Origin of the sequence: Leptolyngbya sp. FACHB-261 (assembly GCF_014696065.1) — a bacterium.
Classification (GTDB): domain Bacteria; phylum Cyanobacteriota; class Cyanobacteriia; order FACHB-261; family FACHB-261; genus FACHB-261.
The window spans coordinates 170,120-226,538 of record NZ_JACJPL010000015.1 but is presented as its reverse complement, the minus strand read 5'-3'; the positions used below and the strand labels follow the sequence as shown (position 1 = coordinate 226,538).

Annotated in this window: 56 protein-coding genes and 1 tRNA gene (2 of these 57 cut by a window edge); 18 read left to right on the top strand and 39 right to left on the bottom strand. The window is 51.2% G+C overall.

The annotated features are described in order from the left end of the window. Nucleotides 1-79, top strand: the end of a protein-coding gene (locus H6F94_RS07260; protein ID WP_190801545.1) for an aldo/keto reductase. It extends 806 nt beyond the left edge of the window; the window shows 79 of its 885 coding nt (coding positions 807-885); its start codon lies beyond the left edge, outside the window; its stop codon occupies nucleotides 77-79. A 45-nt stretch (nucleotides 80-124) separates the two neighbouring features. On the opposite strand, the gene H6F94_RS07255 is transcribed toward H6F94_RS07260, so the two are convergent. After that, nucleotides 125-907 carry an SDR family oxidoreductase gene (locus H6F94_RS07255; protein WP_190801544.1) on the bottom strand — a complete coding sequence of 261 codons (783 nt, stop codon included), beginning with the start codon at nucleotides 905-907 and terminating at the stop codon, nucleotides 125-127. 405 nt (nucleotides 908-1,312) lie between these two features. Between H6F94_RS07255 and H6F94_RS07250 the strand changes: the two genes are divergently transcribed. Next, entirely contained in the window at nucleotides 1,313-1,966 is a 654-nt protein-coding gene (locus H6F94_RS07250; RefSeq protein ID WP_190801543.1) for an antibiotic biosynthesis monooxygenase family protein, read from the top strand. A 118-nt stretch (nucleotides 1,967-2,084) separates the two neighbouring features. Here the strand turns inward: H6F94_RS07250 and H6F94_RS07245 are convergent, their stop codons facing one another. Then, nucleotides 2,085-2,336 (bottom strand): hypothetical protein, encoded by a 252-nt coding sequence (locus H6F94_RS07245; RefSeq protein ID WP_190801542.1) that lies wholly within the window; start codon nucleotides 2,334-2,336, stop codon nucleotides 2,085-2,087. A 229-nt stretch (nucleotides 2,337-2,565) separates the two neighbouring features. On the opposite strand from H6F94_RS07245, the gene H6F94_RS07240 reads away from it, so the two are divergent. Further along, nucleotides 2,566-2,781 carry a helix-turn-helix domain-containing protein gene (locus H6F94_RS07240; RefSeq protein ID WP_190801541.1) on the top strand — a complete coding sequence of 72 codons (216 nt, stop codon included), beginning with the start codon at nucleotides 2,566-2,568 and terminating at the stop codon, nucleotides 2,779-2,781. A gap of 18 nt (nucleotides 2,782-2,799) precedes the next feature. Here the strand turns inward: H6F94_RS07240 and H6F94_RS07235 are convergent, their stop codons facing one another. The 11 genes from H6F94_RS07235 to H6F94_RS07195 form a co-directional block, all read right to left on the bottom strand. Next, entirely contained in the window at nucleotides 2,800-3,396 is a 597-nt protein-coding gene (locus H6F94_RS07235) for an ATP-binding protein (protein WP_190801540.1), read from the bottom strand. Between the two features lie 140 nt (nucleotides 3,397-3,536). After that, nucleotides 3,537-3,725, bottom strand: a complete 189-nt coding sequence (locus tag H6F94_RS32865; protein WP_313949250.1) for a Uma2 family endonuclease — start codon at nucleotides 3,723-3,725, stop codon at nucleotides 3,537-3,539. Nucleotides 3,726-3,777: 52 nt separating this feature from the next. After that, nucleotides 3,778-4,122: a Uma2 family endonuclease gene (locus H6F94_RS32860; protein ID WP_277878015.1), complete on the bottom strand. Its 345-nt coding sequence runs from the start codon at nucleotides 4,120-4,122 to the stop codon at nucleotides 3,778-3,780. A gap of 52 nt (nucleotides 4,123-4,174) precedes the next feature. After that, nucleotides 4,175-6,946: a valine--tRNA ligase gene (locus tag H6F94_RS07225; RefSeq protein ID WP_190801539.1), complete on the bottom strand. Its 2,772-nt coding sequence runs from the start codon at nucleotides 6,944-6,946 to the stop codon at nucleotides 4,175-4,177. Nucleotides 6,947-7,069: 123 nt separating this feature from the next. After that, complete coding sequence (locus tag H6F94_RS07220) at nucleotides 7,070-7,570, bottom strand: rhodanese-like domain-containing protein (RefSeq protein ID WP_190801538.1); 501 nt, start codon at nucleotides 7,568-7,570, stop codon at nucleotides 7,070-7,072. 184 nt (nucleotides 7,571-7,754) lie between these two features. Then, the gene (locus H6F94_RS32855; protein ID WP_313949240.1) at nucleotides 7,755-7,922 is read right to left on the bottom strand and encodes a DUF421 domain-containing protein; all 168 of its coding nucleotides are present in this window, start codon (nucleotides 7,920-7,922) and stop codon (nucleotides 7,755-7,757) included. A 135-nt stretch (nucleotides 7,923-8,057) separates the two neighbouring features. Further along, nucleotides 8,058-8,273 carry a hypothetical protein gene (locus tag H6F94_RS31600; protein ID WP_199320258.1) on the bottom strand — a complete coding sequence of 72 codons (216 nt, stop codon included), beginning with the start codon at nucleotides 8,271-8,273 and terminating at the stop codon, nucleotides 8,058-8,060. A gap of 74 nt (nucleotides 8,274-8,347) precedes the next feature. Beyond that, a complete protein-coding gene (locus H6F94_RS07210) occupies nucleotides 8,348-9,985 on the bottom strand; it encodes a RecQ family ATP-dependent DNA helicase (RefSeq protein ID WP_190801537.1) in 1,638 nt (545 codons plus the stop codon). 139 nt (nucleotides 9,986-10,124) lie between these two features. Next, complete coding sequence (locus H6F94_RS07205) at nucleotides 10,125-11,147, bottom strand: SDR family oxidoreductase (protein WP_190801536.1); 1,023 nt, start codon at nucleotides 11,145-11,147, stop codon at nucleotides 10,125-10,127. Between the two features lie 213 nt (nucleotides 11,148-11,360). Continuing rightward, nucleotides 11,361-11,885 (bottom strand): nucleoside deaminase, encoded by a 525-nt coding sequence (locus H6F94_RS07200; RefSeq protein WP_199320257.1) that lies wholly within the window; start codon nucleotides 11,883-11,885, stop codon nucleotides 11,361-11,363. Nucleotides 11,886-12,096: 211 nt separating this feature from the next. Further along, a complete protein-coding gene (locus H6F94_RS07195; RefSeq protein WP_190801535.1) occupies nucleotides 12,097-12,846 on the bottom strand; it encodes an amino acid ABC transporter ATP-binding protein in 750 nt (249 codons plus the stop codon). 200 nt (nucleotides 12,847-13,046) lie between these two features. On the opposite strand from H6F94_RS07195, the gene H6F94_RS07190 reads away from it, so the two are divergent. Continuing rightward, nucleotides 13,047-13,946, top strand: a complete 900-nt coding sequence (locus H6F94_RS07190) for a basic amino acid ABC transporter substrate-binding protein (protein ID WP_190801534.1) — start codon at nucleotides 13,047-13,049, stop codon at nucleotides 13,944-13,946. A 22-nt stretch (nucleotides 13,947-13,968) separates the two neighbouring features. Continuing rightward, nucleotides 13,969-14,703 (top strand): amino acid ABC transporter permease, encoded by a 735-nt coding sequence (locus tag H6F94_RS07185; protein WP_190801533.1) that lies wholly within the window; start codon nucleotides 13,969-13,971, stop codon nucleotides 14,701-14,703. 80 nt (nucleotides 14,704-14,783) lie between these two features. On the opposite strand, the gene H6F94_RS07180 is transcribed toward H6F94_RS07185, so the two are convergent. After that, nucleotides 14,784-15,383 carry a hypothetical protein gene (locus H6F94_RS07180; protein ID WP_190801532.1) on the bottom strand — a complete coding sequence of 200 codons (600 nt, stop codon included), beginning with the start codon at nucleotides 15,381-15,383 and terminating at the stop codon, nucleotides 14,784-14,786. A gap of 302 nt (nucleotides 15,384-15,685) precedes the next feature. Beyond that, nucleotides 15,686-16,867 (bottom strand): heat-inducible transcriptional repressor HrcA, encoded by a 1,182-nt coding sequence (hrcA, locus tag H6F94_RS07175; RefSeq protein ID WP_190801531.1) that lies wholly within the window; start codon nucleotides 16,865-16,867, stop codon nucleotides 15,686-15,688. A gap of 184 nt (nucleotides 16,868-17,051) precedes the next feature. Here hrcA and H6F94_RS07170 point away from each other — a divergent pair, with 184 nt between their 5' ends. Continuing rightward, nucleotides 17,052-17,606, top strand: a complete 555-nt coding sequence (locus tag H6F94_RS07170; RefSeq protein WP_190801530.1) for a hypothetical protein — start codon at nucleotides 17,052-17,054, stop codon at nucleotides 17,604-17,606. A gap of 6 nt (nucleotides 17,607-17,612) precedes the next feature. Here H6F94_RS07170 and H6F94_RS07165 read toward each other — a convergent pair whose 3' ends face one another. The 5 genes from H6F94_RS07165 to bchD form a co-directional block, all read right to left on the bottom strand. After that, nucleotides 17,613-18,050, bottom strand: coding sequence for a ketosteroid isomerase family protein (locus H6F94_RS07165; RefSeq protein ID WP_190801529.1), 438 nt, complete (start codon nucleotides 18,048-18,050; stop codon nucleotides 17,613-17,615). A 191-nt stretch (nucleotides 18,051-18,241) separates the two neighbouring features. Further along, on the bottom strand, nucleotides 18,242-18,544 hold the full coding sequence (locus H6F94_RS07160) for an STAS domain-containing protein (RefSeq protein WP_190801528.1): 303 nt from the start codon (nucleotides 18,542-18,544) through the stop codon (nucleotides 18,242-18,244). 464 nt (nucleotides 18,545-19,008) lie between these two features. Next, complete coding sequence (locus H6F94_RS07155) at nucleotides 19,009-20,136, bottom strand: NAD(P)/FAD-dependent oxidoreductase (RefSeq protein WP_190801527.1); 1,128 nt, start codon at nucleotides 20,134-20,136, stop codon at nucleotides 19,009-19,011. 3 nt (nucleotides 20,137-20,139) lie between these two features. Next, entirely contained in the window at nucleotides 20,140-21,528 is a 1,389-nt protein-coding gene (locus H6F94_RS07150) for an amidohydrolase family protein (protein WP_190801526.1), read from the bottom strand. 24 nt (nucleotides 21,529-21,552) lie between these two features. Next, entirely contained in the window at nucleotides 21,553-23,595 is a 2,043-nt protein-coding gene (gene bchD, locus H6F94_RS07145) for a magnesium chelatase ATPase subunit D (protein WP_190801525.1), read from the bottom strand. A gap of 1,245 nt (nucleotides 23,596-24,840) precedes the next feature. Here bchD and rpsB point away from each other — a divergent pair. The 4 genes from rpsB to recG all read left to right on the top strand — a co-directional run bounded on the left by rpsB (nucleotide 24,841) and on the right by recG (nucleotide 29,535). Continuing rightward, nucleotides 24,841-25,632: a 30S ribosomal protein S2 gene (rpsB, locus tag H6F94_RS07140; protein ID WP_190801524.1), complete on the top strand. Its 792-nt coding sequence runs from the start codon at nucleotides 24,841-24,843 to the stop codon at nucleotides 25,630-25,632. 24 nt (nucleotides 25,633-25,656) lie between these two features. Continuing rightward, a complete protein-coding gene (gene tsf / locus H6F94_RS07135; protein ID WP_190801523.1) occupies nucleotides 25,657-26,313 on the top strand; it encodes a translation elongation factor Ts in 657 nt (218 codons plus the stop codon). Between the two features lie 131 nt (nucleotides 26,314-26,444). Further along, complete coding sequence (locus tag H6F94_RS07130; protein WP_190801522.1) at nucleotides 26,445-27,074, top strand: hypothetical protein; 630 nt, start codon at nucleotides 26,445-26,447, stop codon at nucleotides 27,072-27,074. A gap of 4 nt (nucleotides 27,075-27,078) precedes the next feature. Further along, nucleotides 27,079-29,535 carry an ATP-dependent DNA helicase RecG gene (gene recG / locus H6F94_RS07125; RefSeq protein WP_190801521.1) on the top strand — a complete coding sequence of 819 codons (2,457 nt, stop codon included), beginning with the start codon at nucleotides 27,079-27,081 and terminating at the stop codon, nucleotides 29,533-29,535. Between the two features lie 63 nt (nucleotides 29,536-29,598). Here recG and H6F94_RS07120 read toward each other — a convergent pair whose 3' ends face one another. Beyond that, nucleotides 29,599-29,928, bottom strand: a complete 330-nt coding sequence (locus H6F94_RS07120; protein ID WP_190801520.1) for a YbjQ family protein — start codon at nucleotides 29,926-29,928, stop codon at nucleotides 29,599-29,601. Nucleotides 29,929-30,088: 160 nt separating this feature from the next. Here H6F94_RS07120 and H6F94_RS07115 point away from each other — a divergent pair, with 160 nt between their 5' ends. From H6F94_RS07115 to H6F94_RS07105, 3 genes are all read left to right on the top strand, one after another. Further along, nucleotides 30,089-30,799, top strand: a complete 711-nt coding sequence (locus H6F94_RS07115; RefSeq protein ID WP_313949239.1) for a DUF3038 domain-containing protein — start codon at nucleotides 30,089-30,091, stop codon at nucleotides 30,797-30,799. Between the two features lie 25 nt (nucleotides 30,800-30,824). Then, the gene (locus H6F94_RS32850) at nucleotides 30,825-32,081 is read left to right on the top strand and encodes a DUF4335 domain-containing protein (RefSeq protein WP_190801519.1); all 1,257 of its coding nucleotides are present in this window, start codon (nucleotides 30,825-30,827) and stop codon (nucleotides 32,079-32,081) included. A 102-nt stretch (nucleotides 32,082-32,183) separates the two neighbouring features. Further along, nucleotides 32,184-32,378, top strand: coding sequence for a hypothetical protein (locus H6F94_RS07105; RefSeq protein WP_190801518.1), 195 nt, complete (start codon nucleotides 32,184-32,186; stop codon nucleotides 32,376-32,378). 39 nt (nucleotides 32,379-32,417) lie between these two features. Here H6F94_RS07105 and H6F94_RS07100 read toward each other — a convergent pair whose 3' ends face one another. From H6F94_RS07100 to H6F94_RS07075, 6 genes are all read right to left on the bottom strand, one after another. After that, nucleotides 32,418-32,912 carry a chemotaxis protein CheW gene (locus tag H6F94_RS07100; RefSeq protein ID WP_190801517.1) on the bottom strand — a complete coding sequence of 165 codons (495 nt, stop codon included), beginning with the start codon at nucleotides 32,910-32,912 and terminating at the stop codon, nucleotides 32,418-32,420. A 16-nt stretch (nucleotides 32,913-32,928) separates the two neighbouring features. Beyond that, complete coding sequence (locus tag H6F94_RS07095; protein WP_190801516.1) at nucleotides 32,929-36,321, bottom strand: hybrid sensor histidine kinase/response regulator; 3,393 nt, start codon at nucleotides 36,319-36,321, stop codon at nucleotides 32,929-32,931. A gap of 104 nt (nucleotides 36,322-36,425) precedes the next feature. Further along, nucleotides 36,426-39,542: a methyl-accepting chemotaxis protein gene (locus H6F94_RS07090; protein ID WP_190801515.1), complete on the bottom strand. Its 3,117-nt coding sequence runs from the start codon at nucleotides 39,540-39,542 to the stop codon at nucleotides 36,426-36,428. A gap of 86 nt (nucleotides 39,543-39,628) precedes the next feature. Continuing rightward, complete coding sequence (locus H6F94_RS07085) at nucleotides 39,629-40,195, bottom strand: chemotaxis protein CheW (protein ID WP_313949238.1); 567 nt, start codon at nucleotides 40,193-40,195, stop codon at nucleotides 39,629-39,631. Nucleotides 40,196-40,263: 68 nt separating this feature from the next. Continuing rightward, entirely contained in the window at nucleotides 40,264-40,629 is a 366-nt protein-coding gene (locus tag H6F94_RS07080) for a response regulator transcription factor (protein WP_190801514.1), read from the bottom strand. Between the two features lie 136 nt (nucleotides 40,630-40,765). Continuing rightward, nucleotides 40,766-41,956 carry a response regulator gene (locus H6F94_RS07075; protein WP_190801513.1) on the bottom strand — a complete coding sequence of 397 codons (1,191 nt, stop codon included), beginning with the start codon at nucleotides 41,954-41,956 and terminating at the stop codon, nucleotides 40,766-40,768. A gap of 654 nt (nucleotides 41,957-42,610) precedes the next feature. On the opposite strand from H6F94_RS07075, the gene cobQ reads away from it, so the two are divergent. Beyond that, nucleotides 42,611-44,071 carry a cobyric acid synthase CobQ gene (cobQ, locus tag H6F94_RS07070; RefSeq protein ID WP_190801512.1) on the top strand — a complete coding sequence of 487 codons (1,461 nt, stop codon included), beginning with the start codon at nucleotides 42,611-42,613 and terminating at the stop codon, nucleotides 44,069-44,071. Nucleotides 44,072-44,555: 484 nt separating this feature from the next. Beyond that, nucleotides 44,556-45,302, top strand: a complete 747-nt coding sequence (locus H6F94_RS07065) for a phycocyanobilin:ferredoxin oxidoreductase (protein ID WP_190801511.1) — start codon at nucleotides 44,556-44,558, stop codon at nucleotides 45,300-45,302. On the opposite strand, the gene H6F94_RS07060 is transcribed toward H6F94_RS07065, so the two are convergent. Beyond that, complete coding sequence (locus H6F94_RS07060; RefSeq protein ID WP_190801510.1) at nucleotides 45,271-45,972, bottom strand: hypothetical protein; 702 nt, start codon at nucleotides 45,970-45,972, stop codon at nucleotides 45,271-45,273. The two genes, H6F94_RS07065 and H6F94_RS07060, sit on opposite strands and share 32 nt — an antisense overlap. Before the next feature lie 204 nt (nucleotides 45,973-46,176). On the opposite strand from H6F94_RS07060, the gene H6F94_RS07055 reads away from it, so the two are divergent. Further along, on the top strand, nucleotides 46,177-46,533 hold the full coding sequence (locus H6F94_RS07055; RefSeq protein ID WP_190801509.1) for a hypothetical protein: 357 nt from the start codon (nucleotides 46,177-46,179) through the stop codon (nucleotides 46,531-46,533). A gap of 93 nt (nucleotides 46,534-46,626) precedes the next feature. On the opposite strand, the gene H6F94_RS07050 is transcribed toward H6F94_RS07055, so the two are convergent. The 3 genes from H6F94_RS07050 to H6F94_RS07040 form a co-directional block, all read right to left on the bottom strand. After that, on the bottom strand, nucleotides 46,627-48,318 hold the full coding sequence (locus H6F94_RS07050; RefSeq protein WP_190801508.1) for an ABC1 kinase family protein: 1,692 nt from the start codon (nucleotides 48,316-48,318) through the stop codon (nucleotides 46,627-46,629). Between the two features lie 131 nt (nucleotides 48,319-48,449). Next, nucleotides 48,450-49,769, bottom strand: coding sequence for a Xaa-Pro dipeptidase (pepQ, locus tag H6F94_RS07045; protein WP_190801507.1), 1,320 nt, complete (start codon nucleotides 49,767-49,769; stop codon nucleotides 48,450-48,452). Nucleotides 49,770-49,877: 108 nt separating this feature from the next. Continuing rightward, nucleotides 49,878-49,949: transfer RNA gene (locus H6F94_RS07040), tRNA-Gln, on the bottom strand. A 156-nt stretch (nucleotides 49,950-50,105) separates the two neighbouring features. Between H6F94_RS07040 and H6F94_RS07035 the strand changes: the two genes are divergently transcribed. Continuing rightward, nucleotides 50,106-50,375, top strand: a complete 270-nt coding sequence (locus tag H6F94_RS07035) for a hypothetical protein (protein ID WP_190801506.1) — start codon at nucleotides 50,106-50,108, stop codon at nucleotides 50,373-50,375. Here the strand turns inward: H6F94_RS07035 and H6F94_RS07030 are convergent. From H6F94_RS07030 to H6F94_RS07020, 3 genes are all read right to left on the bottom strand, one after another. Next, a complete protein-coding gene (locus H6F94_RS07030; protein WP_313949237.1) occupies nucleotides 50,369-50,914 on the bottom strand; it encodes a phycobiliprotein lyase in 546 nt (181 codons plus the stop codon). The genes H6F94_RS07035 and H6F94_RS07030 overlap by 7 nt on opposite strands. 80 nt (nucleotides 50,915-50,994) lie before the next feature. Beyond that, the gene (locus tag H6F94_RS07025) at nucleotides 50,995-51,300 is read right to left on the bottom strand and encodes a DUF3593 domain-containing protein (protein ID WP_190801504.1); all 306 of its coding nucleotides are present in this window, start codon (nucleotides 51,298-51,300) and stop codon (nucleotides 50,995-50,997) included. Further along, the gene (locus tag H6F94_RS07020; RefSeq protein ID WP_190801503.1) at nucleotides 51,293-51,631 is read right to left on the bottom strand and encodes a DUF2499 domain-containing protein; all 339 of its coding nucleotides are present in this window, start codon (nucleotides 51,629-51,631) and stop codon (nucleotides 51,293-51,295) included. Before H6F94_RS07020 ends, H6F94_RS07025 begins: the two co-directional genes overlap by 8 nt. 124 nt (nucleotides 51,632-51,755) lie before the next feature. Between H6F94_RS07020 and H6F94_RS07015 the strand changes: the two genes are divergently transcribed. Continuing rightward, entirely contained in the window at nucleotides 51,756-52,469 is a 714-nt protein-coding gene (locus H6F94_RS07015) for a MeeY/MeeF family manganese export membrane protein (protein ID WP_190801502.1), read from the top strand. A gap of 159 nt (nucleotides 52,470-52,628) precedes the next feature. Here the strand turns inward: H6F94_RS07015 and ndk are convergent, their stop codons facing one another. From ndk to H6F94_RS06990, 5 genes are all read right to left on the bottom strand, one after another. Beyond that, nucleotides 52,629-53,078, bottom strand: coding sequence for a nucleoside-diphosphate kinase (gene ndk / locus H6F94_RS07010; protein ID WP_190801501.1), 450 nt, complete (start codon nucleotides 53,076-53,078; stop codon nucleotides 52,629-52,631). A 94-nt stretch (nucleotides 53,079-53,172) separates the two neighbouring features. Further along, nucleotides 53,173-54,117 (bottom strand): F0F1 ATP synthase subunit gamma, encoded by a 945-nt coding sequence (locus H6F94_RS07005; RefSeq protein WP_190801500.1) that lies wholly within the window; start codon nucleotides 54,115-54,117, stop codon nucleotides 53,173-53,175. Further along, nucleotides 54,117-55,634: a F0F1 ATP synthase subunit alpha gene (atpA, locus tag H6F94_RS07000; RefSeq protein WP_190801499.1), complete on the bottom strand. Its 1,518-nt coding sequence runs from the start codon at nucleotides 55,632-55,634 to the stop codon at nucleotides 54,117-54,119. Before atpA ends, H6F94_RS07005 begins: the two co-directional genes overlap by 1 nt. Before the next feature lie 54 nt (nucleotides 55,635-55,688). After that, the gene (gene atpH / locus H6F94_RS06995) at nucleotides 55,689-56,249 is read right to left on the bottom strand and encodes an ATP synthase F1 subunit delta (RefSeq protein WP_190801498.1); all 561 of its coding nucleotides are present in this window, start codon (nucleotides 56,247-56,249) and stop codon (nucleotides 55,689-55,691) included. Next, on the bottom strand, nucleotides 56,246-56,419 hold the end of the coding sequence (locus H6F94_RS06990) for a F0F1 ATP synthase subunit B (RefSeq protein WP_190801497.1). It continues 372 nt past the right edge of the window; the window shows 174 of its 546 coding nt (coding positions 373-546); the start codon falls outside the window, past its right edge; its stop codon occupies nucleotides 56,246-56,248. The genes atpH and H6F94_RS06990 overlap by 4 nt, the downstream gene beginning before the upstream one ends.

Here is a 56,419-nt window from a genome sequence, read left to right as displayed (position 1 = left end):
ACGGGCGCTCGACCTTCAGCTCTCGGAAGCTGAGGTGCAGCAAATTGACCAGCAGGTTAAGCAGGGAGCCGCGGCATGAGCTGCCCTATTTGACCTAACCTCCTAGGGTTGTGGTGGCCACTGCTCAGCCTTGTAGGAGCGACTGGCCGCCATCAATCCACATTTCACTGCCAGTGATGTGGCTGGCAGCATCAGAGGCTAGGAAGAGCACCAGCTGCGCGACCTGCTCGGAGCTTCCTGATTGACCATCCGTTAGCGGAATTTCTCCTTCTGGGTACTCAACGGGTTCCTTAATTTCTTCCAAATCGCGCCGTTCGGTGCTCTGGTTGATTTCTGTTTCAATTGCACCGGGACAAATGACATTCACTCGCACTCGGTGCTTGGCTAATTCCAACGCCGTCATTTTGGTAAAGGCAACTTGTGCTGCCTTAGAGCAAGCGTAGGCGGTTGCACCCGTATTGCTAAACATGCGTGTGCCATTAACGGAGGAGGTCACAATGACTGAGCCTCCCTGCTTTTTGAGGTAAGGCACTGCATATTTCACCGTTAAGAAAGTGCCTTTGAGATTGATGCCGAGAGTCTTGTCCCATTCTTCTGGCTCCAATTCCTCAAGCGGTGCCCAGACACCATTGATTCCGGCATTGGCAAAGACAATATCGATGCGTCCCCATTTATCGACAATCTGCTGAATGGCTTTCTGCATTTGGTCTGGTTGTGAGATATCCGCTGTGACCGGAATTGCTTCACCCTGGGCTTGTTGAATCTCTGAGACGACAGGTTTCAGCTCATCCTCGTCGCGCCCTAGAGCTGCGACTTTTGCGCCTTCCTTGGCAAACAATCGTGCTGTCGCTTCGCCGATGCCAGAACCCGCTCCTGTAACCAATGCCACTTTGTCCTGAAGCTGCATAGGTGCCTTCTGTTTTTGCCCTTTACGCTTCACAATGTTGTGCAAGCAATCTGGCTGAACCTCCATCCCAAGGAGGGACTTGGCACTGTCAGAGACAAGCGAGATTTTGGTATGACAGCAAATTAGTATTGAGTTAGGACAATCCCGATGCCAGATTGAGAGAGCTTCATCTGTGAAGCCTACGAAGAAAGACTTGCTTCTATCATGCTTTCTGATGACAAAAACGCAAAACTGGTTACGGCGGTTGTGGAGTTAATTTTATTGATCAGAATCAACTTGCACATCGCTTTAAACACTTGATTAAAATCACTTCTAGAAAAGCAAGAAGCTTCTAGACAACTGCTCGAAGATTGTCTATCATCGCACTTCTGAAAGGGTAGTTTGGAAACTTGAAAAGGTGCCGAAATGCTAACAGTTACCAAGGACAATTCCATATCAGCAGAAATTGATATATTCCCCACTGAGCCACAGCAACAGCAATCGTTGATCGATGGCTTAATAAACTATATTCAAACAGTGTTTAAGCAGCAGCCTGGATTTGTTGCAGCTGCCATTCATCGCAGCCGAGATGGAATGCGGGTTGTGAACTATGTGCAGTGGGCAAGCCCAAGTGATTACGAAGCCTATGTCAATAATGCTGAAATCCCGTCACTTTCCAACCAGCTTTCTACTTTTCCGGCATCCAATTCTCGCCTCTACGAGATTTTGGTCAGTGAGCCTACCAACAGTAAAATGCAGATCTCCACAGACATAAAAGGGCTAATCAACTTCGGTATTTTTAAGCTGAGAAATCCGAAGGATCAACCGCGTTTTCTAAAGGCAACTCAGGAAGCAGTGGATTTAGTGGCTGGACAAGCCGGGCTAGTTACAACTCATTTCCACCGCAGCCTTGATGGTGCAATGGTAGTGAATTACGGGCTGTGGAGTAATCATAAAGATTATGTTGCAATGAACGAAAACCCTCCCTTTGCTGGCCCTCTGCTAGAAATGCTACGGCTAGCTGACAACGAGTTTCAAATGTCTTTGTACGAAGTAGTCTTCACTGAGACTTCTACTTAGCCAAGAAACAGACACAGCAGCATTGGTAGCAGTGAAGATCTAAGTTGGCCTTAGCTTTTAGAGGCAAGAGTTTGAAGCTAAGAGCTTGAAGATCGCAGCCAACAAAGGGTTTCACTGCTCAATTCTGCATCTCTTGTTTGGCCATGAGTACTGCCCGTGCTGTGAAGTACATCGCGTAGCACTGGGCAGTGCTGTTAACGTGACCTTGACGAATCAGAAACATTAGCCACTCAAGAAGTTTCTCATCTAGCTGGGCAAGCGTTGGCTCTGTTGGCAATTCCAAAGTCACTAGAATCCGGGCTACCACCTCTTCCAAGTTGGCGTAGAGCATCTGGCAGGCCAGCACGCGCCAGTTGAAGTTATTGTTCATACAACCTCCTGGTAGGCCTGCTGGGGTTGGCTGATGCTGAATGCAGTAAACCCGTACAAGCGAGCACAATAAGCTACTGCCTCAGGCTTGAGGCAAATCCCGGGCTGTGAGAGCATTTGAATACCTATGCGTGAGTCTCCCCTGAGCGTGGACTTGGTGCCTGCTGTAGGGGTGACTCAAATATACCCACTGGAGAAAGCATAGTTAATGCATTGGGAATATCTCTGTCATGCCGCTGAGGAACAAGATCAAAGACCTCGTGGACGGAAGAGGTATCACCCCGTATCGCTTCTGGAAGGATACTGGCCTCAGCCGGAACACCGCTTACAACCTGTATAACGATCCCACCTACATTCCAGGTGCTGAGATCATTACTGCTATTTGTGAGGTCTACAAATGCCAGCCGGGAGACTTCCTGATGTGGTTAGAGGATGAGAGAAACTGAGTGTAGCGCTCCTACTTCTCATATGCCGGCAGAGCGGAGTTGAGACGCCGCTATGGTGTCCAATATATCTATCTGAATTCTTGAAAGCTCAGAGCCCATAGCTCTTTCTACTTCACTTCTGAGATCTTCTCTAGCAGATTCCAAACGACGCATAATCCAGTCTTGGACTTGTGGACCTGTTAGTTTCTGCTTTACACCGTTTGTCTTGACAAAAGCTTCATTGCTCTCCGTGAAGTGTAGTCTTATAGAATTCGAGGGGGGAACTTTGACTTGAACAACATATAAGTTGAGAATAGGTTGCTCGTCACTTCCATAGACAGCATGAAATTCCAACCTGTACACAGTCGGGTCTATTTTAGGCTGGATGTTTGCTAGTTTATTACTGACTTCTTTCCTGAGCTTATCCCTCTGTGGAACATCTAATCGGACTCCTACAACGTGCTGGTCAGAGTCCTGGATTCCAAAAAATATGCTTCCCCCCTCACTGTTGAGGTAAGCTACTGCATACTCATCCACTAAATTTTTTATGGTATTAATTGGGTTGGCTCCCTTAATCTCCTTAAACTCAGAGTGATAGTCCTCCTCTAGATTAATCGAGTGATTTAGCTTCATCATGCTTTTGTCCTAAGGAGTTGATTTGGTAAGTAGCCTAAGCCAGTGCTTGCATTGATTCGGGGTAAAAATGAAGCAATTTCTGCTGGCTTTATTATTCTCTCAAGATCCAGTTCCCTTGCCCTGTGACAAGGTAGAGAATTTTACCTTTTGCAATTTTTAACCATTGAACTGAAAATCTGAGCTACTGTCAACTCAAGTTCAGGAAATGTTTGGGATACCACTCGTTCTTCTCCCTTGAATTCTGCTGAGTCGTAAAAGCCTTCATTTAGGATTAGAACAGAAACTCTCTGATCAATCGGATCAACGATCCAGTATTCAGGAATGCCTATCGCCGCGTACTCAGATCGTTTGGCTCGGTAGTCAGTACTTTTTGTGCTGGGACTAACTACCCTCTACTACTAGTAAGGGTGGTGATTGAAGAACAGCGCTAGGAGCTTGCACAATTTCTGCCAATTGCTCAATGATTACTATACATAAGTCTGGTGTACGAGAGTTCCCGATCCAAGTGCGAACCCCCACATCTCGTTCCACGAGCCAGGGCAACTGCTCGCGTTGAATTTCAGCCCTAAAAGCATCATGGAGAAAGTCAATTCGATTGGAGCGCGGTAGTGAGGGGAGCGGAACCCTGATCAACTCACCATGCACCAACTCATAGCGATTATCAGGGCCGTCATCGAAATTCAGGTACTCTTCAAAGGTCAGCGTCTTGGGTCTTGCCAGAGCCATAATGCCTCCCAGGAACTGAACTGAAAATAGAGTGATGACGGCACTGACTCAGTTAGCCTAGCTTCGCAATTCGCTCCCGCAAGATTTCTGCTTGCTTTTGCATTTCGGCTACTTCATCGCGGGTCTTTTGTACTTGTTCCGGAGCAGCTTTCGCTATGTAGTTAGGGCTAGCTAGACGACCTTCTAGCCCTTTCATGTTGCCTTCGAGTTTGGCAAGTTTCTTTTCGAGTTTGGCTTTTAGGGCCGCTAGATCAACTAGACCCGCTAAGGGAACCAACACTTGGATCGTGCCGACCACACCTGCTGCGGTCTGTTGCAGGTCTTCTGCCAGACTGCTCACAATTTCCAAGGATTCTGCTTTGGCTAAATCCCGGATGTATTGCTGACCCGCAGACAGAGTGGCCCGTTCCCCAGTGCTTTCGGTTTGCAGAATGACACTGATTTTCTGCGAGGGTCTGATATCAGAATCTGCCCGCAAATTACGCAGAGTACGAATTGTGCCAATGAGCAAATCAAACTGACCTTCCAAAGCTGGGTCGATGAGCTTATCGTCCCCTTGGGGATAGGCTTGCAGCGCTAAACTCTGGTCTTCGCCCACTTGGGTCAAGGTATGCCAGATCTCTTCAGTGATGTGTGGCATGTAAGGATGTAGCAGCCGCAAAATGCCATCCAGCACATGGTAAAGCACCGCTTGGGCTGTCTGCCGCGAAGGCTGCGACTCGCCGTTGAGCCGGGGCTTCACAAGTTCAATGTACCAATCGCAGAAATCGCCCCAAATAAATTCGTAGAGTAACTTGGCTGCTTCGCCCAAACCGTAAACATCAATGCACTGGTTGGTTTGCTGCGCTACGCGATTGAAGCGCGACAGAATCCAGCGGTCAGCCAGTTCCAGATCGACAACCGATACATCCGCAGACGCAATCGATGGAAACTCGCGACTATCCGTCTCAACCTGTGCCCTATCCGCTGCCAAGTTCATCAGCACGAAGCGCGACGCATTCCAGAGCTTATTGGCAAAATTGCGTGAAGCCTCTACAGAAGCTGACTCATCGGTCTTGCGGTTGTATTCCAGCCGGATATCTTGACCCGCGCCAACGACCTCGCGCACCAGGGTATAGCGCACCGCATCCGTACCGTACTTGCGGATCAGCACTAGCGGGTCGATGCCGTTGTTTTTCGACTTCGACATTTTCTGGTTGTTTTCATCGCGCACCAGCCCGTGAATGTAGACGGTGCCGAAGGGCATCTTGCCAGTGAAATGCGTACACATCATCGTCATCCGGGCCACCCAGAAGAAGATGATGTCGAACCCAGTCACTAGCACTGTAGTTGGGTAGTACTTTTGGAAATCTTGGGTTTGCTCGTCGGGCCAGCCCAAAGTTGAGCAAGGCCAAATCCCCGAGGAGAACCAGGTATCCAGCACATCTGGATCGCGCTCCAAAACTACATCGGGGCCGAATTGAGCTTGGGCTTTGGTCTGTGCTTCTGCATCATTACGAGCAACCACAAAAGGCGTGTTGTCAGTGATTTGCCCCTCGGTTTCGCTCACAGCGTACCAGGCGGGAATTTGATGGCCCCACCAGAGCTGGCGCGAGATGCACCAGTCTTTGAGCTTCACCAGCCAATCGCGATAGACCTTGGTCCAGCGCTCCGGCACAAACAGAGGCGAATGATGCTCGTCTAGCTCTTGGAGCGCTCGGTCAGCCAGCGGCCGGATCTTGACGAACCACTGGGTGGAAAGGAACGGCTCCACCGGCACCTTGCCTCGATCGGAGTAGGGCACGTTGTGGGTATGGTCTTCGATTTTGACCAGAAAACCTGCTTCTTCGAGCTGCTTGACTACGTTCTTGCGGGCCTCAAAGCGATCCTGGCCAACAAAAGCACCAGCATTTTCGTTGAGGCTGCCGTCTTTATTCAGGATGTTGATGAAGGGCAGGTTGTGGCGCTTGCCCACCTCAAAGTCGTTAAGGTCGTGGGCAGGCGTAATTTTCACTGCACCAGAACCAAATTCCATATCAGTGTAGTCATCACCAATAATCGGAATCTCACGGTTCATTAGCGGCAGGGTTACAGTCTTGCCAATCAGAGCTTTGTAACGCTCGTCGTTAGGGTTGACCGCCACAGCTGTATCGCCCAGCATTGTCTCCGGACGGGTGGTTGCCACTTCGATGAAGCCAGAGCCATCGCTGAGGGGGTAACGCAGATGCCACAGGTGACCTTTGATTTCCCGAGACTCCACCTCCAAGTCAGATACTGCTGACTGCGTGGCTGGACACCAGTTCACCAAGTACTCGCCACGGTAGATCAGGCCATCATCGTGGAGCCGGATGAACGCTTCCAGCACCGCTTCCGAGAGCCCTGCGTCCATGGTGAAGCGTTCCCGCGACCAATCCACCGAAGCACCGAGCTTGCGGATCTGATTGGTAATCGTGTCGCCTGACTCTTCTTTCCACTGCCAGGCCCGTTCTAAATACTTTTCGCGGCCCAATTCAAAGCGGTTGGTGCCTTCTTTTTTGAACTGCACATCCAACAGTGCTGATACTGCAATGCTGGCGTGGTCAGTTCCAGGTAACCAGAGGGTATCTTTGCCTTTCATGCGCTGATAACGCACCAACACATCAATGATGGTGTCTTCGAACGCATGACCCATGTGTAGGCTGCCTGTCACATTGGGCGGTGGAATAACAATGCAATAGGGCTCACCAGGGTGATTGGGGTCGGCTTTAAAGACGCCCCGTTCCTCCCAGTAAGCCTGCCATTTGGCTTCGGTATTAAAGGGTTCGTACAAGCTGGCAAGCTGGTTGGGTTCGGGGGTCACCGTCATGGTCAAACAGGGCTCAGGGCTTTGATTTCAACCATTCTGACACAGCGACCCCCTCCGCGTTTTCAAGGCTGCTTACCTTTAGCAAGCTTGGAGCTACCCCTTTACCTCACCTCAAGAGCTCAGTTAGCGAGCTGCGTTTTGTGTGTCCTGATGGTGCTTCAGCTGAGACACAACGTTGTAGGCAGAGCTGGGAGGTTGATCAGTTGCTTCATCCACGCCTTCAGTCGGACCAGCAACTGCCTTCCAAGCAGCCAAACCGCCCTTTAGCTCGTAAACACATTCGAAGCCAGCAGCACGAAGTTGGTTCGCTGCGTTGGTGGTTGTTTCCTCAGTGGGACCGTAGACGTAGATATCGCGGGTGGAATCGATGGTAGGACGGGCCTTTTCCACCAAACTATCGAGGGGCATTGTCATTGCACCCAAGATGTGGGCTTTGTTATAAGTTTCACGGTCACTGACATCAAGAATAGTCAGTGCAGGCTCGCCCCACTCTAGACGACCCTTGAGTTCGTGAACATCAGATTGGGATTTTTGGGGCTGTTGGGGAGGGGTAGGGACGACGTTATGAACGGCGTTTTTAACCGCATCTTTAGCATCCCGAATTGGGCTTTGAATGTCAGTCATAAAAAACTAGGTACTTATCACATCAGCCTCATTGTCACAACAAGCACTGGCTAGCGGATCCTTCCACAGGCTGAAGTGATCCCGACTTACAACCTGTCTAGAAGTAGAGCTGGAGAGAGCAAGCAATAGCTGAAAACGAAAAGTAAGCCAAATCCTGGAGAGCTCTGTTTTGGAGTTAGAATCCTTAGCCTAAGCGACGTTGGCTGACCGGGCGGCTTTGAGTGTCATAGCTAATCACACTGGTGCGTTCATCACTCTCCATATAAGCTGCTTTGACCTCACTCAACCGTTCAATTTCCTGTTGCCGAACTTGGCTCATTAATTTATCTTCTGTGGTCAGCTCCCGCCGCATATTGCGTCATATTGCGTCGCAAAAGCTGACTGCGTCTAACTAATGGTAGAGGCGATGGGTTTAGAAGTCGTTGAAATCTGGGAAAGCGATAGCCCAACCAATTGAGGGTGTAGTTTCAGAAAATAATTGTGGCGACTAGTGACGACTAGTAAAGGTGCCATCAGTAATTGAGCTGTAATCGCTAACCATTGCGTTCTGGGCTGCATTGGCAAACAGAATAACCACCAATAGGTCAGCGATGCCGACTGCACCAACTTGACGATTGGGAATAAACCGCAGAACCAAGAAGAACATTAAATATACTAGTGAACCGCGCAAAAACAGCTCAGTCGGCAAAACCTCAGTCAGCAAAACATTAGATGCCAGCAGTTCTTTTCAATTGAGGTCGAAAAGAGCATCCATGTGCGTGAGTATAACCCGTAAAATTAGCTTAAGCTCTTAAGCAGTGACTGCTGAACGACAAGATCAACTGCCAGAGTTTTGTATCCAACTTTGTCAAACAAGATGACCATTTTGTCACCCTCATAGCGCATTACTAAACCTTTGCCCCAGGAGCGATGAACGACTTTCGTGTTCAATTCAAACGGCTGGTTATTCTGTTCTGTTTCAACTGTAATACCAGCTTTGCAGTTATCGCAGAAGCCACAAGACTCATCTAAGTTCTCGCCAAAATAATTGAGCAAATATTTGCGTCGACAATCACGTACCTCAGCATAACCTCGCATCATTTCAATGCGTGATTTCTCAAATTGCTGCCGACGTTCTTGAGCGTGAATAGCAGCTTGCGCAGCTTTATTCACATCAGTTGTCTGCTCGGTGGACTCTACCTCGCCGGTTGGGGATAGCTCAACCGCCCCCACCGCCTCCAAGCGACTGAGCGCTGTACTTACTTTAGTTTTAGACAGCTCGGTGATCTCTTGCAACTCTTCAATCGCTACCGGCTCTTGCTGCTCTTGAACTGCGGTGATGACCTGCTCAACCTGGTCCGCTTTCACTTGCCCACCGCTGGCAAAAAAGCGACGCAGCTTGAGGTCTTCAGACCGATAAAACAAAATGGCTCTTGCTGGTTCACCATCCCGTCCGGCGCGGCCAATTTCCTGGTAGTACGAGTCCACCGAATCGCTGATTTCATAGTGAAAAACGAAGCGAACATTCGGCTTATCCACCCCCATACCGAAAGCTGTCGTGGCTACAATCACATCTGCCTCGTCTGCCATGAATTGAGTCTGAGCCGCTTCCCGGTCTTTGACCTTTAGCCCTGCGTGGTAGGCAACCGCTCGAACGCCTTGCTCGCTTAGAACTGCAGCTAGCTCTTCAGCGTGCTTACGGGTGGCAGCGTAGACAATCCCTGGTTTCTCGGCAGCAGCCACCCGCGCTAATAGGGCCTCCTGCTTCTCGCGCTCATCTTCAAACCGTTCAACAGCAAGCCAAATATTCGGTCGGTCAAAGCCTTGCACCACTACCCTGGGCTGGTGCATGATCAGACGTTCGGTGATTTCCTGCCGGACGGGCGGAGCCGCAGTAGCTGTCAGCGCCAAAATCCGCGGGTGATCTAGCGCTTCAATCACGGTACCCAGCCGCAAATAATCAGGCCGAAAATCATGGCCCCACTCGCTGATACAGTGAGCTTCGTCCACTACAAACAGCGAGGGTTTGGCTGCCTGAAGGCGCTCTAGGGTTTCTGGATTGTTGAACTGCTCTGGGGCGAGAAACAAGAACTCCAGATCGCCAGTTTCAAGATCCTCAAATGCCTCCTGCCGATCAGAGGCTCCGATAGTCGAGTTCACCACCGCTGCACCGCCAACATCTTGGTCGGCAATCGACTCAACTTGGTCTCGCTGCAAGGCCAACAGTGGCGAGATGACAACGGTGGGGCCTGCTAACAAAAAAGCCGCGATTTGGTAGATAGCAGACTTGCCCGAGCCAGTTGGCATGACTGCCAAAGTATCGTGCCCATCCAAAACTGCCTGGATGACAGCCTTTTGTCCCGAGCGTAATTCTGAATAACCAAGGCGGTCACGGGCAATCTGGTCCAGTGACTGCTTGTTGTTGCGCCTGTTCATATCCCCCCTTTGACCCATGCGTTCCACTGACAGGTTTCAGCAGTGGAATGCGCATGGACCGGTTTAACTAGTCGGTTAACTAGTCGATTTAGGTGGCCGATTTAAATAGCCAAGTTTAATCAGCCACTTCAACTGGCTCTTACAGTTCTTGCTGTCCGATGCCCCCAAGAGCAGCCGCGGCACCTAAGACTGCTACTGCTAAGGCACCCCACGTTAGGAGCGGGTTTTGATCCAGCAGATTAGAGATGCTGGGGATAGTCAGCGGCTCAAAGTCACCCTTGACCCGGTCGTACCCTATCTCGCCTGGAATCGGTTCGTAGAGGTTGTTGGGTCCATGCTCAGTCTTCGGTTCATCCGTCTTCTGACCCTTAAAGCCAACGACCGCCAGCAGGCTATCCATCAAACCTGGCGAGACGCGCTGGAGCAGGTCTACAAGCTTACCGACCTCGCCAACCACAATGTCACGAGTGGGATGCTCAGCGACATGCAAGATGGCATCAGCCACCAGGGAAGGCTCGTAGAAGGGCGGAATCGCCATCGGCTTCACACCCAGCTTGGTCAGGGACTTGTTATAGAAGGGCGTATTGATCACTCCAGGCATCACGTTGGTAACGCTAACCTGTGACCCTTCATGCATCAATTCAACCCGTAGTGAATCCAGAAAGCCTTCAACGCCATGTTTGGAGCAGGAATAGGGGCTTTGTAGGGGCAGTGAGCGCCGCGCTTCTACAGAAGAGATGTGAATTAGAGCACCACGTCCCTCGCGCTTAAGGTGAGGCAGTGCTGCCATCGCGCCGTAAACCTGACCCATCAAACTGACATCAACGACTCGCTTGAATTCTTCTGGCGTTATCTCCTCAAAGCGGGCAAAAATGGCGGTAGCTGCCGCATGAACCCAGGTATCCAAGCGTCCGTAAATTTGAACTGTTTTATCCGCAACTGCCTTGACTTGCTCGAAATCAGAGACATCTGCTGGTACAGCAAACGCCTCTCCCCCTGCCAATTGGATCTCTTCGACCAGAGAGTTTAAGCCGTCTTGACTGCGAGCTGAAACAACAACTTTGGCACCCTTTTTAGCGAAGCGAAGGGCAGTTTCACGGCCAATACCACTCGAGGCCCCAATAATGGCAACGACTTGTTGACTAATTGGCTTGAGTTTCATAAATAGAACTCCTGTAGATTTAGTGGGTCAAAAACAGACAGAAATAGCCTAGAAATATAGGCAGAAATTTAGTTGAGTGGAGATTCCAATTAGAAGTGACCCATAGCTAGAAAAACGAGAAAGCCTGGAAAGCCAAGCTTCTCAGTTAATGATTAACTTTTCTTACGATAGAACGAGCCCTTGCAGTTCTCCTCTTTCGCAGGGCTCATCAGATCAGGCGATCGCGTCAGCTTGCCCCTTTTGCACAGACTCGGATTCAATGCCCATCAGAACTAGGAGTTCTCGACCTTCTTCTCGCTTGACTCCTGGAATCAGCTCCATAGGGCCGCGCTCCAAGGAATCATTGACCTGGTCCGCGGTCAGTCCCTTCACGACCCACTGCTCCCCATTGGCGTCTTCAGATAAAGCCGAGTACACCACTCGCTTAATTCCTGCAAAGGAAATCGCTGACAAACACATCAAGCAAGGTTCAAGCGTGCTGTAGATGGTGAGTTCAGCTTTCTCTGCTTCACTCATCTGGTTTAGGCGCTCAGCTGCTTGATGCAAAACGACCATTTCAGCGTGTTGAGTCGTGTCCTTGGTGGCCTCGAAAGCGTTGTGATCCAGCGCTAAAATTTCGTCTCGCCACAGAAGTAGTGCTCCGACTCCGGCTTCACCTTTGGCAATGGCCTGCCGGGCTTCTTCTAGCGCCTTGCTCATCATCTCTTCGTCTTGCGCTGTTGGCTGTCTAATGCCCACTGCTATGCCTCTTTCTTTTCAAGAGCTGACTAATCTTTTTTACAAATATTTATAACCGCTCTAATCTCTCTCAAAGCAGATTTGGGGAACCGCCGAACCAGCAATTCCCCTTATGTCCACTTATGTTTGATGTTTAGGCTTTCTTAATAGCTGGTTTGCTGAGGTTTACCAGAAAGATTCTCAGAAAAACCACTAATTAGACAGATGCTTATTAAGCAGCAAAGCTCATCCGACTCAAGAAAGTGCAGAGACGTTCGCTGCGCGGATTTGTGATTACCTGGCGAGCAGGACCTTCCTCAACGACTCGGCCTTGGTCCAGGAACATGACCCGATTGGCTACTTCTCGGGCAAAGGCGATTTCGTGGGTCACGACTACCATAGTCATGCCTTCCTCTGCCAAATTTTGCATTACCGCCAATACTTCACCTACGAGTTCTGGATCAAGCGCGCTGGTTGGCTCATCAAACAAAATGACCTTCGGTTCCATACACAAACTCCGAGCGATGGCGACACGTTGTTTTTGGCCACCAGAGAGCTGTTCTGGAAAGGCATCCGCCTTCTCACTCAGTCCAACTTTTTCCAAATACAGCTTCGCCAATTCCACTGTGGCCCGTCGTGATCGCCCCAAAACTTTGCGCGGAGCAATGGTCAGATTATCCAGCACCGTCATGTGAGGAAAGAGATTGAACTGCTGGAAGACCATGCCCACTTCTGAGCGCAACTGAGTAACGTTAACTCTAGGTTTGGATAGGTCAATTCCGTTCACTAAAATTTGACCGCCACTGATTTTCTCTAAGCGATTAAAGCAACGTAGCAGCGTACTCTTGCCACAACCCGAGGGACCAATAATGGCTACAACCTCGCCCGTACCAATATGACCGGTGATGCCTTTGAGAACCTTTAGTTCGCCGAAGTTCTTCTCAACATCTCTGAAAACAATTGAGGCAATAGAACTGTCCATACTTCGATTCCTGCTAGTGCGGCGCTCTCAACCAACCCGGTAGTTGTTTTACCTGATGTAGGGCTAGCGAACAGCAGTGATAATTACAGTCTAGAGCTGAAGTCTTCTCCTACACTGATGCTCACAACCGCCGGACCCCTTAAGATTCAGACGCGTTCGACTGATTATTTAGATTATTGAGTGTGGTAAAGGAGTCTTCAGTGTCTGTAGCAAAACGAAAACTAAGCCGTTCGCGCTTTTTGAGACAGTTCCTGGTTGGGTTAGGTGGCACCTTGGTTCTAGCCGCCTGCAATGCTGGTGGTAATGGTGGCGGAACGGGTGGTGAGACTGGCGCCACCGCCACGACAGGGACTGCGACCACAGGCGCAACGCCTGCCGCGACTGGTACCATCACCGTTGCAACAGAACCAGCCTTTCCGCCTTTTGAGTCTCAAGTTGCAGGTGGCAGCGACCTCGAAGGCTTCGATATTGACTTACTGCGGGCAATCGGCGAAGCCTCAGGGCTCACCGTCAATTTCCAGAGCTTGCCGTTTGATGGGATCATCCCAGCGTTACAAGCGGGCACAGTAGATGCGGCAGTCAGCGCGATCACGATTACGGAGGAGCGTGCCAAGACGGTGTCTTTCTCGCGGCCCTACTTCAAGGCCGGTTTGGCAATCGCAGTTCGTGCCGACGATACCGCCATTACTTCGTTCGATAGCTTGCAGGGCAAAAAAATTGCGGCTCAGATTGGGACCACCGGCGCTACTGAAGCGGGCAAGATCTCAGGAGCTCAAGTGCGCACCTTCGACTCTGCCCCTCTAGCCTTGCAGGAGCTAGCGAATGGAAATGTTGACGCCGTGATCAACGATGCACCCGTGACCCTCTACGCAATCAAGAGTGGCAACCTCAAAAACCTCAAGGTTGTTGGGGAACTGCTCACCGAAGAGTTTTATGGGATCGCTCTACCCAAGAATTCTCAGAATCTAGAGGCGATAAATACAGGGTTAGGCAAAGTGATTGAAGATGGCACCTATGCCGAGATCTACAGAAAGTGGTTTGATGCTGATCCCCCTCAGTTACCAGAAACGGTGCCGGCTCCAACCCCGGCTGCTACTTGATCCCGCTGCGGAGTAAGCTTCTGTGTTCGAGTCTCTCAAGATTATTCAGCAGGCCCTGCCTGCCTTACTGCTCGGTGCTGGGATCACCTTGCAGATTACTGCGATGGCAGTCCTGTTAGGCATGGTTGCCGGTTCTTTGATTGGTATTGCCCGTCTGTCTCCAATTGCGCCGGTCCGCTGGTTGATGCGAGCCTATGTCGACTTTTTTCGAGGCACGCCGCTGCTTGTACAGATCTTTATGATCTACTTTGGTCTACCTGCCCTGACTCAAGGGTTTGGTTTAACCTTGCGCTTCGACCGGCTAGTTGCTGCAGTGGTCGCTCTGACTCTTAACAGTGCTGCTTACATTGCCGAGATTGTGCGAGCTGGTATCCAATCAATCGAACCCGGTCAAACAGAAGCTGCCCAGTCTTTGGGTATGGGGTCAGTGCAAACGATGCGTTACATCGTCTTTCCCCAGGCGATGCGTCGCATGATTCCTCCTCTAGGCAATGAGTTCATTACGCTGCTGAAAGATACTAGCTTGGTGGCAGTTATCGGCTATGAGGAGCTGTTCCGGCGGGGACAACTAATCGTTGCTAGCAACTACCGCTCCTTCGAGATCTACACGGCTGTCGCTCTGATCTACCTGGCATTGACGCTGGTTTCCTCACAAGCTTTCAGCTTTCTGGAGCGTCGGATGGATCCTGCAAAGCGAGTTGCTGTCTCACCAAGTTCCCCTCCTAACAGAGACTCAGCGCTGGGTGAGCCTCTATAGCTAGCTCTGTGCCTGAGGTAGGTCTGTACTTGGCCTACCTAGTGCAGCAAGCTCTAAGCTCAGTTAGGTTTAGCCGAAGGCTAAGGCTGCAACACCATGCTCCACTCGCGGGTTTGAGAATTCCAAAACGGAGCCGGTGTCTCACCAACCACGTTAGGCCCCCAGTAGCGCCGGGTGCCATCAATGGCAAAGGCCACAACGACATCTCCTGCTGCAACCTTCAAATCTGCCTCTTCTGGTAGCGAGAGCTTCAAACCCTGCACGCCCCCCTCACCGGGGGCAAAGTCCCAATGCACTGATTCTTGGTTTTGCCCTGCTTTACTCTGCTGAGTTTTCTGGGACCGTAACATCAGCACTATGCGTACAGGATGGCCGGTTTGATTGCCGACGCGCAAAGTTCCCTGTCCCCCCTGAACCGGGCTTTTAGCGATAGAGGGCGACGGTAAAGCTGCATCAATGGAAGTTGGAGTATTCATCCGGCGGGCTGGTTCGTCAGGGACGACATAGGCGGTAGTGGGTAGCTCCGTCGCCGTCCCGCCTGCGGCGGGTGCTCCAGGAGCATTGGCTGATTCAGGGCCTGAACTGAGTAAGCGGTTGACCTGAGGTATACCAAGCGCAGCAACTCCACACAGAGCGACCAAGGCAACGATCAACGCAGGGTAGGTTTTGGTCGCATTCATGCAGGCATCCTGAAGTCACTGGCAAAAAGTTAAAAAGCTACCGCACCGGACCCGCTGAGCTACCAGCAGTGTGGCGAAAACCAGAGATTAAGGCTGCCTCTTAAGGAGTAGCCAGCCTCGTGAAGCTTGAACTTACAGAGACAGGCGAAGCTTTGGGTTTAGCGTTAACTCGGTAGCTCCAGGAGGACGGGCAACGGGAGCTGTATCAAGAAATTACCCCTCCAGCTTACTCACTAACCCTGGAAGTGGGCTACATCCAGAAATAGGGATTTCAACGGGATCGAAGCCTAAAAATAGACAGATTAGGCCGATTGACCAATCGCGTTGGATAGATAGTTAGCCGTAACCTGCACTGAGGCAATGGCCCGCTCATAGGGTAGACGTGTCGGACCTAAGACCCCAACGCTGCCGACTGGAACGCGGTCTAGACAGTAGGCAGAACAGATGAGTGTACAGTTCTGAATGGGCTCTAGCGGGTTCTCCGAGCCGATACGCACAGAAACCCGTGGCATCATGCCCTGGCGCTGGTTCAGTTCCACGCCATTAGGCTCAGAAGTGTCGATCTGCGGCAGGCCCAGGCTATCAGACCACTCGCAGATCAAGGGCCAGAGTTGCTCTTGCTCTTCTTCCAAGAGCTGAACTAGGGCTTGGACCTGTTGTCGTTCTGAAAACTCAGGCTGCCGCAAGACTTCAGCAACCCCGCTAATCAAAATGCGGCCTACACGGGGGGTGTTACCGTGGCGAATTAACAAGGCCAGCAGATGCCGCAGAAATTCTGAATAGCGATGGAACTCTTGGCTGAGATCAAAGCGATCCAAAGCGACTAGCTCGCTCAAAGAACACCCACGTAGATGAGTATTCAAGAAATTAGTCAGAATTTGCAGTTCGTGCTCAAGGTCCAGATCTGAATTGTCTTGGGTTGAACTGGCTTCGTCGCAGAAATCCGTCGGCAGATCCAACAAAACTGAGTAAGTCTGGTAGGAGTCGAGAACTACCACCACCATCACACGACGCTCAGCCACCAGCACCAATTGCAAGTGCCGAATGGCAACTGTGTGCGGTTGAGGGATAGTGATCAAGGCAATACAGCCACTAACGGTGGCCAGCAACTGAGCTGCCCCTCGCAACAGAGCTTCCAGGTTAGGACTGCGATCGAATTCAGATAGCGGACCATTGGTGGAGCCTAGGCGCTGAGCCAAGTAAGACTCCAGATCCTGTACCAAGGTGCCGCGCGGCGTAATCAGCTCGTCTACATAGACTCTGTAGCCTGAGTCAGAGGGAACCCGTCCCGCTGAAGTATGGGGCTGGTAGAGCAAGCCTGACCTCTCCAGCACCGACATGGTGTTGCGAACTGTCGCTGGACTGACCCCAAAATCGTATTCATCGACGAGGACTTTAGACCCTACAGGTTCAGCAGTTGCCACGTAACGTTGAATGGTTGCCCAAAGAATGCGCTGTTGGCGACTGGTCAACTTGACCTTCATATATGGACATGAATCAGGATCAACGAGAGGGAAAGGGAGTTTGTACTAGACCGATTGGCTTCCAGTATGAATAGAAGTGGCGGTTTGAAATGTGTTGATCATAACATCGTTCTCTTTGACCCTTGTTTGGTCGCCTTTTGCTGATCCCCTGTTTTACTACTGTTTTAGTGCCTGTTTTACTGCTATGACCCAACGCCGCTCTCGTCGACCCTCGCCTGATCTTCCTCCTGATGCAGAAAATGGCCTGGAGCAACGCTACCCTGCCTCTTTTAGTCGCGAGGCTACCCAGGAGCGAGGCGCTAGGCTAGCAGGACGGCTTCAGTTTGCTGCTGTTACAAGCGTGATTATCCTGGGTCTGCTCGTGGGGATCAACAGTCTGGGCAAAGCGTCTAGGCCCGCTGCTCCGAGCTCTAATACTGCCCCTAAGGCCAATGTGCCGAGGCCGAAGGTGAACTGGGCACAAATTGATCGAGGGCTGGCGGTGGTAGTCAATCCCCCTGGTTTTCAAGCGACGCTTTACGCCGATCCCCGCAAGACTCGAACCTTACTGGTGCGTAAAGATACCCTCAACGCTGGTTGGCTTTGGGTGCCGGCCCTGCCTTCTGCTAGCATTCCGGCTGGGCTTTATACCTTGGAGCTAGCAGCACCAGGTCGTCGTTCTCTTAATCAAACCGTGCGTATTCAAGCTGGTCGACCCACTATCCTGGGCCGAAACCAGACACTTGAGTTGCCAGAGTAAGATCGCTCAGCCTTTTAGCTGCAACAGTTGCTCTGGAGAGGCTAGCAATTTGACAACGGCAGAGACGATCAGTCCCTCAGCGTTCAGCACAAACTGCCAGGAAACATTCACCCCAAACAAAGCGGTTTGCACTTTGCCAGAGACCCGGACCTGAGTTTGATCATCAGCTAGGGACTCGACTAAGCCCTGTTTCGGCTGAAGCTGCATGCCCTGAGCTTCTGCTTGAAGGAAAGTACTGATTGCGGTTGGCCCAACAACTGGCGATTCGAAGGGAGGATACATTGCACCTTCACTGGCAAATAGCAGCCCGGTCGCCTCGAAATCACCTGCGTTGATCGTCTCGAAGTAACGTAGGATGGCAAGCTGGTCTGTCAATCCCTCAATGATTAGCGTAGGGCTCGAATCATTTTGAGCTGTCAGGAGCTGGGAATCGGAGTTTGACATAGGGTTCCGATAGCATTCAGGTCATTTTTGAGCGAATTGCAACTTTTGACCTGCACCTCTAGGTAGAATTTTCTAAACTTTGAACTAAATCTGTAAAACGGTGCTCAGAAAAAAGGCCCTGACTTTAGCTCAGGACCCTCATAGCAGTCTTTAAAATGGCAGTCTTCAAGCAAAGTTCAAGCTAGCAAAAGCTATTGACGAAAATGCGCTAAGACCCCCGCTAGCTCAAGTGCAACTCGAACTTGAGGAGTTAAACCTTTGAGCGCAATTTTGGCTTGGCGTTTCTTGGCCTGAATCAAGCCCTCAAGAATAGTATTTATTCCTGTCGAATCGATGAATGTGGTTTGCGACAAATCGATTTTTACGTAGGTGCCTTTCTGTACATTAGCCTTGAGATCGCGGCCTAGAAATTTGGCTGTAATAACATCAAGTCGCCCTGGAACTCTTAGGACAACCGTCGATTGTGTTAGCTCTGAATTAACGGAAGTCGGCATAATACTCACAAGGTTCTCGAGCAAGGTAGGTAGATGGCCGAGCTAATTGGTGCACTCGGCAGGAGTGCGCCTTGATGATTGACACTTGGGGCAGCGGAAACTAACTAGTTCTGTGGGTTACCTAGCTCAGGACATTAGCTACCAGTTGCAAACATGATGGTTAATGCTAGGTAAACCAGATACTTATATACTTGGCGAACCAATCTGTAGGCGCAGAATGTTGTAGAAGTCGCTAGCTGTTCTCCACCCGAAAAACTTAATGCTATGACTCCGACAACCTTAAAACTGATGTTTTAGCCTTCCCTCAAATTCTAGATGGGCATAGGTATAGTTAATTACTTAAAGCTTCTAACTCACAACCCAGGTTCTACGGATTGTGAGTTGCTGGTTTCTGGCTCAAACCTGTGAATTACCGGCGTTCTTGCGTAAGGTTAATTTAGCTTGCGCAAAGCTGCTTAAATTGCTTAAGCAAAGCGGCTCAAACCTAGCGGTTTGAGTTCGGTTGGCGGTGCCTGTGTGATCCACTGGGTCATCAATTGTCCTAAGTAAGGGCCAAACTTGAACCCATGCCCACTGTGACCACAGCAGACATAAAAGCCTTCAGGGCCGATTTGGTCAATAATCGGCATCCAATCTGGAGTGACATCGTACAGACCACTCCAGCCTCCCCGCAAGATGGCTGGCTGGCTACTAGGGTAGCGCTTCTGCCATTTCTGTTGGAGGGGAGCCAAACGCTCACCAGGGACGCTGTCATCGAACTGATCTGGGTCAATCGGATCTTGGGTCTGGCCACGATCAAACCAGCCGACAAAGGTGTCAGAACCTTGGGTCCGAAACGAGGTGCCGTGAACGAAGTCATTCACGCTCAAGTGTGGCACGCCAAAGTCCGAGGGGCGTTGTAGAACAGCCATCACCTGACGGCAGGACACTAAAGGCAGAGTTAGACCAACCCATTGGGCCACTTGTGCTGCCCAGGGACCTGCACAGTCGATGACGACCGGGGTTGAAATCTCGAGCTCACCATCAAGACCAGAAGTCTCAACGGTATGTGTACTGCTTCCGGTTTTTAACCCTACAGCAGATGTTTGCTCACGCAAATCAACGCCTGCTTCTCTAGCTCTAGCAGTCAGTGTCGCCATTGTTTGCACAGGGTCTGCATAACCGGCACCCGGTTGATAGCTGGCGAGGCCAACATCGTCAGTGCAGAGGCGGGCATCCAGACTGGCAAGCCCTGTGGCGTTAAACACGCTGACCTGTACACCCAAACCCTGCTGCATTTCAACAGTTTGGTGTAGACTCTGCGTCTGTGCGGGCGGTACTAACACCACAAGCCCAGTTTTGACGAAACCGGCTGAACCCTTGTAGTGCTCGGAAAAGTGGCTGAAAATCTCTAGACTGGTCCGTGCCAACTTCACCAGGGTCGGGTCGGTGTAGTGCTGCGAGATTACTGCAAGGGAGCGCCCAGTTGGCCCACCGCCCAAATGCCCTTTTTCCAGCAAGGTGACGCTTAAGCCAGCTTTGGCTAGATGTAGGGCAACACTAATGCCGGTGATGCCCCCACCAATGACAACTGCATCTGCTGTGTGAGTCATCTTCTACACTCCTGCGTTTTGGCAAATGGTGGCTCGCAGTTCTTCGATACGAGCTTGCGCCTGCGCCACTAGCTTGGCTTCATCAACGTGGACACACTGCCCCTGCTTAACCACAATCTCCCCATTCACAAGCACAGTTTCAACATCATTGCCATTGCAGTTGAACACTAGCGCTGATTCAGCCCGATGCACTGGTGCAATGTGAGCACGCTGAAGGTTAACCAGAACCAAGTCAGCGCACTTTCCCACTTCCAAAGAGCCAATTTGCTCGTCTAGATGCATAGCTCGTGCCCCTCCCATACAGGCCATTTCTAAGATCTGCATGGGGGATAGGACTGCTGCATTCAGGTGATGGACTTTGTGCAAACAAGCAGTGGCTTTGAGCGTTTCCAGATTGTCCTGAGCGTTGTTGCTAGCAGGACCATCCGTGCCCAAGGCAACATTCAGCCCCAGCAGTAATGCCTTGATAATTGGCGCGACTCCAGAGGCCAGATACATATTGCTGACCGGGCAATGGACCAAATTTGCCTGCCGTGCGGCGACGAGTTCTAACTCGCTCTCATCTAGCCAGACCGAGTGCACCAGTTGGGTCCGAGGCCCTAGCAAGCCCATTTTGTCGATGTAGAAGGCTTCTCGCATCCTGTGATCAGCCTGCACCCACTCTTGGGTCGGACGAGTCTCAGCAGTGTGAATATGGATGCACAGCTCATGCTCGCGGGCATAGTCAGCCAGCCCATGACAGAACTCTGGCGAACATAACCAGGTGGTGATCGGGGCAACCGCTAGATAGTACTTGTCATCACGTCCGTGCCAGCTTTGCCGCAACCGCTCCAGCTCAGCGAAGGCAACTTCATGGCTTTCGAGAAAGGGACTGACATCAAAATCAGGCAGTGACGCTCGAACTCGGTCATCGCGGTCCATGCCCCCTCGTGCCAGGCAGCCTTTGATCCCAGTACGCTGCATTCCCTCAAACACGTGATCACAGTTGCGCTTGCTGGTCTGAACGTAGTGGTTTTCGACAACGAAAGTTGCGCCGGACTTGAGGTTCTCGACACAGCCCAAACTAGCTGCTAGATAGAAGTCTTCTTCAGTCAGCAAAGCGGCGTTACGCCAGATCACCCGATCCAGCCAGGTTTCTAGAGGTAGGTCGTCGCGCACACCACGCAGAAACGTTTGAAATAGGTGTGTGTGGGCGTTGACCATACCTGGCATCACCGCCTGACCTGTGGCATCCAGAATTTGGTCGGCCTGCTCCCGTAGCCCCGCAGGCATTTGGGCCATTGGGCCTAAGTCTATAATTCGGCCGTCCTCGATCCAGACGTAACTGTCTCTGTAAATGTCCTGCGTAGCATTCACACAAACCAGCCAGCCGTGCTCGATCAGCGTATTCATTCGGGTCTTACTTCTGGTCTGAGATCACTTGCGCATATCGGCAATGGCGTTGCGCGTCATGCTGGCGATGGCTTGATCGGTGGCTCGGGGGAGCCGGTGGTACTTACCACCAGCTCGTTCTGCCAATTCTTTGGCGAATCCCGTCGAAATGAACTTACTTTCAGTGTCAATCACCAGCAATTGTAGGCCTAAGGCACGGATGCGCCCCGAAATGTCCAATAGCTCACCTTTAATATCTGGTTTGCCTTCGGGGGGTGGCTGCTCGCCTAGCGAGCGAGACAAAGAGATGTTGCCCCGGCCATCGGTGATCGCCACGATCATCACCTGGCCAACATCGCCAGAACTTTGGGCATTGACCGCAACGCGCACTGCTTGCGTGAGTCCATGGGCTAAGGGCGAACCCCCACCACAGGGCAGCAAATCAAGGCGTCGTCGGGCCGCTTCGATCGAACGGGTAGGCGGCAGCAAGACTTCAGCCCGTTCGCCTCGGAAGGGGATCAGCGCCACCTGGTCGCGGTTCTGATAGGCATCGGTTAAGAGGCGCAACACAGCACCTTTGGCGGATTGCATCCGATTTAGAGCCATTGAACCAGAGGCATCAACGACAAAGATCACTAGGGCACCCGCTTTACGGGCTAGGCGCTTCTCGCGTATATCTGAGCTTTCAACAATCACCCGTCGACCCGGATTGCGACTGCGACGCGATTTTTGATAGGGTGCAGCGCTGCGTAAGGTGGCGTCAACTGCGATCCGACGCACCTCGCCACGGGGTAGTACCGGACGAATGTAGCGCCCCCGATCCTGGGAGAACACTAAATTTCGGGCTCCGGATTTGCCGCGACGACGAGCATTTTGAGCGAAGTAAAACAGCTCAGGATCGAGAATTACCCCCTCTGCATCGAAGACAAACTCTTCAGGGATGCTGCTAGGTGGTTGCTGATCTTCCGGTTCTTCTGAGTCTTCTTTGTCTTCCTCGTTTTCCTGTTCCTGATCTGAGTCTTCGGGTTGCTCTGTGTTCTCAGGGGGTGGCGGCGGGGGTGGTGGTGGCGGCGGTTGTTGCTCTACAACGGTCGAGCGCGGAATAATCACCAGCTCCACGGCGCGACGTAAATCATCTGCATTAACTTGGTTGCGGCCATCCAAAGCAGAATGGGCCTTGGCAACACGCACAGCAAAAAGCTCAGCTCGGTGACCTTGCACCCCGCCCCGCACGGCTTCTGCTACCAAATAAGTAATTTGCTCAGAGCTGATGGATACATCCTTGAGCCACTCACGTGCCAAGGTGATCTGAGTTTGCAGGTCTTCGAGATCGCTGGTGTACTGCGCCAGGAAGTGATCGGGTGTATCGGCATAGGCATTGGCTTGTTCCACAGCCTGCACCCGTTGGTCTAGTCCCAAGACTGCATCCGCAGACAGGGCAATGGCAATTCGGTCGAGCAGATGCTCACGCAAGTCCCCTTCTTCAGGGTTATAGGTGGCAATGAGCAAAGGACGGCAGGCATGCTGACAGCTAATTCCTTCTCGCTCAATCCGATTACAGCCCTCAGAAATCGCACCTAGTAACAGGTTGGAAATCTGGTCATCTAGCAGGTTGATTTCATCGATATAGAGCACGCCTCGGTTAGCTTCAGCCAGCAGGCCCGGTTGAAAAACTGATGCTCCTGCCTTGACGGAACGCCCTACATCAACCGAGCCTAGGAGCCGGTCTTCAGTGATTCCCAAAGGAATCTGCACAAAGGGGGCTGGAATGACTTGAGTGAAGGGCATGGGCTGGCCGCCGATCAGGGGCATGCGACCACTCCGCATTTCCTCTAGGCACCAGTCATCCCAATCGGCAGGACGGCTTGGGTCGCAGTTGCTTGGAGAACCTTTAATGACCTCAATGGAAGGCAGTAGTGCGTGAAGGCCGCGAGCCAAAACTGACTTGGCAGTGCCTCGTCGTCCTGCAATCACTACTCCACCAAGGCCAGGATCGACGGCAGCTAGCAATAGGGCGAGTTTAATCGCTTCTTGGCCAACAACGGCAGTGAGCGGGAAGGGGGCAGTAGCCACAGAGGAGGCAGACATGATTCTCGGCAGGCGTGGGGGGAACCTCAGCTCTACAAACCTACCAGTTCTCCATCCTTAACTGACGTCTGTATAAGGATTCGCAAGTAGTGACTGGGCTATGGCTGTCCTTTGCCCTGTCGCCCTAGACACCCTATTCATAACCCCTAATGAAGTGCTTCTGATATCCTTTACACGGGAAGGACCTACTCGACTTGCCCCAAATCATGGGAGGGCATAATCCCTATGAGGGATTGAAAACAGACTTATTTATTGCAGTCTGAGGTCCTTCCCCCCCTTTCCGAAAAACGAAGAACTTATAAAGTCGACGGTTTAGCTCCTCTGTCTCCTTCGGTATTTAGAAGGAGACAGGCCCTTCTGGAGGCTTTACAGCGGAGCGGGGACAATGGACGTAGACTTCACGTCAAATCAAGGGGTCCAGACGTATTTATTGCCATGCAGTGGATTTTAAGGCTAATATTTGCACAGCGAATACCAAATAGGCGCTACCCGCACCACAGGTAACGCCCTCAAAATTTGGCTCGCCGAGTGGGGTTGCTCCCCACCTAATCAAGTTGCCCAAATCCCCCCACAATGGAGGAGTATTTCGCATGGACAAGTCTAGCCTAAGTCAAAGGAGTTTCTCCAGCTTCCAAATCCCGTTGGCCTTACTACCGCCCACAGGAGAGGTCCAAATCAAAGAAAAATCGCAGTTTAAATGCTGTAAATGTCAAGGGCAGCTTCTGTGTCCGAGTGTCGGCCTAGTCTTTGAACTAGCAAGCGAGTTACAGGAATTGATCGAGGAGTATCGGAGGCTTAAAAACCAATTGCAATACTGTTTAGCCAATCTAGCGCGTCTGGGGGTGCCAACAGACGCGCAGTCCATTCTGGACTGGGAGGAGCAGAGCTGCGAGGCTTGGTAAAGCCTCCTAGTTAATTGCAATTCCGGCATTCCCACGCTGAGGTTTAGCAAACTCTATAGGGGCGTTGTTCATGGCTGCCCATGTAGAGTTTGCTGCAAAGTATGGATATCTGTAATATCAACCCTAGATTCAAGCCGGTATCTAGATCACTAGCTTGTAAGTTGGGAAATCTCGCCAACAGCACACTCCACAGGTGTAGACCTCTACGTGATAGCCTTAGAGGGTTGTCTAAATTCCACACATCCGGGGTTGCTGAGGCTTGGCTTCGGTCAAATCGGGTGCTTGCTGCCAGCAATGGAGCAGGTGCAGCCGGATGGAGGTTAAACCCGATAGGAGAAAAAACATGCCTGTTCTTAGCCTGGCTCAAATGCTTGAGTCTGGGGTTCACTTTGGTCACCAGACCCGTCACTGGAACCCCAAGATGTCACCGTACATCTACACCGAGCGCAACGGGGTTCACATCATCGACCTGGTTCAGACTGCAGGCTACATCGACCAGGCATACAACTTCATGCGCACCGCTTCTGAGCAAGGCAAAAAGGTCTTGTTCGTCGGCACCAAGCGGCAAGCAGCAGGCATTGTGGCTCAAGAAGCCCTGCGCTGCGGTAGCCACTACGTCAACCAGCGCTGGTTGGGTGGCATGCTCACCAACTGGGCCACGATTAAGACCCGGGTAGACCGCCTCAAGGACCTAGAGCGTCGTGAAGAAAGCGGAGCCCTGGATCTGCTGCCTAAGAAGGAAGCCTCATCTCTGCGTCGCGAAATGGAAAAGCTGCGCAAGTATCTTGGTGGCATTCGTACTATGCGCAAGGTTCCCGACATCGTCGTGGTTGTCGATACCAAGCGTGAGTACAACGCCGTGCAAGAGTGCCAGAAGCTCAACATCCCCATCGTGTCGATGTTGGACACCAATTGCGACCCTGACGTCGTAGATGTGCCAATCCCCGGCAATGATGACGCGATCCGCTCCATTAAACTGATCGTGGGTAAGCTAGCTGACGCGATTTATGAAGGTCGCCATGGTCAACTCGAAGATGAAGAGGCTTACGAAGACTACGCTGGTGCTGAAGGAGACTACGTAGACGACGTGCCAGAAATTCCTGAAGAGGCTGAGCAACCAGCAGCAGCAGAGTAAACGGGACTGTTAAGGACGTAAACCATGGCAGAAATATCGGCACAACTAGTTAAACAACTGCGCGAGAAAACTGGCGCAGGCATGATGGACTGCAAGAAGGCCTTATCTGAAACAGATGGGGACGAAGCCAAAGCCGTTGAGTGGTTGCGCAAGAAGGGCAAAGCCTCGGCTGAGAAGAAGGCTGGCCGTGTAGCTGCTGAGGGCATTATCTCTTCCTACATCCACACCGGTGGCCGCGTCGGTGTGCTGGTGGAAGTGAACTGCGAGACTGACTTCGTCGCTCGTCGCGAAGAGTTTAAAGAACTGGCTCGCAACGTAGCTATGCAGATTGCTGCTTCTCCGGTGGACTATATTCGCATTGAAGATATTCCTCAAGAAATCGTAGAGCGTGAGCGCCAGATCGAAGCCGGCAAAGATGACCTTGCCAAGAAACCCGCTGAGATCAAAGAGAAGATCATCTCCGGTCGCATTGAAAAGCGGCTTAAAGAAATGACTCTTCTGGATCAGCCCTACATTCGTGACCAGGCGATCACGATGGATGAGCTGATTAAAAACACGATTGCGACTCTGGGTGAGAACATTCAGATCCGTCGCTTCGTGCGCTTCACACTGGGCGAAGGCATCGACAAGCAAGAAACAAACTTTGCTGAAGAAGTTGCCGCTCAGATGGGCCAGAAGTGAGCTTACTGCTGTTGCCCGGTTAGCTAGTTTTCTCAGCTGGCTAGCAACAGGGTTTTAGCTAGAGGGGGCGGGTCCGTGACCTGCCCTTTTTTGGGAATTATGATAGCTGAGAGACCTGTTATACAAAATCCATGATTGGCACGGTCGAGCGGCTTCAAAAAGATATTGCGCAACTTCAGACCGAGATCCTCTCAGTTGCTAGCGAGATTCAAGAAACCAGCGGCAGCTATATCACTGTACTGGCGGAGACAGTAGCTAAACAGGCGCTCCTGTCCACCTATCAGCTTTGTACGCGTGCTTTTCCGAGCCGCTTTCTAGCGCTCAGTGTGTACGAACGGCAGCAACTTCAGCAAGACCTGCGCAAGCTAATTACCGAGCGCCAGCGTCAGATGCCTGAGGAACTGATTCAAGCCATGCAAGCCGCTTCGTTAGAACTCAATGGTTTTCAGGAGGAGCTAGACACGATCATTGCTCGTGAGCTCAAAAGCTTAGGAGATGCGATCAGTGAGCGGTTGCATGAAGTTTCTGTTTTGCCAGAGGCAACGAGCTCGGCTGCTGAGGAGGATGCTCCGGGTGTACACCTGCGCTTGAGCGAGATTGAGTTTGCTGATCGTTCGGTGATGGGCTGGCGCTCTCAGTTGCGAATTCTGAGTGCAAGGCTGGCTCGTCTACAACGCGAGCTAGTGCAGAAGCAGGAAGAGCAGACAGTTGCCGCTGCCGAGGCAGCCTGGCGCTCTACTTGGTCCGACGAAAGCGTCTAAGCCTATGGAGCAGCAGGGGCTCGACTTCCCGCGATTGCACAGAGCTTTAGCTGTTGAAGCAGAACGGGGCTTTGCTGATCTACCGGGCAAGCAGTACCGTTTTTCCGAGTTTTTAGCGCTCAATTTGAGTCAGCCAGTACCCCCGGTCCTGGGTGCCGATGGGCGTCGACGCTGGCGAGAACTAGCCGAAAAATTCAACACCTACCCAGATCTGGGTTTGGCTAAACGGCAGCACTTAGTGGCTGAAACCCGACGCTTCCTACGGGAAGCTCAAGCTTCCCTGGAAACGAGTCAGCGGCCACCAGAACCTAGAGTGCGCCAACCCCGCACTCGTACTCAAGCTGGGGCTCAAGAGGTGCCTGAGCTGGATGAGTCGTTGCAGTTTCTCAAAACAATTGGTCCCAAGAGCGGTGAAAAGTTGGCTCGGCTTGGCCTATACACCGTCCGCGATGTGCTGGAATACTACCCTCGTGACCACATCGATTATGCTCGCCAGGTCAACATAGCTGATCTGGAAGCAGGTGAAACGGTGACTCTAGTAGGCCGAGTTCAGCGTTGTAACTGCTTCGCCAGTCCCCGTAACTCGAAGCTGACGATTCTAGATCTGCTCCTGAAGGACAGTACCGGCTCGATTAAGCTGGGTCGCTTCATCGCTGGACGTCAGAGCAATCGAGCCTTTCAGGAAGCGCAGAAAAAGCTTTACCCACCAGGTACAGTTGTGGCCGCCTCCGGCTTGGTGAAAGAGAGTAAATACGGCCTGACCCTCGACAATCCTGAGCTAGAAGTTTTGGACCATGCTCGTGATGAGATCGAGTCGCAGAAGGTTGGACGGGTTGTGCCAATATACGCCTTGACCGAAGGGGTAACGGCAGATTTGGTGCGCCGCGCTGTAGTGGCTGCTTTGCCTGCGGCGGTCACTCTGCAAGATACTCTACCCGAGTCGATGCGGCAGAAATATAACTTAGTTTGCCTGCCCGAGGCAATTGCCCACATTCACTTTCCGCCTCACGGAGATGCATTAGCGCAGGCTCGACGGCGGCTCGTGTTTGAGGAGTTCTTCTTTCTGCAATTGGGCTTGCTACGTCGCCGTCAGCGCCAGAGAGCTGAACAGATGAGTGTGCCTCTAGCCGCTACAGGCACACTCATCGAGCAGTTTTACACTGTGCTGCCCTTCGAACTGACAGGGGCACAACGGCGGGTAGTGAATGATATTTTGAATGACCTGCAAAAGACAGCACCGATGAACCGGCTGGTGCAGGGAGATGTCGGTTCTGGCAAAACGGTAGTAGCTGTGGTGGCGTTATTGGCTGCAATCCAGGCTGGTTACCAGACAGCTCTGATGGCTCCCACTGAGGTGTTGGCGGAGCAGCACTACCGTAAGCTGGTGAGTTGGTTCAATCTGCTGCATCTGCCTGTAGAACTGCTGACAGGGTCTACAAAGGCGGCTCGCCGTCGTGAGATCCATAACCAGCTTGAAACAGGCGAGTTGCCCCTTCTAGTGGGTACCCACGCGCTGATCCAAGATCGGGTGCGTTTCAATCGGTTGGGATTGGTGGTCATCGACGAGCAACACCGCTTCGGTGTGGAACAAAGGGCGAAACTGCAACAAAAGGGCTCGTCTCCTCATGTCCTAACTATGACGGCGACGCCGATTCCACGCACCCTGGCCTTGACTATGCACGGTGACTTGGACGTGAGCCAGATTGACGAGTTGCCACCGGGACGGCAGGCCATTCAGACCCGAGCACTAGTGGCTAGTGCAAGCAAATGGCGGGAGGTTCATGACTTGATGCGTGAGCAAATCCAGCAGGGACGCCAGGTCTATGTAGTGCTGCCCCTGGTGGAAGAGTCTGAAAAGCTAGATCTGAAGTCAGCCGTCGAGGAATACCAGCACTTTCAAGAAGTGTTTCCAGAGTTCAGCGTAGGGCTATTGCATGGGCGGATGTCCTCTGCTGAGAAAGACGACGCGATCAGCCGCTTTCGGGATGGACACACCCAGATTTTGGTCTCTACTACGGTTGTGGAGGTGGGCGTCGATGTTCCTAATGCAACGGTCATGGTGATCGAACATGCTGAACGCTTTGGCCTATCACAGCTACACCAGTTGCGGGGACGGGTGGGACGGGGAGCAGCCCAGTCTTTCTGCCTACTCGTAAGTAGCTCCAAGAGCGAAACCGCTCAACAGCGCTTGCGAGTGCTAGAGCAGTCCAACGACGGCTTCTTCATTGCAGAAATGGATTTGCGCTTCCGGGGGCCGGGGGAGGTCCTAGGAATGCGCCAGTCAGGTTTGCCTGATTTTGCCCTAGCTAATCTAGTTGAAGATCAAGACGTACTGGAGCAGGCCCGTGAAGCTGCCGAAAAGACGCTGCAAATTGACCCTAGCTTGAGCCGCTGGCCTGCTCTGGCAATTGAGCTCGAGCGTCGCTATCGCAAGCTACTAGGCGGCGCGATCTTGACTTAGAAATTTATATTAATCTTGCTTCTTGCTGCTCTCGAGCGGCTGCTACTTGCTGCTGATTGCCACTTACTGCCGCAATTTGACTGCGGTTCCTGTAGCCGTGATCAGTAGCAGAACGCCACTCTGGTCTAGGTTGATTGTCCCTGTGTCTAGTTCAACACCCACGACTGCATCAGCTCCTAAGCGCTGAGCGCGCTGTTGAAGCTCGGCCAGGGCATCCCGTTGACCCTGCTCAAAAACTCGTTCGTAGCTACCTGTCCGCCCGCCGATAATGTCTCGTATACCCGCGAAAAAGTCACGTAGGGCATTGCTACCATAGACTACCTCAGCAGTGACAATTCCCAAATAACTGTCAATACTGGCTCCTTGGATCACATCGGTGGTGGTCACAATCATGGTCTAACCTTGCATAAAATGTGCTGCTTTAGCCCCAGTAGTCGAGGATAGCGATCTAAGCGCACCTTGACCACAGTTAGGACTGGAGAAATCAGCACTACAACAGGTGGCGCATTGTTGGCGTATCCTGTCTGGGGTAGCTCAGCACCCTGGGGGGCGAGTGACCTCAGTCTCAGGGACGGTTACGATTTTTGCAACGCGACTACAACACCAGCTTGAATCGCCCATCCTAGTTGAAGACATGCGTTCCAGGTCCAATCGGCCCTTGACAACTCTGACCCCACGCTCTGCCCAGTGGCAAGAGTGGGCTCCTGCCATCTCAGCTACACCCAATCCAGCTCAGCTCGATAACATCAAAGCCCAGCTTGATCTGGTGTTGATGGCCCTCGAAGCGCTAGCAGGGGTAGGCTCCGATGCCATGCTCCAAGCCGCAGCTGAACTAAAGCTAGAGGGTTTTACCGATCGCGTCTCGCTCTGGCGAATGCGAGCCTCCAGTCCCTTACGTAAGGGCAGTGGTGGGCGCAAGAAGCTAGACATTGAGGAAGCCCGCGCCTTGGTGCTGATCAGTTGCTATCTGGCATCAGAGCATCAAGTGCGTATTCGTCAGGCAGTGGCCTTGTTAGAAAAGCTCACTGAACAGGGGCGCCCACCCCATCAAGCTGCCTTGCTAGGGGACTATCTGGACCGTTTTCAGAACACCTACCAAGAACGAATGGCCGAGTATCTAGCCGATGGCGAAGCAATCACCCCGGACCAGCTCACCCATCTGTCGCTCAAGCTACTGATTGACCTGCTGTTCTATAGCGGACCTGGAGGCCCCCGCCGCCTCTGGATGGCTCTGCTCGACCGTAGCATCCAGCGCCCCCTCTGACCATCGTCAGTCTTCAGGAGCCATCATGACTTCTACCTTGCGCCGCTACGTTCACCCCTCGACAACAAGCCCATCCTGCGTTCTAGATGTCTGGGCTGAGGCTTCCCCTCTGTCTCGATGGACTGGGCGCCCATTGCTAAAAAACTTGCGTTTCCGGCTGAGCTTTCTAGAAACTGGCATCACAGTGATTGGTGGTCGCAGTCAGCTAGAGGTTCTGACTGAAGTAGTTGATGCTTATGTCCGCGGCAAGTTGACCTCTATTCCTACACCACCGCCTAACCCGTATAGCATCTCCCTGACCTCGGTTGGGACGCTGTGCCATCGTTTGCAGTTTGGCAGTTTACAAGCTGAGCAGTCAGAGGCAGGCTTGCTCAGTCCGGTGACCCTAAGTACCCTGCAACTATTTGACTTGGCAGCTTGCCTAGAGCAGTGCTCCACTGAGGTTATGGCTCTCCCCGATCTCACGCCACTGACAGCGCTTACAGCTCAGTTTAGAGGGCCTCTGCTCAACTCTCCAGCTCTACGTAGTGCTGCCCTAGTTATCTTTACAGTGGGAGCAACCTTAACAGCAGTTCGTGTTTTGCAGACCCCGACTTCATCCTCAACAGCTAGTGCTCCTACTGCCCAGGCTGACAATCAGCGTGTCGCCCTGCAGCCTGGCGAGCCTCAAGCCAACCAGCCTGGGCCAATACCGACGATTCTGCCTGGTCCTACAGTGGCAGCAACACCGTTTGATCCTTTCACGGTAGAAACACCAGACGTTTCGGCAGCATCGCCGCCACTACCTACTCTGAAAGTTACTCCGCCCTCCCCAGCAGCGGAGGCTCTCCCCCCGCCGCCACCTGCCTCATCCTTGCCAGGGGCTCCTAGCCCGTCTCCAGCCCCTCAAGCCCAAGCCCAAGCTCAACAGCCTAGTATTGAGTCTGCGCCTGACAACGCAAGCAGTGGTACAACTAGCAGCGGCTATACCCTCAGAGCTGCGCCTGAGCGTAACCTGATCATCGATTCGGTTGCTCGGCTCCAGGAGCAACTCCAAGACCGCTGGACACCTCCTGCTGAGGCTAACGGACCGCTGGACTACCGAGTTTCGGTAAGCGCCAGCGGAGCTGTGCAAGAGGTCACACCACTGACCCCAATAGCTCGTACCTATCGGGATAGCCTGCCTCTAACGCCTCTACCGACTACATTGGACAACTCAGCCGGTGGTGCGATTGAGGTACTTTACCTGCGGCTGGCTCCTGATGGACAAATCCAAGTGAGCCGAAGTCCCCTTAGACCTTAGAGCTAGTTTTAATTCAAATTGGAGGTTCTATAACTTTTTAGGGATGCATTCGGCTGTTTCAATATGATTTCTTGGTAAAAAATTCGCTTATTAAAGAGGGTTATGCAACAGCTTAAGCGTGTCTCAGATCCGTCCTACCAGATCACCTTGTTTCAAGATGAGAGTACAGATGATTATGTAATGCTTCTTTCAATGCTAGGAGGGCGCTATCGCTTTAAAGGTAAGCACGACATTCTCAAGTTCCTTGCTGGGCTGGGCAGTATCGCTGAGCAATTAAAGCAGGACCTGCAAGCTTAAGCTTAGCCTCAGGGTCTCTTCCTGGTTCTGTCTATCCTGCTAGAAGGCTTGGGGCAAAATTTGCTCAACATCAAGCAAGAAAAGGGTCAGGGCTGCATCCATCTGGTGAATTAAAGCAACGTGGCTAGCGATGCTGAGTGTGTCAGCCCGACGGTAGGATTCTGGTAGAACCCGGATTCGTGATAGGGGAACTTCCATAAGAACAGGAATTTCCAAAACCGGAATACCGTAAAGTTCCTGAATTTGGTTTTGAATAACGATGAGGTACCTAGCTTGGGTTGGAGCTCCAGTGCCAAGTAACCGCCGATGCAAATCTACTACTGTTAGCTCACGCTCCTCTATGTAAGCGATGCCTACACTGTTGAGGCCGCTGCCATGAACCTGTGTGTGATTGAGTACCTTATAAATTGAAACAATAGGCAAGGCTAAGTTAAGATTGCCAATGCTAAAAGCGGTTACTTTAAGCATTGGCTCGGCTTGTCCCCTGGATGAGACTCTCAAGCTGTGTTGCTCAGTCAAAGTGTTATTGCTCATATTGGTTTGTCTATTTTTAGAGGTTTCTAGTTGAGGTAGCTAGACTAGGTAACGTCGTAGGCACACTCTGTTCAATAATCGTTTTGAGGGCTACCAGAAAGTCCTGTTCCAGATATGGTTTAGTGAAGTAATCTGTTGCTCCCAAGTGCATTGCCAACTTTCGGTGCTTGTCGCTGTTACGAGAAGTTAGCATCACGACAGGAATGCTAGTCAGTAATTGGTCCTGTCGTCGATGGCTGAGAAACTCGAATCCGTTCATATTGGGCATTTCCACATCGCAAATGACCAACCGAATGGCTGTTTCTTGTCGAAGCTGGTCGAGGGCTTCTCGCCCGTCCCTCGCTTGTAGAACACGGTAACCTGCTTTCTGCAGAGTCAATGCCAGGGTTTGCCGTAAGCCAATAGAGTCATCAACAACTAGCAGGGTTGGTGTGGTTAATGCCTTGGTCGAGGTGGTGCTCTTGCTGAGCACTAGACCATTTCTAACAGAAGAAATTGCTGTCTGTGTGGATAAGCTCACGGCTGAACCTTGATCAGTGAGTTCAGTCAGCAAAGCTGTACCATCAACTACTGGAATCAGACTGCCATCGCCCAAGATAGTACAGCCATAAAGGTAGCTTGGAGCTGCCAAAACATTGCCAAAGGGCTTAATAACTAGCTCCTGCTCTGTGATTAAACGCTCGATTTCGAGTGCGATGATTTGCTTGCCTTGACGAAGCACTAACACAGGCGAATGCCACTCCTTAGGAGCAGGAACTGCCATGAGTGCTTGGCTAGTAGCTGTTTCGGGAAATGGGCAGGCGTATTCTAAGAAATGAGATAGAGAATGAATAGAGATGATTTGTTCACGCCAGTAAAGAAATCTCTGGGTTCCGGAGCGTTTAATTAGCTCAGGCTTCGGAATCAGAATTTCCTCAATATTGTCGGAGAGAAAAGCGAAGGCGGCAGCACCCACTGAGCAAACCAGAAGTCTGGCAATGGTTAGCGTTAGGGGCAAGCGAAGAGTAAAAGTAGTGCCTTGTCCAACCTCTGAGCTGACTGTCACTGTCCCCTTAAGGGAGTGTAATTGTGAGCGTACTACCTCCAAGCCCATCCCTCGCCCCGACAATTCACTTACCTGGCTAGCGGTTGAAAATCCTGCTTCAAAAAGCAAGTCCCAGAGTTGAGTTATTGGAGTTGTTTCTAACTGTTGTACAGATAGCAAACCCAGCTCAAGAACCCGTTGACGGATTCGCTCTAGGTTCAGACCCTGGCCGTCATCACGGATCTCAACAATCGTTTGGCTACCCTGGTGATGAGCGCGGATTTCAATCTGGCCTTGCTCTGGTTTTCCTTGTCGACGCCTAGTTTCTACAGGCTCGATCCCATGATCAAAAGCATTGCGCAATAGATGGAGCAGAGGGTCATAGAGTTTTTCGAGGACCGCCTTATCTACTAAGACTCGGGTGCCGCTCAACTTCAAATGAGCTGGTTTATGATAAGTGGTGCTGAGATCGTGCAAAATGCGAGGAAAGCGATTAAGCACTTCTCCTAATGGCAGCATTCGAGCCCACATCAAGTCACTGCGTAAATGGGTCAGCATCTGGCGTTGTTGCTCTAAACTTTGGCTGGATTGCCGTGCGAACAACGCAATGTCACCAACTGTTTCTTCGAGTTGCACCATCTCTTCTAGAATGGTTTGCATCAACGAGTGCAATTCCCCGTAGCTGTCCATTTCTAGAGAATCAAAGCCAGACTGACGGAATGACAACAATTCCAGAGCTTTGCTAGTGTACTCACTCTTAACTCCTCCCAAGGGCCAACTTGCAGAGGCTCTATCATAACTGTATCTTTCAGGAGCAATTAGAAGCTGGTCTGATTGATGATGGAGCTGCTTGCCTAATATTTGAAAGCGGTCGAACCGCTGTAATAGCTTCTGAACAGCTCCTTGAAGTTGTTCATTCTGTAGTGAGAGACTATTGCGGTTAATCGCTAGTTCTCCCACCTGGTTATTCATTCTCTCTAGCCGTTCTAAGTCTACACGGACGGAAAGATTGGGATTAGCCTCACTGCCTTTCTGGAGATGATCCTGTTTTGTATTAATAACTGATGCTTGAACAGGCACTGCGCTACGCTGGCTTATCTTGACAATGGGCGCAGCAACCAGGGGAGCAATCGTTTCTGATAGGGGAGACAACTGGTCGAAACTCTGTTCAATAGAATGTACCATTGCCTCAATAGTAAAAGGCTCAGGTTCCAGCTCTTGATCTATGGACCCCTGAGACAGCGTCAGTGAAGCGCTGTCTATCTCAGCAGTTTGAGAGAATGAACTAAAGCTTTGGCAGGAAATGTCATCGAGAGAGGGGCTTGGAAAGATAGTTGGTTCTTCTTGGCCGAAAGGAGCCAACGCTAAACTATCAAAGACTTCATCTAGGCTGGGTGTTAGCGATACCTCTACTTCTGCAAGCTCTAGGCCCAGGTCTGTATCAGCTCTAGTCGCAGAACCTTCAGATGCCCAAGTTAAGTCACCAAAAACTTCATCCAGGCTAGGAGATAACAGTAATCCTGCTTCTGCGTGCTCCAGGCCAGATGTAATATCAGCACTATATATCTCATCCGTACTAACAACAAGTGGACTCACAATTGCAGAACTCGTGAGACTTATTAGCTCTATTGAAGGAGCACCACCCTGCGTCCGATCACCTGCGATTACGGCTTGCCGGGCAGCTTGAAAATCATTTAAGGCGAGTTGAGCAATGGCAAGCGATTGCTCAGGATGAACGTCGAGAGCGGTAGTTGCAGCTTGGGCAATGTTGCTAAAACCAGGTAGATTAAGTAGCTCAGCTAGCCCAACAAATACCTCAGCTTGGCTCCGAAGTTCTTCAGCCACTGCCAAGTTTTGGCCTTGAGCGATGGCTGCTGCCAAGCACTCTAAGCCCTGAGCCACATCCACCTCAAAAATAGATAGGGTAATGTCTACCCCTAACTCAATCGAACTGGGTAAGTTAGCCGCTCCCCCTAGAAAACCTTTTAGTAGCACTTCTAGTTGGACAAAGACAGAATCAGCTTGCATCAGAGCAGGCCCTGATGCAAGCTGTCCAATTGTAATTTGTTGTATGAGAGGCAGGCGCAAACAATCGTATGCCTGCAACAACAGGCGCTCCATCTCTACATCAATCTGTAGCTCTTCACTGTAAAGGGCTTTGAAAACATCTTCAAGGCGGTGAGCTATGGTTTTGATTGTGTCAAGACCGACACTGGCAGCTCCTCCCTTAATCGAGTGAGCGGCCCGCATTAAGTTATGCACTTTTGCGGTGCTACGCTCCTGTTTTAGAGTCAATAACTCCGCCTCAATTACCTGCAATAATTCTGGCGCTTCTTGAATGAAGAACTGATAAGCCTGGTCGCGAATTTCAGGACTAAGCACCATATTTCTGACCCGATAGTGGGAATAGAAGAAACGAGAAGCAAGCAAGAAGCGGAGCCGATTGTAGCCAGCAGTACAGCCGAATTTACTGCTGGCTGGCTTGATCGTTAGCTGACCTTGAATTGGCCAACGCTTGATTGTAGCCCTTGAGCCACCGTCAGTAGCTCTTTGAAAGAGGACGAAACCTGAATAGCCTCTGTTGAGGTTTTATCAGCAATAGCTGCTACATTAGTCATCGTTTGAGCGACAGCATCAGAAGTTTGAGACTGCGCAACGGCAGCTTGCGTAATCGCATCAACGAGTGAACTAATTTGGGCGCTAGCAGCAGTAATCTTGTTCAGGCTCATGCGAGTCTCATCCACCAGTTTGGTACCCATGACTACCTGCTCGGTACCTGACTCCATCGCCACAACTACTTCGTTAGTTTCTGCCTGAATATCTGCCACCAGTTTTTCAATCTCAGCTGTCGCTTCAGCTGACTGGCGAGCTAGTGAGCGTACCTCATCTGCAACCACTGCAAAGCCTCGCCCTTCCTCCCCGGCTCGGGCTGCTTCAATCGAAGCATTTAGCGCTAGCAGGTTCGTCTGAGCAGCAAAAGTACCGATCAGATTCACGACCTTAGAGATCTTCTGTGAGGATTCCCCTAGCCGTTTCACTTTCTTAGATGTTTCCGCCACAGTTTCCCGAATTGCTAGAATTCCGTCTACAGTGCGGTTCATCGCAATATCCCCTTCTTCTACAGTGTGGCTCGCTTGTTGGACCATAACCCCTGCCTGCTCAGCGTTAGCAGCAACAGCTCGAATTGAGTTCGACATCTCTTGAATCCGAACTAGTGCTGCTGAGATTTGCTCTGCTTGCTCCAAGGCTTCTACTGATAATCCTTGAACAGAATCTCCGCTGTTACTGACTGTGTCTGACACATGCTGAGCTGCAGATTGCACCTGAGTCACAATCTTTCTTAAGCTACCAACCGTAGCGTTATAAGAGTCAGCAAGCGTACCAATCTCATCCTCCGTTACATTAGCCCGGATCGTGAGATCCCCCTTACTGATAGGATCAACCTCCATCAGTAGTTCTAGGGCTCGCTTTTGCAGACCCTCTTTCTGCAAGCGTTGATCTTTCGCTAGTCCCTCAGCCTCTTGGCGTGCCTGCTCCGCCTGTTCCAGAAAAGTCACGCGGTCCAGAATGAGACCAAGCTGAGCAGCTAATTGTGTTAAAAAGCTAATTTCAGGTTGTTGCCAATCATGAGGTTCTGCACAGTGATGAGCAATAAGTAAACCGAAGAGCTGGTTGTTTCTGAGAATCGGCGTTACGAGATTAGCCTTAATCTCAAGCCGTTCCATCAACTTCAAATGCTCAGGGTGGAAACCTGCTTCAAAGACGTTATTGGTTGGAACAACGCGTCCCTTTTTGTACGCTTCGATAAGGTGCTCACCAATACAAGAGTCTTCTATTGTGTCTGCCAAGGCACGTGGCCAACTGCCTGCAACGGATTCAGCAGTAATGTAACCGCTCCAATCAGGGTAGAAGCGATAAACGACTACTCGGTCCGCTTCTAGAGTTTCTCGGGCTCCCTTAAGAGCATTGTTAAATACCTCCTCTAGCTCTTGAGAGTTACTGGCACGAGAGGTGGCAATGTTTGCAAAAAAGCTCGCCCGTTCAGCCTCTTGTCGACGGGCTTCCAGGCTGGCCTCAATGTTAATTGCCATTTGGTTGAGTTCTTGAGACAAAATGCCGATCTCATCTTGTCGATCCGTAGCCTCTAACTGTATTCCTCGTTCTCCCGTGCCGACACGCTGTGTGAAACGAGCTAAACGTCGAATAGGATTGGAGAAAGTCCCCGCTACCGGAAGGGCAAACAGACCGGCCAATAATAGCGAACCTATCCCAAGACCATATCCAAATAATCTTTGCCTCTGCAGAACACTTTGCACCTTATCCTCAGGATCACCGACGAACAGCATTCCCACAGGTTTTGCCTGGGAATTCAGTTCCTTCTGATGGTCGTATATAGGACGGTAAACAGTTAAATAATTGCTGCCAACAATGTTGGCCTGACCAAGAAACTCTTTGCCCTGGTTGAGAACAGTTTCTGCTACTTCTCGAGAAGCTCGTGTTCCAATTGCCCGAGTTTTGTTGTCAGAGTAAGGAACGTTCGTGCTAACGCGCCAATCTTGAGCAAACAACGTGACCACAGATATGTTATTGCTCTGTGCAACCTCGTCAACCGCTTGGTAATTACGGTTCAACAATGTCCCTACAATCGCAGTTCCTACGAAGCGATTGTTAACTTCCAGGGGGTGAACGGCCATCGAAACTAAACCAGCTCTGCCCTGATCAATGTCATAAAGCCCTTCTGGCGAGGGCTTCTTAGCCTCAGGAAGACCTTGAGTGTTTTGGGGACGCAGACCGATGTTAGCTTGCTGCTCTAAACCTAAACGTTTGAGGGTGTCTCCCTTCAACAGTTCCGTGCCACCCAGCAAGCGCCCGCCACTGATAGCATTTTTAACAATCGGGATATCACCTAAGTAGGTTCCTATTGCGATGGATGTCGGACGGTATTTAAGACGAGCAATGGGATTCTCTTCAGTCGGCAGAGGTGGATAGTTTGAAAAATCGTCTGCCAGAATTTCAGCGCTCTGGGCAACTACTTTACCCTGAGCATCAGTAAGTAATAAAAAGCTCTGTTTAGATCCAGCTTCCAAAATGTCCGGATCGGTCAGGAAGGATTGCAGTAGACCACGATAGGCTGCTACTGACTGAGGATTGCTCAAATCAACCCTAGACGTCTCTACAAGGTGGCCTATCGTGTTTGCCTCGATCTTACTTGCTTGTACCGTATCTTCAGTAATGTTCTCCTCTAGCTGGCCCATGCCGGTTGCTAGTCGTTGCTGTAAGCTAAGCGACAAATCTTTTTGAGCAGTTTCAATAATTCCTTCGGTCACGACTGCCGTTGGTATAGCAGCTGTAACAACCAAAAGAACCGTTAGCTTCCAGCGAATTCTAAGGTTTCCCCAGCTCTGATAAAGCTGTTTCCACGCAGATCCCGTTTGAGCTTTTTGTCGTTTAGGTATAGGCCCTGCGTTGTCCAAGGCAGATGAGTTAGCGAGATTTTTGGAAGACAAATGAGCACTGCGCTCAAAGGCGTGAAGATCCTTGGAGGGCTTAGGATTATGTCCATTCGTGGCGGCATAATCGCCAGGCTTAGGAGGAGTTTGAGTCATGGGAGAAGCCTCTTAGAATGAGCAAGTCTTTGCAAATTGCTGGAAGGTGGAAGTCTATAAATCTTCTCGGATGCTAAAGCATGGCTTCAAACCTCTGGTTTAGTCATCCTGGCGATAATAGAGTCGCCATCTAAAGCCATTAAAAATTCACCATTAGGCTGCACAAAATATCCACTTAAAAATGGTGCTAGCTCGGGAGTTACAGCAGAGACTGGAGGAGACTGGATTAGTTCTGGATTGAGCCATTCCATGTCTTCAACTTGATCTACAACCAGACCCAGCAGTTTCTCGCCGGTAGCCTGACCGCTGGTTCTCTTCCGACCTCGCGCCCGCCGTGAGTCGTGAATCACAAGAACTGGATAATCCAGAGATGTGCTTAGCCTCTGATGTTTAGGGGCTAGCCCCAGTAAGTGTCCTAGATCCAGCATCCATAGAATTTCACCTCGCCAGTTATAAATCCCCAAGATATAAGCTGGCATGTGAGGAATAGGAATAACTTGACTACTGGTAACCGCTAGTACCTCTGTTGTTTGATGTACTGGCAAGAGAGCAGTAGTATCAGGGAGAAGCTGGAATCGCAAAAACTGTTCTTCTGCTTCTGATGATTCTGTAGCCTGTGCGGCCATTGAAGCAGGCAAGGCTATTTTATTCACAAACTCAGATAACACTATCTGCCTCCACTAATGCACCAAGCTGGTTCTTTGCTCTTAGCTCTCAATTCTTAGTTCTTAACTAATTGCTTGACAGTGCGAACCAACTCCTCCTGGTCGATCGGCTTAGCTAAATAGGCATCTGCGCCTTGCTTCTTGCCCCAGAATTTATCCATCTCGCCGTCCTTGGTTGAGCACATTACTATCGGAATGCTACTGGTGCCAGCTTCCGCTTTAAAATCGCGGCACAGCTCAAAGCCACTACGCCCTGGTAGGACAACGTCTAGGACGATAATGTCTGGCTTATGGGCACTGATTTTTGCCAGTGCCTCCTCCCCGCTGCTTGCTTTAATCACATTAAAGCCTCCCTGTTGTAGGCAGCGACTGACAACCTCCATGTCGGTTAGAGAATCATCTACGACTAAAGCAGTACTCATGATGTTGACCTCACTTATAAATCAAAAACACAGTTGAACACTCAAAGCTGTCAAAAAGAACAGCAATCGCCAATCAATGAGCAGAATTTTAGTTTTGCATGGCTTCTGCTAGAGTGTTAACAAAAAAATGAGAGCTTCAGTGTCCACTACCAAAAGTCTTCTTGTACTGGCTCTTGGCTAAGTGTCGACGCGTTACCTCCAATACTGCTTCAACTTCTGGGGGTTTGCCTAGAAAGTCAGATGAGCCGACGACTTTAGCCCGGACTCGATCAACAATGCCATCATTGCCAGTTAGGATTACGATAGGCACGTTGTTAAAGCTGGAGAGTTTGCGTAAGCTACCACAAATTTCATAGCCGTTCGTGTTGGGCATCACGAGATCCAAAAAGATTAAATCGGGTTTACGAGCTAGCAATGTGGCAATTGCCCGTAGAGAGTCCTGAATTGCGACGAAGCGATAACCTGCTGTAGTTAAGATTCCCTCCATGGCCTGACAAATCACAGGGCTATCATCTACACAAGCAATTAATGGCCCAGAAGGGCTAGGAGTAGGCAATGGTGAAGAGGTAGGCGGTGAAATTGGAGCTGGCAAGTCCGGGATGTTGGTTAGCTCAACTAAACCTGCCTGAATATAAGGAAGGAGCGAACGTATAACTTCGACCACGTCCCGCTTCATCTGAACAGAAATATCTCGTAGAGTATGTTGTCCGTCTAGAAGTGTCTTGAGAACGCGATAAACGGTGGGGGAGGTTTGTTGCTGCAATTGCTCGGGTTGCTTAATCACTGGTGCCCGATTGGGGGAGCGATCGGCAACCTTCGCTGCCCGCCACGCTTGCCACGCCTGTTCCGCTTCCAGGAGAGCCTGTTCAATATCGATCAACACTATTTGTGTCGGTAATGCATTGTCCCGCTTGACTTCACAGGTGACTTGTGCAGCTCGAGTAATATCTAGTAGCACCTCGGCAACGATGGCCCGAATCATGGCCACTACTTGTGCACGGGCAATTCGCTGCTGTCCTAACCATGTGCATAGCACTTGGTACTCCCAATAAACCTCAGGAGCTGTAGAGGAAGCTTCCGAGAACTCAGAGAGTAGCTTGGGTTGACGTGGATCCATCTCAGGACAATGGGCAGTTAAATTGCGTTGCCATCTTCTTACTGGATGAGTGCCTCCAGTTGCGTACGAGATTCTGCCTAGACATAGGTAAAGAGTCCACTCATGTCCCAGTGGATCTCTCAGTGACAGCTGCCCACTAAAGCGCTTCTGCTTTAAATCAACAAGCTTTTGGACAAAAGTATCAGTAGCGTTGCGTTCTGCAGTAGTCATGCTGTTTCCCTTCCCTGTCTGGCCTTCATCTGTTGTCGGCACTAGCTTCTTTGTGATGTCTATATCATTGTTCAATCTTCAACTGCTGACCAGCCTTGAACCTGTTTGCTGGTATCACTATTTAATTTCCTGGTTTCTACTGATGCGCTAGCCTTTAGTCGTTTCTCCTTTTTAAGAGATATAGAATACCGTTTTATTTCTCAAGCTTAGCGTTAGGAGACGGAGCGTCAACACTGGTTTTTGACTTAGACTGATAAGCTAAATGCCCGATATATCTCAGCAGATGTTGGTTTGACCCCCATTGCTTTGAAGGTACCCTTTTGTCTCTAAAAATATCGAGTCCGTACTTCAAGCTTGAATCCGTGTTGCGTTGCACAGATTATGACCAGTGCTTCCATGAGGCAAATGATGAGATCTAGGCTTAGCTAAGCGTGAGCATGAATTCAGCTCGAAACTGAATTTGCTAAGTGTTTGTACTAGTTAATATGCATTTGGTCATGCGGCTAGCTGTGTAGGTCAGGTACCACTTGTCGCGGTTGACCTGATTCTGCTGCTTTTAGCAAGAGCTGTCTGGGCACGAGAGAAAGTCGCCCCTCAGCTTGAGAATTGCTTAAATGGGGAAGCCGCTTAATGCTGGAAGACGAGGAAGCGTCGATGAAAGCCATTATGGTCGTTGGGACAACCTCTCATGCGGGTAAATCGCTACTGTGTACGGCGATTTGCCGGGTTTTAGCTCGGAGGCGTTTTCGTGTTGCTCCCTTCAAAGGACAGAATATGGCGCTCAACGCCTATGTCACCTCCAGCGGTGGCGAGATTGGCCATGCTCAGGCAGTGCAGGCATGGGCGGCTGGCATAGAGCCCTTGGTGGAAATGAATCCAATTCTGCTAAAGCCTCAGGGAGATATGACTTCTCAAGTGATCTTGAAGGGGCGGGCTGTGGGCCGAGCTGGGGCAGCTGAATACTATGAGCAATATTTTGAGCCTGGTTGGCAAGCTATTACTGAATCCTTACAACGGCTCAAGGAGAATTTTGATGTCCTGGTGTGTGAAGGCGCTGGCAGCCCGGCTGAGCCTAACCTGAAGCACCGTGACCTGACCAACATGCGAGTTGCTAAGTACCTCAATGCCCCGACTTTGCTAATTGTTGATATTGATCGCGGGGGCGCGTTTGCTCACGTGGTGGGCACTTTGGAGTTGCTCGACCCTGAAGAGCGAGCTCTGATTAAGGGTGTGGTAATTAACAAATTCCGGGGCCAGCGTTCCTTACTACAACCGGGTATTGATTGGCTTGTTCAGCGCACTGGTATTCCAGTATTAGGAGTGATTCCTTGGCTAGAAGGGCATTTTCCCGCCGAGGATTCGCTGTCTTTGCTTGATCGTCAAACAGTGGGTGAGGGTGAATTGACTGTTGCTGTGCTCCGTTTGCCACGCATCTCAAACTTCACTGATTTTGATCCGCTAGATGCTGAACCCACAGTCAAGCTGCGTTATGTCGGTCCTAAACAATCGCTGGACCATCCTGATGCGTTGATCATCCCTGGGACTAAGGCCACCATTCCAGATTTAGAGTTTCTGCGTAAAACTGGGATGGTCGAGCAGATTCAGCAATATGTAGCTGCGGGTGGTACGGTCCTTGGCGTTTGCGGGGGCTTTCAGATGCTGGGGCAGGTAATTGCTGATCCTGAAGGGTTAGAGGGACAAGAGGGTCGCTACAAGGGCATGGAGCTTTTGCCCCTGCGCACCGTGATCGCTGGACAGAAGGTGGCTCGTCAGCGTCAAGTCACTTCTAACTATCCACAAGAAGGGTTGCCAGTGACGGGCTATGAGATTCATCAAGGCCGTACGCGTATTGCCGAGGGCAGTACAGTCAATCCTTTGTTTGATGATCCCAATTTAGGTGTTGTAGGGACGGACACACAGGTTTGGGGTACCTATTTGCATGGTCTCTTTGACAATGGTCCTTGGCGTCGCTCTTGGCTAAACAGCTTGCGTCAGCAACGAGGACTTCGAGCGTTACCGACTGGCGTTCCTAACTATCGTGAGCAGCGAGAGGCGATGCTGAACCAACTTGCTGACGTTATTGAAAAACATTTGGATCTGGCCTCGTTGCTGTGATATTAGAGGCAAGTCTTTAAGCAGGGTTGATGCAATCAAGTTTAGAACTACATGGGCTTTCTTGTCTCAGTTAGATGATGCATAAAAGCATGGAGCCGATTTGTGCTCGTGTAGTTCTAGCTTGCAATCTTGGAGTCATCTAGGCTGTACATAGAAAGACTGAGTTTCAGATTGCAAAGTTGAAGGGGTAGACTGACACTTGGCACAAGTTTGGTGAGTGATATTCCTGATTTTGAGCCTGTTATCTCATCAAGGCTGAGTAAACAACTAACTTTCCTACAATCAGGGCTGCGGGAAATTCAAATTTTTCTCATCCCATACCGCCATACCTAGGCATTGATTGATGGTTGATGATTTATGCTGAATGCCCACTAGTAACCTCAATAAGTGTAACGCTACTGAAATAATCGTAATCTAGATACGAAAGCTGCTTCAATAGGCTTTATGGTCCGGCTCCTTTTAGCAATATCTTATTGAGCAATCCATGCAGACCTCAGACTCGATTCGGGGCACTCAACACCCTCTCATCAACCAGCTTGCAGACCGTATTGAAGTGCTCTGGCAGCAATACTTGCCTGATTTGGCTCCCTATAGCTTGCCTGAGGATCTGGGCTATGTGGAGGGACGATTGGAAGGTGAACGGCTCATGATTGAGAACCGTTGTTACCAATCCCGTGCTTTTCGCAAGATGCACTTGGAACTAGCGAGAGTTGGTAAGAACCTGGACATTCTGCACTGCGTCATGTTTCCTCGCCCAGAATATGCACTACCCATGTTTGGTGCGGACCTAGTAGGGGGCCGGGGTCAGATCAGTGCAGCAATTGTTGACCTGTCTCCAGTGTTTGATCCTGCCAGTCACAGCCGTGCACTTGACCAAAGCTATGTTGCATCCCTAGAAGCTCTAGTCCCGCTCAGCTTTAGCCAACAACGCGATCTGCCTCAATGGGGCGATATTTTCTCTCGCTTTTGTCTGTTTGTGCGTCCCGAGGGTGAAGTGGAGGAGCAGAGGTTTCTTGAGCAAGCCACTCGCTTTCTTGAACTTCATCTGCAACAGTCACAGGCTGCTCAACCAACGTCTGGAGATCGCGCTGCTATCTTGGCAGGGCAGAAACACTACTGCACTCAACAGCAGCTCAATGACAAGACTCGACGCATCCTGGAGAAGGCTTTTGGAACTGAGTGGGCAGAGCGTTACATGACTACGGTGCTGTTTGATTTACCGAGTGAATAGCTGGTTCAGGGCTAGCTTCTAGGGATGCTTTGGCTAGGTCTTTTGACGGCGAGGCGACTGCTGGAAGCTCTATTAGGGCTGGGGGCAAATTGTCGTGAGCTGTGACCCCTATGGCTGTGGTGGTAGTCTCAGCAGAGATCTTCTCAGTGGTCATAGTTTCTGCAGAAATCTTCTGTGTCCTCAGTAGAACTTTAAGGCGTCGTTGGCGAGCAGATACCAGTCTTATTCGCTGCTGCTTTGGTTTTTCTTCTTCGCCTTTAGAAACTGCCCGCATAATCTGGCCTGCAATTGTAGGTAGCAGACTGATACCTGCAAAACCAGAGGCCACGGACAACGAGAAAAGCTTAGCGTAAAGGATTGTTTCACTGGGCGGAATTGATAGCCAAGAGTCTTGTTGATCGACTGGCAAAGCGTCTTTAGCGGGTGCTTTAGGCTCTAAGTTAAACAAGGGACCAACAACAAAAAAGATTGAGATGCTGGCAGCTGCGCCAATCAGGATATTGCCTAGACAGCCTAGAGGGACTGAGCGGGCTTCTTGCCTTTTCTGGTCAAACTGAAAAGGAATTTTCACCGTGTAGGAGCTGTCTTTCCGGTTCTCAGCGATAGCAGAGGTCAGTCCTCCACAGGATCCAGCCAGGGCAATTAACAAAACAAGGCTGACAAAATCCATGACACTCCCCAGAGAGTTACCAATCCAGGATTGCTAAGTGAATCAGTTTTAAGCATCACCCCGTCGGGTACTTTTGGCCTAACTCTAAAGCAACTTCAAAAATTGCCTTAATAACTTCTAAGGAACTTGTTTAACTTGACTTGCGTCAGCAATAGGATACTTCGTAGAACTGAAGTAAGGTCTTTCGAAAGCTGGAGATTAACGATGTTCCCTGGGTCCTTGACTAAGGCTGTGTTGGCTATTGCTGCCGTACTGCCGCTAACTGCACAGGCCGCTCTAGCCGGTCCAAATAACTTCACAATCAAAAACGACAGCGATGTCGAAATTCAATACCTGTATGTGTCCGATTCGAGCCGCAACGATTGGGGGCCGGACCTGCTCGACCAGGGTACCCTCACCGGCCGCGCTCAAAGAACGTTCGCCCTCCGCACCAACGCCAGCTCATGTAACTACGATGTCAGAGCTGTGTTTGCCAATGGGCGCGATGTAAGCGAACGCAATGTAGACCTGTGCAGGAGCAATACTGTTAGCATTACACCCGGCAGAGTACAACTCAGATAAGGCAGAACCCTAGGTTAGTAATGCGCGAGGGCAGAATTACCTAGGGTTAACTTGACATCTAGAAGGTGACGTCCTTAGAACCAGCGCTGGGATCTAAAGTTGCTCTGAGGGCGTGAAGGCGGTGACCAGAGCTGTTGCCGATGGCCAAACGGTTGCTAAGGCACCTAAAGCGGCTCCCCACAGGCGGTCCGGTTTGATTTCCCCTTTGACTAGGTTCCAGATTCGGCGAACTTCGTCGGTGTGTAGTCGATCGTCTTCGGTCAAGGCTAACAGGAGTTTGCGGCGCAAAAACTGACCCTCCTCAGATAGCAGATATTGCAGACCTAGCTGGGCAGTCGGCATTAAGTCAAAGCCAGCATCTATCTGAGCAATCTGGATCAGGTTCTCCAACCGTTGCCACTGGAACCGCCCATCTTTAAAGAGAACTTCGAGCAGGCGGCGGCGCAGTTCTGGGGACTCGTCGGAGAGCAAGCGGCGAGCCACGTAAGGGTAAGCGACTTCTAGGATTCTGAAGTTGGGGTCGAGGCTGAGCGCTACCCCCTCTTGAGTGACCACTGAGCGAATAATCAAGGCAAATCGCCCTGGCACTCGAAAGGGGTATTCAAACATCAGCTCCGAGAACTTGTCGGTGACAGTTTTGATGTTGAAGTCGGCAACACTCTCGCCCATAACATTGCCCAGGACACTTTCAATGGCCGGAACAATGGGTTGAATGTCAGTGCCTGCTGCTAGAAAGCCCAGCTCTACAAAGGCTTGGGTCAGGTGGTCGTAATCTTTGTTGACGGCGTAGACGACCGCGTCTATGAGGATTTCCTTGTCATGCTGCTCCAACTGGTCCATCATGCCGAAGTCGATGTAGGCCATCTTGCCATCCAGAGTGGCAAACAGGTTGCCAGGATGAGGATCGGCATGAAAAAAGCCAAACTCTAGCAATTGCCGCAAGCCAGAGGAAACTCCAATACGGACCAGTTCAGAAATATCCAATCCCGCTGCCTGGACCCGCTCTACATCAGTCAGCTTAATGCCGTTGATCCACTCCAACGTGAGAACATGACGGCTGCTGTGCCGCCAGTAGATGCTCGGTACTTTGACAGAGACATCTCCTTTAAAATAAGCCGCGAAACGTTCAGCATTACGCCCTTCATTGAGGTAATCAATCTCCTCAAACAGCTTGGTGCCAAACTCATCAACAATCAGGAGCAGATCGTGTCCTAAATTGAGTGGTAGATGGGGGCCTAGCCAGCTAGCAGCCCAACGCATCAAATGCAGATCTAAAGTTAGCGTGGGCAGTAGATTGGGGCGCTGCACCTTGACCGCTACCTCTTCCCCGGTATGCAGAGTGGCCTTATAGACCTGCCCTAAACTGGCTGCTGCAACTGGGTCTGCCGAAATGGTTTGGTAAACCTCACTGACGGAGCGCTCAAGCTCCTGCTCGATGATGGCAAAGGCAATGTCGTTGGGAAAGGGGGGCAACTGGTCCTGAAGTCGCGTCAGCTCTTCAAGAAAATCTTTGTGAACCAGGTCAGGCCGCGTTGAAAGAGCTTGTCCAACTTTGATGTAAGTGGGCCCTAAGTCTGTAAGAATATGCCGGAGCTGGACGGCCCGTTGACGCCGCCGGATCGGGTTTGTGTGACCGCGGTCTGCTCGCAAGCCGAGCAGGAATCCAGCGAATTTCCAGACGATCAGGACTGCTCTAGCGAAAACTAACCAGGGCCGGAAACGATAGTAGCGAGTAATGCTCTCGATATCGTAGCGCTTCAGTCTGGCGAGGGGATGCTGACTCACGACACACGTTAGCCTCAATGCAAGTTCTGAACATGTCAAGACGACCGAACAGACCTTGGAGGTGGTGAGTCACTGTGCAGAGTCTGCTCTGTGTCTTTTCCTTTACCATGATATAAGAAAAGTTATTTAAGTTACATTAATTGCTCAATGAAATTGGATCGAGTCAGATTTTCACTACCATCTGCAGTGACGGCTATATTGTCCTCGATGCGGATGCCGCCGTAGGGAAGCAGATGCTCAACCAGTGACCAGTCCACTGCCTGGGCATGCTCGGAAACCCTCAGTTTTTCCAGTAGAGATGGAATCAAATAAAAACCCGGTTCTACTGTAAAAACCTGACCTAGCCGTAAGACATGGGTAAAGCGTAGAAAGGGATAGCGTTTGGGTGGTGGCTTTAGCTGGCCTGTCTCGTCTTGATAGTGGCCTGCGACATCGTGAACTTGTATGCCCAACAAGTGACCAAGGCCGTGGGGGAAGAAGGTAGAGGTAATGTCCTGCTCAAACAACGTGTCAACGGAAAGTTTGACCAGGCCAGTTTCCTGCAAAATGGCTGCGACACCTTGGTGAGCTTGCTCATGCAATGACAGAAAGGTGATGCCCGGCTTGACCGCTGCAACCAGGTTGCGCTGCAACTGGTCCATGCGCTGAATGAGTTCAGAAAACAAACTTGAATCTTGAGCGTAGGTTCGGGTAATGTCGCTGCAATAGCCATTGAGCCTGGCCCCAGCATCGATGAGGAACGAGGCTGAACCCTGAGGTGCCGGGCACTTGCCCTCGTAGTGCAAAATGCTGCTGTGGGCTCCCAAGGCAACGATTGTTGAGTAAGGGCACTGCCGTTCTAATTGACCTGTAGCCTCCAGAAAAGCATTGTGGATGGCATATTCTGATGCCCCGGCTTCAAAGGCTTGATAGGCCGCTTGATGACCACGAATCCCAATCTCGTTAGCTTCACGAATGCAGGCAATCTCGTAGGCGCTCTTGACTGTCCGGGCGTAGTTGAGGGGATGGACCCAATCATCGGGATTAATGCTTTTGAATCCCTTGTCGCGCGCTAAAGCCTCGTTGCTTCCGAGATAAACGCACTGCTGAGGATTAAGGTCGGCAAAGACTTGATGCACCTGCTGCACTACGCGAATGTCAAACAATGCAGCCCAAAAGCCCTCTGGCGCCTGGGGCGGCTCATACCAGAAATCCTCTGGCTGCCAGTAGTAGAGCACTGGAGTCTCACCGAGTCTAAGGACGAGAAAGCACTCAGGCAGGTTTAAAGGTAGCCAAACTTGGAAGTGGGGAGTAGCTTCAAAGGGGTAAGGCTGGTCATCTGCAAACCGATATACAAGTGAGCCAGAGTGCAATACGGCCACTGTCCCTGCAGGTTCTTGAGCTAGCAAACGCTCGTAGGTCTGCTTGAGACCTGCTAGGTGCTGTAAGTAAAGATCTGCTAGAGCTTGCATGAGGATCACCAGCACATTGCCACGATCAGTTGTCGCATTGTGAGAAGCGCCTGGGATGGTTAACCATCCCAGGCGCTTCTCACAATGCGAGTAGAACTCGCTTACAGACTCGGGCGCAAGGATTCGAACCTCGGAATGGCGGGACCAAAACCCGCTGCCTTACCACTTGGCGACGCCCGAACGTCAACGTCACCTATATTAGCAAGGGTTGGGTCTGAGTTTCAAGCTAATTCTCCTAAATTTGCTTCTTGAATCCCAGTACGACTACAGACACGCCCTAAAAGTTTTTGTGAGGCTCTGTGTTAACACGGACGCGAGGAGGGGAATGTTTTAGATATGGGAAGAATCTACGACCTCAACGATTTCCGGACGCTGCCTCCATTCTGGACCTTTCAAGCCCAGCACAGCCCCTCTGGCTGCTGCCCTGCTTGCGACAGTGATAGTTCACTGGAGGCTACCCGCCGCTCCTGGCAAGAGCCAGTGTCCCTGCTACGCACCGCCGACAATGGAGCGGTGGGATTAACAGCCCCCACCTACGTTCAATGCCGTTGTCGTCAGGTCTACTGGTGGCAACCTCGCCAAAGTCATGCTGCTAACAATCACTGAGCCGCGACTGCTGTTCCTTCTGTCGACTCTGCTTTTGCAGGGGAGAGACGAATCTCTGAGCAGAACGAAGCCATATTGGACGGACCAATGATTAACCCGGTGCGCAATCTCAGGTTTGGCCGGGGGAACCAAAGCTTTTCTTCGGAGTACATGGTTTCGTACTCAGTGATCAAAGACAGTACGCCATCGTCACCCATGCTATACCGGCCGGCAACTGGCGCCTTTTCGGCATAGCCTTGTTGCCTTAGGAGCTTGCCTTCATTGGGCTTGTCCTCCTCAGCAATCGGTACTAGGACGGTTGACCCTTCGTGTTTCTCCTGGTCCCATTCCATTGTGCCGCTCCAAGTCACTTTGGCACCGCCTAGAGCTTGAGCCGGGTCGAACCCATGCTGCTCACACAGAGCGATTACCTCTGGGCTGCCAGGCTGCAAAATGTCGATCTGGATTTCGGATTTACCGCTCTCTGATTTCTGAAAAACCAGGTGATGACTGGTGCGTTGGGAACGCCATCTGCCAGCACTTTGCTGGAAAAACTGCATGATGTCCATAAGCTTCTGGAATCTTCTAGGGAGCGCTTGAGACTTTGAGTATTGTATGAGATCCGCTCTTGCTGCGTCGCTTAAACTGTGGGGGGCTTGGCCTGGTCAAGTGCCTGCTTGAACCCTAAGGCAACCAGAATATTTGCCAGAGTCAAGAAGGATTCAGCCCCACCATGCAGCCAGTCAATATCTGCCAGATTTGCCTGATGAGCCACTTTGGCGTAGATGCCAGCTGGAATAGTCACAGCTACAAAGACTAGGGTCATATAGAACCCTACTAGGGCCAACCTCGGAGTCTGACCCGAGCGTGTAAGGAACCACAGAAACAGCAGATAGGGAAACAGAGATAGACCAAACAGACTTTCTTTAGAGACAAAGTCAAGCATCCGTCTTCTCCATCGTAATCTTGGCTGTTCTGTGTTCTAAATCGCGATGCCGCCAGACTGCCCAAGCGCCGAGTGCGAGGGTACAATTTCCCAAAAACGTCGTTGCAGCTTGTACCGTGACCAGCCATTCGAGGTCAGCGGCATTATCAAAGAAATGCCAGGTACAAGCGCACATAGCGCTAATGAGTGCAGGCAGCATACCAAAAGCTAACCAGCGCCAGCCAACATTGTCACTGACGCTGGCATAGTTCCAGATCAGCCAGATGGCAGCGATCCACTCAATGACACTGGAGATGTGAATGATCCAGGTCGGTAAGGACAAAGCATGCATGGTGGTATTCCAGATTAGACAACGGGTAGATTAAAGCCTATATCAATAAATGTGAAGGCAAAGGTAAGCTAGAGGTCTAAGCTTTGCCTAATGTTACAGAGGTAGAGGAACTCGAAGGAACTGAATGCTGGAGCAATTTTCGGAGTTCGTAGGCGAGGGGTTTTCACTCAACACCTTAGGGATCCTGCTGGCGCTGATTGCGCTGGAGGCTGTTCTCTCTGCCGACAATGCCGTAGCATTGGCAGCCCTGGTTCAGCATATGGAGGACCAGGAGCATCAAAGGCAAGCGCTCAATTGGGGTTTAGTGGGGGCGTTTGTATTGCGAGTTGTCTTAATCCTGACCGCAACCTGGGTCATTGGGTTTTGGCAATTCGAGCTATTGGGCGCGCTCTACCTACTGTGGCTGTCGGCTAAATACTTCTACGAGCGTTTTCTGGAGACCAACGCAGGTGAGGGAGGTGCCGAATCTGAACCCCGTAAACCTGATTCGTTGTGGCAGATTGTGCCCCTAATTGCTCTGACCGATCTCGCCTTTTCCTTAGATAGTGTGACAACTGCGGTGGCCCTCTCTGATGAAACCTGGCTAGTCCTAACGGGTGGCGTGATTGGTATTATCACTCTGCGCTTTCTAGCTGGCTTGTTTGTGCGTTGGCTCAAGGAGTTCACTTATCTGCAGGATGCTGCTTACCTGACTGTGGTTGGTGTAGGTCTGCGGCTGCTCTGTAGGGCGCTCTTGCCAGATTGGGTGCCACCTGAGTGGATCATGCTCACACTGATTGCAGCATTATTCGCCTGGGGCTTTTCCAGACGGGAAGTGTCAGGAACAATAGGAGACTAGTAGCTCCAAGGGAGCTTATGTTACTCCGGCTGTCCCTTGGCTACTAGTCGCTACTAGAGTTGCTACTAGCCCCAATCATCTCAATCCAGTAAACGATTCTGAATTAACAAAAACGGGGGCGATTTTTTACATCGCCCCCGTTGAATTGAGTCTAGATTGCTATTCGTAGATCCAAGTGGTTAAGCTAGGTTCCCAATTTGCAAGCTCGTCTTCTTTAAACCAGAGCCCAATCTCTCGTACTGCTGTCTCCGGCGCATCAGAACCGTGAATGATGTTGCGGCCAATGTCAATTCCAAAGTCGCCCCGCAGAGTTCCAGGTTCAGAATTGAGCGGGTTAGTTGCCCCGATAATTTTGCGAGCTGAGGCAACGACGCCTTTCCCTTCCCATACCATCGCCACGACGGGACCAGAGGTAATGAAGTTTACTAGGCCGGCAAAGAATGGTTTCTCTTTGTGCTCACCGTAATGCTGTTCGGCCAGTTGGCGGCTGACGGTTACCAGTTTGAGCCCTACTAGGGTAAAACCTTTCGCTTCTAGACGGCTGATGATCGTACCAATGAGACCGCGTTGGACACCATCAGGCTTAATCGCAAGAAATGTGCGTTCCATGTTGTTTCTCCTAAGTTCTCTTGTTCTTTCAACATTGGCAACTGAAAGCCGGTCAAGTCCCTAGACCTAACCGGCTTTTCATATGGGGTTGGACTTAGCGTTGGGAACCGCCAACAACTTCCAGGATCTCCTGGGTGATTGCCGCTTGACGCGCTTTGTTGTAGGAGAGCGTCAGGTTGTCCACAATATCGCTGGCGTTGTCGCTAGCATTATTCATCGCGGTCATCCGAGCAGCTAGTTCACTAGCTGCTGATTCCTGAAGCGCTCGTAGGAGCTGGTTGTTCAGGTAGAGTGGCAGCAAGGCTTCCAGAATCTGGGCTGGGTCTTGCTCGAAGAGCATGTCTCGGGGAAAGGGACGCTGGGCGACAGCAACTTTCTCCCGCTCGACCTGAAACTGACCGCCTCGCGTTGTTAGACGGAAGAGTTCATCATCTGGTACCTCTAGTCCTTGTGGGTCCAAGGGCAGAAGCGTTTGGATGACGGGACGTGAGCTAATAAGAGACACAAAGCGGGTATAAACCAGCTCGATGCGATCGACAGCCTCTGAGAGGAAGGCCGACAATAGCTCGTCTGCGATCATGGCTGCTTCAGGTGCCGTCGGGATCTGCTCCAAGCCAGTGTAAGAACGCTGGATCGGTTCCGAGCGGCGCTGGAAATATTGGGATGCCTTACGACCGACCAGAATGTACTGGTAATCAACTCCTTCGGCTTTGAGTTCACGAGCGCGGGTTTCGGCCCGTCGAATCACGTTGGAGTTGTAAGCACCGCACAGACCTCGGTCTGCGGAGATTACCAGGAGGCCTACCTTCCTCACCTCAGCTCTAGGCCTTAGCAGAGGCAGATCAACGTCTTCAAAGCGCAGACGGCTCTGTAAGCCAAATAGAACCTGAGCCAGACGATCGGCAAAGGGACGGGTGAACAGAACCTGCTCTTGAGCACGGCGCACTTTGGCAGCCGCGACCAAGCGCATAGCCTCGGTGATCTTGCGAGTGTTCTTAACCGACTTAATCCGTTCGCGGAGTTCCTTAAGGTTTGCCATTATGCTGCCGCCAGGAAAGTCTTCTTAAATTCCACGATGGCTGTCTTCAGGATGCCTTCAGCCTCGTCATTGAGCTGCTTAGTAGAGCGAAGAATTTCACCGTACTTGGGTTGGCTGGTACTGAGGTATTCGCGGAACTGACGGGTAAAGGACGTAACCTTGTCAACCGGGATCTCATCCAGATAACCGTTGGTGCCAGCGTAGATGATCGCGACCTGATCGCTAACAGGCAAAGGAGAATACTGCGGCTGCTTCAGTAGTTCACGCAGACGTGCTCCCCGGGCTAGCTGGGCTTGAGTGGTCTTGTCCAGGTCAGAGGCGAACTGAGCGAAGGCTTGTAGGTCATCAAACTGAGCCAATTCCAGCTTGATTTTGCCCGCTACCTTCTTCATTGCCTTGATCTGCGCCGCGGAGCCAACTCGGGACACTGAGATACCAGGGTTGATGGCAGGACGAACCCCAGAGTTGAACAGGTCGGAGGACAGGAAGATCTGACCGTCCGTAATCGAAATAACATTGGTAGGAATGTATGCCGATACGTCACCCGCTTGGGTCTCTACGATCGGCAGAGCTGTCATGCTGCCCTCGCCTAATGCGGGGCTCAGCTTAGCAGCACGCTCTAGCAAGCGGGAGTGGAGGTAGAAAACATCGCCGGGGTAAGCTTCCCGTCCGGGGGGACGACGCAGCAGCAATGACATCTGACGGTAGGCTTGGGCCTGCTTGGACAAGTCGTCGTACACTACCAGCGTTGCCTTGCCCTTGTACATGAAGTACTCAGCGAGGGAGGCACCCGTGTAGGGAGCTAGCCATTGCAGAGCTGCAGGGTCGTTGGCATTGGCTGTGACGACGATGGTGTAGTCCATGGCACCGCCGTCCCGCAGCACGTTAACCACATTGGCGACGGTTGAGGCTTTCTGCCCAATTGCCACATAGACGCAAACTACGTCCTCGCCTTTCTGGTTAAGGATGGTGTCTACAGCGACAGAGGTTTTGCCGGTTTGCCGGTCACCAATAATTAGCTCACGCTGGCCCCGACCAATGGGAATCATCGCGTCAATAGCAGTGATGCCCGTTTGCATAGGCTCGTACACTGATTTCCGCGCAATAATGCCAGGCGCAGGTGACTCAATGAGGCGAGCGTCACTAGTTACGATATCGCCCTTGCCATCAATCGGTTTAGCTAGCGCATCGACGACCCGACCGATAAAGGCATCGCCAACTGGAATCTGAGCGATTTTGCCGGTGGAACGCGCTGTGCTGCCCTCCTGGATTTTGCGGCCAGAGCCGATTAGCACGACGCCAACATTGTCCTCTTCCAGGTTTAGCGCGATGCCGACCGTGCCGTCTTCGAACTCAATCAGCTCACTAGCCATGGCCTTCTCCAGACCATAGACTCGAGCCACACCATCACCGACCTGGAGCACTGTACCAACGTTAGAAACTTGTAGCTCTTGGTCGTATTGCTCGATCTGCTGCTTAATAATGTTGCTAATTTCGTCCGGTCTGATGCTTACCATGGGCTTTGCCTTTGGTGCTTGTAGAGTTTAGAGTTTCGGAATTTTCTAGTTTAGCTAGACAGTGCTGCTGCTGAGACGGGTGGCAATGCGGCGAAGCTGACCCTGAATACTGGCATCTACTACCTGCGAACCGACGCGAATGATCACGCCACCAATTAGGTCAGGATCAACGGCAATGTTGAGTTCCACATCTCGGGCCCCCGTCATCTGGAGTGCCTTCTCGCGGATGGTGCCCTGTTGTGCCTCATTGAGTTCGACAGCCGTCGTTACTTCAGCCAGCGCTACCTGATTAAGCTTGCGTAGCAGAGCTTGGAAATGCTTGCCAATCTGCTCTAAAAACAGGATGCGACGCCGGTCAACTAACAACAATAAAAAGCTGAGAGTGTAAGGATGAACTTGCTCGGTTAATAGGGACCGCAGAACTGCCTTCTTGTCCTCACCCTTGGTCAACGGGTTGGCTAGAAATTCTCGCAGGTCTTCAGATTGGGTGAGCAAGTCCAAAAGGCCCTGCACATCACTGCCAAAGCGCTCTACCAAATTCTGGCCTTGAGCGAGTGACATCAGCGCCTCAGCATAAGGCTGGGCGATGGCCTCAACCACACTTCCGCCTCTCATGAGCGGCCTCCCAGCATCTGTAAGCTGTTGTTAATCAACTGCTGTTGAACGTCTTCGCTCAAACCACCGGATAACTGAGCTTGAACTCGCTCCAGAGCTAGGGTTGCGACTCGCTGACGTACCTCAGCAATCACCCGTTCCTGCTCGTTGCCCACTTCCTGTTGGGCACC

Bases quoted from the DNA above. Each gene is read 5' to 3' on its own strand.
- H6F94_RS07255 (WP_190801544.1), bottom strand. From the start codon at position 907: ATGCAGCTTCAGGACAAAGTGGCATTGGTTACAGGAGCGGGTTCTGGC.
- H6F94_RS07250 (WP_190801543.1), top strand. From the start codon at position 1,313: ATGCTAACAGTTACCAAGGACAATTCCATATCAGCAGAAATTGATATA.
- H6F94_RS07245 (WP_190801542.1), bottom strand. From the start codon at position 2,336: ATGAACAATAACTTCAACTGGCGCGTGCTGGCCTGCCAGATGCTCTAC.
- H6F94_RS07240 (WP_190801541.1), top strand. From the start codon at position 2,566: ATGCCGCTGAGGAACAAGATCAAAGACCTCGTGGACGGAAGAGGTATC.
- H6F94_RS07235 (WP_190801540.1), bottom strand. From the start codon at position 3,396: ATGATGAAGCTAAATCACTCGATTAATCTAGAGGAGGACTATCACTCT.
- H6F94_RS32860 (WP_277878015.1), bottom strand. From the start codon at position 4,122: ATGGCTCTGGCAAGACCCAAGACGCTGACCTTTGAAGAGTACCTGAAT.
- H6F94_RS07225 (WP_190801539.1), bottom strand. From the start codon at position 6,946: ATGACGGTGACCCCCGAACCCAACCAGCTTGCCAGCTTGTACGAACCC.
- H6F94_RS07220 (WP_190801538.1), bottom strand. From the start codon at position 7,570: ATGACTGACATTCAAAGCCCAATTCGGGATGCTAAAGATGCGGTTAAA.
- H6F94_RS32855 (WP_313949240.1), bottom strand. From the start codon at position 7,922: ATGCGGCGGGAGCTGACCACAGAAGATAAATTAATGAGCCAAGTTCGG.
- H6F94_RS07210 (WP_190801537.1), bottom strand. From the start codon at position 9,985: ATGAACAGGCGCAACAACAAGCAGTCACTGGACCAGATTGCCCGTGAC.
- H6F94_RS07205 (WP_190801536.1), bottom strand. From the start codon at position 11,147: ATGAAACTCAAGCCAATTAGTCAACAAGTCGTTGCCATTATTGGGGCC.
- H6F94_RS07195 (WP_190801535.1), bottom strand. From the start codon at position 12,846: ATGGACAGTTCTATTGCCTCAATTGTTTTCAGAGATGTTGAGAAGAAC.
- H6F94_RS07180 (WP_190801532.1), bottom strand. From the start codon at position 15,383: ATGAATGCGACCAAAACCTACCCTGCGTTGATCGTTGCCTTGGTCGCT.
- hrcA (WP_190801531.1), bottom strand. From the start codon at position 16,867: ATGAAGGTCAAGTTGACCAGTCGCCAACAGCGCATTCTTTGGGCAACC.
- H6F94_RS07170 (WP_190801530.1), top strand. From the start codon at position 17,052: ATGACCCAACGCCGCTCTCGTCGACCCTCGCCTGATCTTCCTCCTGAT.
- H6F94_RS07165 (WP_190801529.1), bottom strand. From the start codon at position 18,050: ATGTCAAACTCCGATTCCCAGCTCCTGACAGCTCAAAATGATTCGAGC.
- H6F94_RS07160 (WP_190801528.1), bottom strand. From the start codon at position 18,544: ATGCCGACTTCCGTTAATTCAGAGCTAACACAATCGACGGTTGTCCTA.
- H6F94_RS07155 (WP_190801527.1), bottom strand. From the start codon at position 20,136: ATGACTCACACAGCAGATGCAGTTGTCATTGGTGGGGGCATCACCGGC.
- H6F94_RS07150 (WP_190801526.1), bottom strand. From the start codon at position 21,528: ATGAATACGCTGATCGAGCACGGCTGGCTGGTTTGTGTGAATGCTACG.
- bchD (WP_190801525.1), bottom strand. From the start codon at position 23,595: ATGTCTGCCTCCTCTGTGGCTACTGCCCCCTTCCCGCTCACTGCCGTT.
- rpsB (WP_190801524.1), top strand. From the start codon at position 24,841: ATGCCTGTTCTTAGCCTGGCTCAAATGCTTGAGTCTGGGGTTCACTTT.
- tsf (WP_190801523.1), top strand. From the start codon at position 25,657: ATGGCAGAAATATCGGCACAACTAGTTAAACAACTGCGCGAGAAAACT.
- H6F94_RS07130 (WP_190801522.1), top strand. From the start codon at position 26,445: ATGATTGGCACGGTCGAGCGGCTTCAAAAAGATATTGCGCAACTTCAG.
- recG (WP_190801521.1), top strand. From the start codon at position 27,079: ATGGAGCAGCAGGGGCTCGACTTCCCGCGATTGCACAGAGCTTTAGCT.
- H6F94_RS07120 (WP_190801520.1), bottom strand. From the start codon at position 29,928: ATGATTGTGACCACCACCGATGTGATCCAAGGAGCCAGTATTGACAGT.
- H6F94_RS32850 (WP_190801519.1), top strand. From the start codon at position 30,825: ATGACTTCTACCTTGCGCCGCTACGTTCACCCCTCGACAACAAGCCCA.
- H6F94_RS07105 (WP_190801518.1), top strand. From the start codon at position 32,184: ATGCAACAGCTTAAGCGTGTCTCAGATCCGTCCTACCAGATCACCTTG.
- H6F94_RS07100 (WP_190801517.1), bottom strand. From the start codon at position 32,912: ATGAGCAATAACACTTTGACTGAGCAACACAGCTTGAGAGTCTCATCC.
- H6F94_RS07095 (WP_190801516.1), bottom strand. From the start codon at position 36,321: ATGGTGCTTAGTCCTGAAATTCGCGACCAGGCTTATCAGTTCTTCATT.
- H6F94_RS07090 (WP_190801515.1), bottom strand. From the start codon at position 39,542: ATGACTCAAACTCCTCCTAAGCCTGGCGATTATGCCGCCACGAATGGA.
- H6F94_RS07080 (WP_190801514.1), bottom strand. From the start codon at position 40,629: ATGAGTACTGCTTTAGTCGTAGATGATTCTCTAACCGACATGGAGGTT.
- H6F94_RS07075 (WP_190801513.1), bottom strand. From the start codon at position 41,956: ATGACTACTGCAGAACGCAACGCTACTGATACTTTTGTCCAAAAGCTT.
- cobQ (WP_190801512.1), top strand. From the start codon at position 42,611: ATGAAAGCCATTATGGTCGTTGGGACAACCTCTCATGCGGGTAAATCG.
- H6F94_RS07065 (WP_190801511.1), top strand. From the start codon at position 44,556: ATGCAGACCTCAGACTCGATTCGGGGCACTCAACACCCTCTCATCAAC.
- H6F94_RS07060 (WP_190801510.1), bottom strand. From the start codon at position 45,972: ATGGATTTTGTCAGCCTTGTTTTGTTAATTGCCCTGGCTGGATCCTGT.
- H6F94_RS07055 (WP_190801509.1), top strand. From the start codon at position 46,177: ATGTTCCCTGGGTCCTTGACTAAGGCTGTGTTGGCTATTGCTGCCGTA.
- pepQ (WP_190801507.1), bottom strand. From the start codon at position 49,769: ATGCAAGCTCTAGCAGATCTTTACTTACAGCACCTAGCAGGTCTCAAG.
- H6F94_RS07035 (WP_190801506.1), top strand. From the start codon at position 50,106: ATGGGAAGAATCTACGACCTCAACGATTTCCGGACGCTGCCTCCATTC.
- H6F94_RS07030 (WP_313949237.1), bottom strand. From the start codon at position 50,914: ATGCAGTTTTTCCAGCAAAGTGCTGGCAGATGGCGTTCCCAACGCACC.
- H6F94_RS07025 (WP_190801504.1), bottom strand. From the start codon at position 51,300: ATGCTTGACTTTGTCTCTAAAGAAAGTCTGTTTGGTCTATCTCTGTTT.
- H6F94_RS07020 (WP_190801503.1), bottom strand. From the start codon at position 51,631: ATGCATGCTTTGTCCTTACCGACCTGGATCATTCACATCTCCAGTGTC.
- H6F94_RS07015 (WP_190801502.1), top strand. From the start codon at position 51,756: ATGCTGGAGCAATTTTCGGAGTTCGTAGGCGAGGGGTTTTCACTCAAC.
- ndk (WP_190801501.1), bottom strand. From the start codon at position 53,078: ATGGAACGCACATTTCTTGCGATTAAGCCTGATGGTGTCCAACGCGGT.
- H6F94_RS07005 (WP_190801500.1), bottom strand. From the start codon at position 54,117: ATGGCAAACCTTAAGGAACTCCGCGAACGGATTAAGTCGGTTAAGAAC.
- atpA (WP_190801499.1), bottom strand. From the start codon at position 55,634: ATGGTAAGCATCAGACCGGACGAAATTAGCAACATTATTAAGCAGCAG.
- atpH (WP_190801498.1), bottom strand. From the start codon at position 56,249: ATGAGAGGCGGAAGTGTGGTTGAGGCCATCGCCCAGCCTTATGCTGAG.